The organism is Saccharospirillum alexandrii, from assembly GCF_043641555.1.
Taxonomy (GTDB): Bacteria; Pseudomonadota; Gammaproteobacteria; order Pseudomonadales; family Natronospirillaceae; genus Saccharospirillum; species Saccharospirillum alexandrii_A.
Genome location: NZ_JBHZRJ010000003.1, coordinates 529,057 through 578,815, shown reverse-complemented (window position 1 = coordinate 578,815; position 49,759 = coordinate 529,057). Strand labels below are relative to the sequence as shown.

Annotated in this window: 44 protein-coding genes and 1 pseudogene (1 of these 45 cut by a window edge); 25 read left to right on the top strand and 20 right to left on the bottom strand. The window is 55.7% G+C overall.

The window, feature by feature from the left end; translation table 11 throughout:
* Window positions 1–78: 78 nt before the first annotated feature.
* Window positions 79–246 (bottom strand): annotated as a pseudogene (locus tag ACHUE7_RS12875) (transposase); the annotation flags it as partial.
* A 314-nt stretch (window positions 247–560) separates the two neighbouring features.
* Here ACHUE7_RS12875 and ACHUE7_RS12870 point away from each other — a divergent pair.
* Window positions 561–1,097 (top strand): VF530 family protein, encoded by a 537-nt coding sequence (locus ACHUE7_RS12870; RefSeq protein WP_394170330.1) that lies wholly within the window; start codon window positions 561–563, stop codon window positions 1,095–1,097.
* A gap of 444 nt (window positions 1,098–1,541) precedes the next feature.
* Window positions 1,542–2,369 carry a hypothetical protein gene (locus ACHUE7_RS12865; RefSeq protein ID WP_394170329.1) on the top strand — a complete coding sequence of 276 codons (828 nt, stop codon included), beginning with the start codon at window positions 1,542–1,544 and terminating at the stop codon, window positions 2,367–2,369.
* A 246-nt stretch (window positions 2,370–2,615) separates the two neighbouring features.
* Here the strand turns inward: ACHUE7_RS12865 and ACHUE7_RS12860 are convergent, their stop codons facing one another.
* Window positions 2,616–3,146, bottom strand: coding sequence for a GNAT family N-acetyltransferase (locus ACHUE7_RS12860; RefSeq protein ID WP_394170328.1), 531 nt, complete (start codon window positions 3,144–3,146; stop codon window positions 2,616–2,618).
* A 785-nt stretch (window positions 3,147–3,931) separates the two neighbouring features.
* Between ACHUE7_RS12860 and ACHUE7_RS12855 the strand changes: the two genes are divergently transcribed.
* A complete protein-coding gene (locus ACHUE7_RS12855; RefSeq protein WP_394170327.1) occupies window positions 3,932–5,212 on the top strand; it encodes a GGDEF domain-containing protein in 1,281 nt (426 codons plus the stop codon).
* Complete coding sequence (locus tag ACHUE7_RS12850) at window positions 5,193–6,011, top strand: substrate-binding periplasmic protein (RefSeq protein ID WP_394170326.1); 819 nt, start codon at window positions 5,193–5,195, stop codon at window positions 6,009–6,011. The genes ACHUE7_RS12855 and ACHUE7_RS12850 overlap by 20 nt, the downstream gene beginning before the upstream one ends.
* A 147-nt stretch (window positions 6,012–6,158) precedes the next feature.
* On the opposite strand, the gene ACHUE7_RS12845 is transcribed toward ACHUE7_RS12850, so the two are convergent.
* Window positions 6,159–6,536, bottom strand: a complete 378-nt coding sequence (locus ACHUE7_RS12845; protein WP_394170325.1) for a hypothetical protein — start codon at window positions 6,534–6,536, stop codon at window positions 6,159–6,161.
* Window positions 6,537–6,887: 351 nt separating this feature from the next.
* Here ACHUE7_RS12845 and ACHUE7_RS12840 point away from each other — a divergent pair, with 351 nt between their 5' ends.
* The 3 genes from ACHUE7_RS12840 to ACHUE7_RS12830 all read left to right on the top strand — a co-directional run bounded on the left by ACHUE7_RS12840 (window position 6,888) and on the right by ACHUE7_RS12830 (window position 8,391).
* Window positions 6,888–7,193, top strand: coding sequence for a SemiSWEET transporter (locus tag ACHUE7_RS12840; RefSeq protein WP_394170324.1), 306 nt, complete (start codon window positions 6,888–6,890; stop codon window positions 7,191–7,193).
* 294 nt (window positions 7,194–7,487) lie between these two features.
* On the top strand, window positions 7,488–7,697 hold the full coding sequence (locus ACHUE7_RS12835) for a thioredoxin domain-containing protein (protein ID WP_394170323.1): 210 nt from the start codon (window positions 7,488–7,490) through the stop codon (window positions 7,695–7,697).
* Window positions 7,698–7,953: 256 nt separating this feature from the next.
* The gene (locus ACHUE7_RS12830) at window positions 7,954–8,391 is read left to right on the top strand and encodes a hypothetical protein (protein ID WP_394170322.1); all 438 of its coding nucleotides are present in this window, start codon (window positions 7,954–7,956) and stop codon (window positions 8,389–8,391) included.
* Window positions 8,392–8,481: 90 nt separating this feature from the next.
* Here the strand turns inward: ACHUE7_RS12830 and ACHUE7_RS12825 are convergent, their stop codons facing one another.
* A complete protein-coding gene (locus ACHUE7_RS12825; protein ID WP_394170321.1) occupies window positions 8,482–9,492 on the bottom strand; it encodes an AraC family transcriptional regulator in 1,011 nt (336 codons plus the stop codon).
* 208 nt (window positions 9,493–9,700) lie between these two features.
* Here ACHUE7_RS12825 and ACHUE7_RS12820 point away from each other — a divergent pair, with 208 nt between their 5' ends.
* The 5 genes from ACHUE7_RS12820 to ACHUE7_RS12800 all read left to right on the top strand — a co-directional run bounded on the left by ACHUE7_RS12820 (window position 9,701) and on the right by ACHUE7_RS12800 (window position 13,245).
* Entirely contained in the window at window positions 9,701–10,531 is an 831-nt protein-coding gene (locus ACHUE7_RS12820; RefSeq protein WP_394170320.1) for a Rossmann-fold NAD(P)-binding domain-containing protein, read from the top strand.
* 11 nt (window positions 10,532–10,542) lie between these two features.
* On the top strand, window positions 10,543–10,956 hold the full coding sequence (locus tag ACHUE7_RS12815) for a DUF4345 domain-containing protein (RefSeq protein WP_394170319.1): 414 nt from the start codon (window positions 10,543–10,545) through the stop codon (window positions 10,954–10,956).
* A 132-nt stretch (window positions 10,957–11,088) separates the two neighbouring features.
* Window positions 11,089–11,562 (top strand): DUF427 domain-containing protein, encoded by a 474-nt coding sequence (locus tag ACHUE7_RS12810; RefSeq protein ID WP_394170318.1) that lies wholly within the window; start codon window positions 11,089–11,091, stop codon window positions 11,560–11,562.
* Between the two features lie 9 nt (window positions 11,563–11,571).
* On the top strand, window positions 11,572–12,714 hold the full coding sequence (locus ACHUE7_RS12805; RefSeq protein ID WP_394170317.1) for an iron-containing alcohol dehydrogenase: 1,143 nt from the start codon (window positions 11,572–11,574) through the stop codon (window positions 12,712–12,714).
* Between the two features lie 72 nt (window positions 12,715–12,786).
* The gene (locus ACHUE7_RS12800; protein ID WP_394170316.1) at window positions 12,787–13,245 is read left to right on the top strand and encodes a GNAT family N-acetyltransferase; all 459 of its coding nucleotides are present in this window, start codon (window positions 12,787–12,789) and stop codon (window positions 13,243–13,245) included.
* Between the two features lie 94 nt (window positions 13,246–13,339).
* Here ACHUE7_RS12800 and ACHUE7_RS12795 read toward each other — a convergent pair whose 3' ends face one another.
* The 3 genes from ACHUE7_RS12795 to ACHUE7_RS12785 form a co-directional block, all read right to left on the bottom strand.
* A complete protein-coding gene (locus ACHUE7_RS12795; RefSeq protein WP_394170315.1) occupies window positions 13,340–14,647 on the bottom strand; it encodes a cytochrome-c peroxidase in 1,308 nt (435 codons plus the stop codon).
* Window positions 14,648–14,655: 8 nt separating this feature from the next.
* Window positions 14,656–15,489, bottom strand: a complete 834-nt coding sequence (locus tag ACHUE7_RS12790; RefSeq protein ID WP_394170314.1) for a FixH family protein — start codon at window positions 15,487–15,489, stop codon at window positions 14,656–14,658.
* A 282-nt stretch (window positions 15,490–15,771) separates the two neighbouring features.
* Window positions 15,772–17,892 carry a choice-of-anchor B family protein gene (locus ACHUE7_RS12785; protein WP_394170312.1) on the bottom strand — a complete coding sequence of 707 codons (2,121 nt, stop codon included), beginning with the start codon at window positions 17,890–17,892 and terminating at the stop codon, window positions 15,772–15,774.
* A 543-nt stretch (window positions 17,893–18,435) separates the two neighbouring features.
* On the opposite strand from ACHUE7_RS12785, the gene ACHUE7_RS12780 reads away from it, so the two are divergent.
* Both ACHUE7_RS12780 and ACHUE7_RS12775 read left to right on the top strand, forming a co-directional pair.
* On the top strand, window positions 18,436–18,879 hold the full coding sequence (locus ACHUE7_RS12780; RefSeq protein ID WP_394170311.1) for a YtoQ family protein: 444 nt from the start codon (window positions 18,436–18,438) through the stop codon (window positions 18,877–18,879).
* A gap of 79 nt (window positions 18,880–18,958) precedes the next feature.
* Window positions 18,959–20,089 (top strand): serine hydrolase domain-containing protein, encoded by a 1,131-nt coding sequence (locus tag ACHUE7_RS12775; RefSeq protein ID WP_394170310.1) that lies wholly within the window; start codon window positions 18,959–18,961, stop codon window positions 20,087–20,089.
* A gap of 15 nt (window positions 20,090–20,104) precedes the next feature.
* Here the strand turns inward: ACHUE7_RS12775 and aac(6') are convergent, their stop codons facing one another.
* On the bottom strand, window positions 20,105–20,662 hold the full coding sequence (gene aac(6'), locus ACHUE7_RS12770) for an AAC(6')-Ia family aminoglycoside 6'-N-acetyltransferase (RefSeq protein ID WP_394170309.1): 558 nt from the start codon (window positions 20,660–20,662) through the stop codon (window positions 20,105–20,107).
* A gap of 60 nt (window positions 20,663–20,722) precedes the next feature.
* Window positions 20,723–22,048, bottom strand: a complete 1,326-nt coding sequence (locus ACHUE7_RS12765; protein WP_394170308.1) for a hypothetical protein — start codon at window positions 22,046–22,048, stop codon at window positions 20,723–20,725.
* 236 nt (window positions 22,049–22,284) lie between these two features.
* Here ACHUE7_RS12765 and ACHUE7_RS12760 point away from each other — a divergent pair, with 236 nt between their 5' ends.
* From ACHUE7_RS12760 to ACHUE7_RS12750, 3 genes are all read left to right on the top strand, one after another.
* The gene (locus ACHUE7_RS12760) at window positions 22,285–22,884 is read left to right on the top strand and encodes a class I SAM-dependent methyltransferase (RefSeq protein ID WP_394170307.1); all 600 of its coding nucleotides are present in this window, start codon (window positions 22,285–22,287) and stop codon (window positions 22,882–22,884) included.
* Between the two features lie 82 nt (window positions 22,885–22,966).
* A complete protein-coding gene (locus ACHUE7_RS12755) occupies window positions 22,967–23,362 on the top strand; it encodes a DUF3465 domain-containing protein (protein ID WP_394170306.1) in 396 nt (131 codons plus the stop codon).
* Between the two features lie 50 nt (window positions 23,363–23,412).
* Window positions 23,413–23,703, top strand: coding sequence for a putative quinol monooxygenase (locus ACHUE7_RS12750; protein ID WP_394170305.1), 291 nt, complete (start codon window positions 23,413–23,415; stop codon window positions 23,701–23,703).
* A gap of 76 nt (window positions 23,704–23,779) precedes the next feature.
* Here ACHUE7_RS12750 and ACHUE7_RS12745 read toward each other — a convergent pair whose 3' ends face one another.
* Both ACHUE7_RS12745 and ACHUE7_RS12740 read right to left on the bottom strand, forming a co-directional pair.
* Entirely contained in the window at window positions 23,780–24,571 is a 792-nt protein-coding gene (locus ACHUE7_RS12745; RefSeq protein ID WP_348473930.1) for a helix-turn-helix transcriptional regulator, read from the bottom strand.
* Between the two features lie 226 nt (window positions 24,572–24,797).
* Window positions 24,798–27,953 carry a glycoside hydrolase family 3 protein gene (locus ACHUE7_RS12740; RefSeq protein WP_394170304.1) on the bottom strand — a complete coding sequence of 1,052 codons (3,156 nt, stop codon included), beginning with the start codon at window positions 27,951–27,953 and terminating at the stop codon, window positions 24,798–24,800.
* A gap of 203 nt (window positions 27,954–28,156) precedes the next feature.
* Here ACHUE7_RS12740 and ACHUE7_RS12735 point away from each other — a divergent pair, with 203 nt between their 5' ends.
* Window positions 28,157–29,296 carry a glycoside hydrolase family 16 protein gene (locus ACHUE7_RS12735; protein WP_394170303.1) on the top strand — a complete coding sequence of 380 codons (1,140 nt, stop codon included), beginning with the start codon at window positions 28,157–28,159 and terminating at the stop codon, window positions 29,294–29,296.
* Between the two features lie 59 nt (window positions 29,297–29,355).
* Complete coding sequence (locus ACHUE7_RS12730; RefSeq protein WP_394170302.1) at window positions 29,356–30,372, top strand: LacI family DNA-binding transcriptional regulator; 1,017 nt, start codon at window positions 29,356–29,358, stop codon at window positions 30,370–30,372.
* Here the strand turns inward: ACHUE7_RS12730 and ACHUE7_RS12725 are convergent.
* From ACHUE7_RS12725 to ACHUE7_RS12690, 8 genes are all read right to left on the bottom strand, one after another.
* A complete protein-coding gene (locus ACHUE7_RS12725) occupies window positions 30,369–31,202 on the bottom strand; it encodes an adenine nucleotide alpha hydrolase family protein (protein ID WP_394170301.1) in 834 nt (277 codons plus the stop codon). The two genes, ACHUE7_RS12730 and ACHUE7_RS12725, sit on opposite strands and share 4 nt — an antisense overlap.
* The gene (locus tag ACHUE7_RS12720; RefSeq protein WP_394170300.1) at window positions 31,174–32,451 is read right to left on the bottom strand and encodes an electron transfer flavoprotein subunit alpha/FixB family protein; all 1,278 of its coding nucleotides are present in this window, start codon (window positions 32,449–32,451) and stop codon (window positions 31,174–31,176) included. The genes ACHUE7_RS12725 and ACHUE7_RS12720 overlap by 29 nt, the downstream gene beginning before the upstream one ends.
* Complete coding sequence (locus ACHUE7_RS12715; RefSeq protein ID WP_394170299.1) at window positions 32,448–34,349, bottom strand: (Fe-S)-binding protein; 1,902 nt, start codon at window positions 34,347–34,349, stop codon at window positions 32,448–32,450. The genes ACHUE7_RS12720 and ACHUE7_RS12715 overlap by 4 nt, the downstream gene beginning before the upstream one ends.
* Window positions 34,350–34,376: 27 nt before the next feature.
* Window positions 34,377–36,440, bottom strand: a complete 2,064-nt coding sequence (locus ACHUE7_RS12710) for an oxidoreductase (protein ID WP_394170298.1) — start codon at window positions 36,438–36,440, stop codon at window positions 34,377–34,379.
* A 67-nt stretch (window positions 36,441–36,507) separates the two neighbouring features.
* Window positions 36,508–37,041, bottom strand: a complete 534-nt coding sequence (locus ACHUE7_RS12705) for a DUF5943 domain-containing protein (protein WP_394170596.1) — start codon at window positions 37,039–37,041, stop codon at window positions 36,508–36,510.
* Window positions 37,041–38,018 carry a dipeptidase gene (locus tag ACHUE7_RS12700; RefSeq protein WP_394170297.1) on the bottom strand — a complete coding sequence of 326 codons (978 nt, stop codon included), beginning with the start codon at window positions 38,016–38,018 and terminating at the stop codon, window positions 37,041–37,043. The genes ACHUE7_RS12705 and ACHUE7_RS12700 overlap by 1 nt, the downstream gene beginning before the upstream one ends.
* Before the next feature lie 206 nt (window positions 38,019–38,224).
* Entirely contained in the window at window positions 38,225–39,370 is a 1,146-nt protein-coding gene (gene gbdR, locus ACHUE7_RS12695; RefSeq protein ID WP_394170296.1) for a choline metabolism transcriptional regulator GbdR, read from the bottom strand.
* 272 nt (window positions 39,371–39,642) lie between these two features.
* Complete coding sequence (locus tag ACHUE7_RS12690; RefSeq protein ID WP_394170295.1) at window positions 39,643–40,770, bottom strand: FAD-binding oxidoreductase; 1,128 nt, start codon at window positions 40,768–40,770, stop codon at window positions 39,643–39,645.
* 265 nt (window positions 40,771–41,035) lie between these two features.
* Between ACHUE7_RS12690 and ACHUE7_RS12685 the strand changes: the two genes are divergently transcribed.
* From ACHUE7_RS12685 to purU, 6 genes are all read left to right on the top strand, one after another.
* On the top strand, window positions 41,036–42,337 hold the full coding sequence (locus tag ACHUE7_RS12685) for an aromatic ring-hydroxylating oxygenase subunit alpha (RefSeq protein ID WP_394170294.1): 1,302 nt from the start codon (window positions 41,036–41,038) through the stop codon (window positions 42,335–42,337).
* A 459-nt stretch (window positions 42,338–42,796) separates the two neighbouring features.
* The gene (locus ACHUE7_RS12680; protein ID WP_127555859.1) at window positions 42,797–44,050 is read left to right on the top strand and encodes a sarcosine oxidase subunit beta family protein; all 1,254 of its coding nucleotides are present in this window, start codon (window positions 42,797–42,799) and stop codon (window positions 44,048–44,050) included.
* 25 nt (window positions 44,051–44,075) lie between these two features.
* Complete coding sequence (locus tag ACHUE7_RS12675) at window positions 44,076–44,375, top strand: sarcosine oxidase subunit delta (RefSeq protein ID WP_127555860.1); 300 nt, start codon at window positions 44,076–44,078, stop codon at window positions 44,373–44,375.
* Window positions 44,372–47,392, top strand: a complete 3,021-nt coding sequence (locus ACHUE7_RS12670; RefSeq protein WP_394170293.1) for a sarcosine oxidase subunit alpha — start codon at window positions 44,372–44,374, stop codon at window positions 47,390–47,392. Before ACHUE7_RS12675 ends, ACHUE7_RS12670 begins: the two co-directional genes overlap by 4 nt.
* Window positions 47,385–48,050 carry a sarcosine oxidase subunit gamma gene (locus ACHUE7_RS12665; RefSeq protein WP_394170292.1) on the top strand — a complete coding sequence of 222 codons (666 nt, stop codon included), beginning with the start codon at window positions 47,385–47,387 and terminating at the stop codon, window positions 48,048–48,050. Before ACHUE7_RS12670 ends, ACHUE7_RS12665 begins: the two co-directional genes overlap by 8 nt.
* A 2-nt stretch (window positions 48,051–48,052) precedes the next feature.
* Complete coding sequence (purU, locus tag ACHUE7_RS12660; RefSeq protein WP_394170291.1) at window positions 48,053–48,919, top strand: formyltetrahydrofolate deformylase; 867 nt, start codon at window positions 48,053–48,055, stop codon at window positions 48,917–48,919.
* A gap of 77 nt (window positions 48,920–48,996) precedes the next feature.
* Here purU and ACHUE7_RS12655 read toward each other — a convergent pair whose 3' ends face one another.
* Window positions 48,997–49,759, bottom strand: partial view of an extracellular catalytic domain type 1 short-chain-length polyhydroxyalkanoate depolymerase gene (locus tag ACHUE7_RS12655; RefSeq protein ID WP_394170290.1) — the end only. 947 nt of this gene lie beyond the right edge of the window; 763 of the gene's 1,710 nt are visible here — the last part of the coding sequence; the start codon falls outside the window, past its right edge; the stop codon is at window positions 48,997–48,999.

The following is a 49,759-nucleotide window of genomic DNA, read 5'->3' as shown; positions in this document are numbered from 1 at the left end:
CTTCATTAATACTGTATAAAATACTGGATACCTGGATTAGGGTCAAGCATTAGATTGGGTGTCCAGCTAGAGAGGTCCTTCTGCCAACGCCATCATGCGCTGCTCTATCCAACCGCGCCGGTGTTCGTAGTCGTTACCGGAGCGATCATCGCGCCCGCACAGGAACGCGCGGCGCACACACCGGGAGGTGCAGTGGTAATAGGGTGTCGCCTCCAGGGCGATCTGGCTTTTCCTCGGACGTGGCATTGCGTCGTACCCTGACGGCCAGCTTCATTAATACTGTATAAAATACTGGATACCTGGATTAGGGTCAAGCATTAGATTGGGTGTCCAGCTAGAGAGGTCGGGTGTCCAGCTAGAGAGGTCTCGCCCCTAGTTCACTGAGTCTGAGCTCATTGATTGTGTTTTAGTAGCACTGTGTAAAGAACTGTATATACATCTGGTAATTAAGTGCTCGGGTAGGTTTCCACAATGGCCGGTGTCTATCATCGATATTATCGTTTGTAAGTGATAGTGACTAGAATACACAGAATTGAACTTATGACACCTAAGGACGCTTTATGAGCGAGCAATATGGCAATAACCCTCTACACGGCTTAAAACTGGAGGCCCTGATTGAAGAGCTTGTCGATTTCTACGGCTACGAAATACTAGGGGAAGCACTGAACTTTAAATGCTTTCAGCTGAATCCGTCCATAAAAGGCAGTTTGAAGTTCCTTAAGAAAACGGAGTGGGCAAGAGTAAGAATAGAAGCTTTTTACTTGTACAAGTTTAAGAACCTACCTCGCCCAGACGCTAGCCAATATGATTTGCCTCCCCGTGACAGGATTGTGCCAGATCATCAAAAACCGAGAGAGCCGAAAACGTTTACGCTTGAAGAGCTAAAAGAAACTAAGGCACGTAAAGCAAAACTTTCAGAAGGTCCAAACAAGAGGCCTTCAGCAAAAAAGAACAACTATCTGAAAGCAAACAACCGTAAGAAAGAGATCAACAAACCCTCACCGAAAGCAGCTGAAGACGCAAGTGAATCGGATGCTTCGTTTGATCCATGGGGGGAGGCTAAAAAGAAATTAAATTCAAGCAAACCACGTTTATAGTTTGATCTGCTTATCGGTCAGACCCTAAAGACGGACTAGCAGGACACCCTCCGCAGTGAGCAATAGCGATAATCAGGCCGAACGATTATAAGGTCTCGAGGGACTAGCCAGACACCCACCGTTAACGTTTGTAACTACGATGGACACCCTAAAGAAATTAAATATGACTCCCACCTCTGTGACAGTTAGCGGCCGCATATCGGTCGAAACCATGGATGACTTCGATAGATAGCGACCCGTGCAGGTGTCTTCTGCGCTGGACTGGTGTGCGATGCTGCCTGAGTAAAAGGCGGAATTGACGATGAACAAACAGTTGAATACTATGAAAAATATCTAGCTAACCTCGTTATCAAGCTTTTTGATAGCTGCATTGTAGCTGCTAACAATCATCACCATTTTGAACTAGGTCTCCATTCATTTTTCGTTGACAAAAGGAACATTATTTTGGCAGTACAACTTACTCAAGGACAGCAACGGCTCAGAACTGTCAATCTTATTTCGATCATCAGCTTTGTTGCGCTGTTTTTAGTAGGCCAACTTTATTTTTCAGTCGGCACGACGATCAACGGTGTCGGGTTCAGCTTCACCGCTTTCAAGACGACGTTCCCGTTCGTATTTTTCGCCGCATTAGCGCTGACGTTCTATCTGCACAAAGTGCTGAAAACCATTTATGTGCGGGAATCGTCTGAGTTGATGAATGGCTTTTATACGCAGAAATCCTGGCTCGATGTTGATGACCACAAACTGGTACATGCCGATGTCGCAAACAACCAGATCTGCACGTTTGAAATCCCCGAATCGAGGTTATCAGAGGTTCAGGCCGCCTACCAACAGAAAGCCTCGTTAAGCACGCTAAGCGAGGAAGCAAGGGTAAAGGCTAAAGACATCGAACGAATTACCATGTCCGATATTGTGCGCATGTCATCCTCACATAAGAAGGACAGCATTGATATTGAGTATAACGAAGAGCACTACACATTAGAATTTCTCAACATCGCGACCAAAGAACATGCGCTGAAACGTCTGCAACTGATGCTGAACGACTCGATGCATTACGAGAAGAAAACACCGACCCGCATACGCGCAGCGTTTCCGTGGTTAGCCACCTTGCTGATTTTTGCCACTATCATGACGTTGTTTCAGCAACCCTATGTCTGGGCTATTTTATTTGGCATCGGCTTTTTTCTGATTTTGCCTAAAATGCTACGTGAGCTAATCGACCCAAGTCAGGTGGAAATCTGGACTGTCGAGACCGTCGAAACCACTAACTGAAAACGCGCCTGGGCCATACACCCAAAACTGTTGCAAATAGAGCAAGTAGAATCACAAGGCGATTAGTATTAAAGATACACCCACCGTTAACATTTGTAACTGCAATGAGTGTCCTGGCAATAGTTTTCAGGGAGACAGGATTAACCCGATACCCGCGTTTAGAGACTCTAATGGCAACCTTGACAATAGTTTCATTAAACAGTGATTGAGCTGGGTGTCCAGTTTCACACTGGGCCCGCTTTCCAGCTAAACCAGCTCTTTAACGTAGTAGTGCATATAGTCCCTCAGCATGGGTTGGTCGAGATAGGTCGTTGTTTCTATGGGGCCTTCAACTTCGACAAAGCCCAGCTTCGGGTAGAGGTTGCGCATTTCAATATTCGGCGTCAGTGTATCGGCCACGAGCCTCGCAAGACCCATACTCCGGGCGACTTGCTCTCGTGCTTCAAGCAGGCGCTGGCCTATTCCCTGCCCCCTAGCGCCATCGGTTACAAAGTCCCTTTTCAGTTCGCCTGTGCTCGAATCAAGGCGTTTCATCATGGCACACCCTACGAGTTGGCCCGAATCGTCGCGCGCGACGGCGAGACAGCCATTGGGATGAAGGTAGTCGTCGGATTTTGACCAGAATTCGACAAGAGCGCTCTGCGGTGCAGCTAGGTCGATCTGGAAACCCATGTTCCGCATCCGCTGGACCGCGAGCTCGTAGTATGGAATGAGCAGAGCGTTGAGCTCCGCTTTTGGCGGCAGGCGGTCGCACAGAGAAACGGTAATAGTTGGCATTGGTTCCAATTTCCTTCAGTCGTCGATCGCACATGGCCCAGCCATGCTTATAAAAGGGTTGGTACGAAGTTATTTGAACTTGATAAACTATAGTGAAAAACAATGCAAACAGTTATGTTGGTTGGTGTGGCTCCAGTGATTCCGGAGACTTCTGCGCGGTAGTTATCCGTTCTTGAGCTGAAGTGAATTCGGATGATTCCGGCGTATCTGCCATCTGGGCTCGAATAGGGTTTAAATCAACGTAGGCCAGGCAAGTTGCCAGGGCTGTTTCATCGACAATGCCTAAGATTTGAGTCGCGCTTCCGACCAATTTATCAGGAATAAATTGGCGCAGCGGATAACTGCCGCGTAGCGGTGGCAACCATGAATGGTTTCCATAAAACCCGCCTGTGAATAAGGTGTAGCCTCCGGGGCGATCTGGCTTTTCCTTGAACGTGGCATAGTGTCTTACCCTGACGGCCCGCTTCACCTAATACTGTATATAACACTGGCCATCCAACCCAGAATCAAGCATTGCATTGGGTGTCCATTCAGATTTGATATCTTTACGCAAGGTAGGTTGTGAGGGGCATGCCGGTGCCTTCTTCACCTTATAGATCGTGTATTCCTACTCTGACACTAACCCTGTAGGCTCATTTGTACAAGGTTGGTGGTATGCCCTCAAGTCGAGGGATATTGTTGTGCTTTCAAACAAACATTAGAGCAGCCTTAAATAGATATTCCATTAAGGGGGGGATTCTTCTAGTATCTGAGGGAGTTGAATGGTTTTTTGAAAGGTTACACAAATGGTACTGAATTTTCTTCGCCCAAATAATCTTTCACAAAAGATGATGCGGGTTATTTTCACCATCTACCTGGGTGTGACTTTTGTAATAACGTGCATGCAGTTCGCTACCGAATATTTGAAAGCTCAGGATTCTATTTTAAATGAAGTGACCGAGTTGGAAGGTACCGTTAGGGGTCCAATCGCAACGAGCTTGTGGCAATATGACCGTAATCAGGTAAATGTGCTCGTCGATGGGCTCATTAAGATGCCCATTATTGCAGGCGTGGATATTGTCGACAAAGACGGCGCAACCCTTGTGTCGAGGCGTGCGTATTCCTCTGATTCTGAGCCATTAGCTGTATTCGATTTTCAATCTGACTTGTTTTGGAACTTGAATAATGAACGAATACCTCTCGGGTCCCTAATACTATATTCCTCATCAGAGGTCGTTCTAGATCGGGTTATATTCGGTTTTTCACTTATTGTCATAACTGCTGTTATAAAGCTCTCCATTCTGTTCTGGCTATTTATTTGGGCATTTGATCGTTATTTGGCCAATCCCTTAAAAGAGTTAATGGTTCAGGTTAATGACGTTCAGCTCGATCAAAGTATCAGTACTCGTATCAATCTGTCCAACATTGAGGACAATGAGCTGAGTCAACTTCAGAGTCATATGAATAGCATGCTCTCCTCCATGGAAACCGATCGACGACGTCTCCTTGAAGATGAACAAGCAAAGCGTAACTGGTTGGAGGAGGCGGTAGCGAAACGCACTGCAGAGTTACAAGTTGCCAATGAAAAACTTAAGGAACTCGCTACCAGAGATTCCCTGACAGGCGCACTGAATAGAGGGAGTTTTTTCGAGACAGCCCAGCATATTCTGGTCCTTTCCAGGCGCCAAAAGTCGACTGCATCGTTTGTGCTAATGGATCTGGACCATTTCAAATACATTAACGATACCTACGGCCATTTTGCGGGTGACCAGGTACTCATTCATTTTGTCAGAACGATCAATGATCTACTGAGAGAGTCAGATCTTATTGGTAGAGTCGGTGGGGAGGAGTTTGCCTTGTTTCTTCCCGATACTGACGCAGGAGCCGCCTTCCAGATCGCCGAGAAGGTGCGAACCGCCATCAGCACATCGCGTTTTGAGGTCGATGGAGTATCCATTAGCTATACTGTGAGTTTGGGCATCGAATCCTCCTCGATGGAAGATCAGTCTGTTGATACGTTGTTTAAACGCGCCGACGTTAAACTCTATGGCGCAAAAGATAAGGGCCGTGATCGTGTTGAACAATAAGTATATACATAGCCCACTGCTGACAGCCCTTGGATGGCTGGTATGCAGTCAGTTCAATGTCGGTTTCGCCGCAACATTAAAAGTGTGCTACGACCAGTGGGCGCCGATGACCATATTTCCGACCGAAAGCTCAACCGAGCGGGGTGTGGTTATTGATATGCTAGAGCATATATACACCGCGGAAGGCTACGATATTCAATATTATGAAGTACCCCTGGCAAGGGGGTTGGATATGGTGGCTGAAGGTTTGTGTGACATGCTGCCAGAGTATTTGTATTCAGAACGGTCAGCTCAGGCCTTCGAGTACGCTCAACAGGAGACGTTTTCGTACCCCTCGGCTTTTGTCGTCCGCAAGGAAGATCCCTGGCGCTATGAGGGCGTTGAATCGTTAAGGGGCCGACGCATTGCAACGGGGCCAGGTTGGGATTACAGCTCTATGAGTGCGGGCTATCAGGCGTATATTGATGATCCACGAAATAGTGATTCTGTAGAAGTGATCGCAGGCTATGATGATGTGGTTGACCGTATATTTGAGATGATCAGCGAAAACCGAGTCGATGTGTATGTCGACAATGAACTGGTGCTTCAACACGTTCTGAACCAGATGAACCTTGGTGAGGAGCTCAGCATCGTGCAGCCTGGGCTTGAGAACAATCTGGTCGAAATCCCCATTTTTTCAATGAGTATTCCCGAAGCTGAAAGACAAGAGTTGATACGAATATGGAATGAGGGGCGGCTATCCCTGAAGGGAGAAATGGAAGACAGAATACTTAGAAAGTACAACGTAAAAATTAAGTGACCGGAATAAACAGGTTCTTTTGGGTAGCCTGTCATCATATTGAACGTATCTACAGACCGAAGCATGCATTGGGTATACATCCAAAAAGGGGCCGGTGGGGCGCACGTAGAGGTCTCGCCAGTATGTTGATGCAGTGACTGAGTACACTTAATCAGGCCCAGCATCCAATATGGTTACCTGGGTAGCTTCCAGTATACGGCCTGTCTCACGGTCGGCCCGGAAGTCTCCGGTTACCCGGATCCGCTCGCCCACATAGTCTGACACTGCCTCATCCGGTTCTATCGCAACCCGATTCAGGTCATCGTCTTCAATCCAGTAATGGCGTGGCTCATCAAAGGTCCGGACAATACCCGTGGTCGACAGGGTCTGACCATCGTATTCAGCCTGCTGCTCAACCAGCGTCGCCAAAGGAACGTCCGTCGTGGTATCGCTGCAGGCACCCAGTAGCGACAGCACGACCACGACTGACAACACCACGCTGGAGGGGTGTCGGAGAACGATCTTCGGTTGGTTGGCGTAGCTCATGCTTCGGCCCCTCCCAAGGCAGTGGTTTTTCTGGAAATGCCCATTGAGCACTAGTATACCTTTATGAACACCATCGTCAGTTCTGTGCTATTGAAGACGACTGGTGGGTGATCGGCGAAACGGGGGCAGTCTGTTTTGCCACCTTCCAGCATTCCATAGGTTACTTTTAGTAACCCATTAGCTTAGAAAGTATCAGGTTAACCTTGGGTGTTATCCATTGCGCAGAAATATCGCCACAACTACCATTCTTGCAGACAGGGTCTGTCGATCACGTAACGGCCCTGTTATTACTTGCCTGCAGGCTCATTGCCTATCTGCACCTACAACCTGAACATTTATTGAGCTCCCCCCATGGAATTAATGACGTTAATCGGCCTGGCCGCCGCGTGCCTTACGACGGCTGCTTTTGTACCTCAAGTGGTACAAATTCTGAAAACCAAGAATGTTGAAGGCATCTCACTGGGTATGTACGCCATTTTCACCCTGGGCGTTGCACTTTGGCTTGTCTACGCAATCATCATTGGTGACTTGCCAATGCTGCTGGCAAACCTGGTTACGCTGATTCTTTCAGGGGGTGTCTTAACACTGACAGTGCGAAGCCGGTTGCGCACTGACCGCGCAAAGAGCGTAAATAATGGCCTGGCCATGCCACGATAACGTGGATTACCGGGGCACCAGCCTTAAGCATCTTTCAGCATTTTGACTACAATATCTTTGATTGAAGAGCATCGTGCTGGTTTCTCGATGACTCTCGAAGCGCTCGATTAACGATTCAGAATCAAGCATTAGAATGAGACCTGGCAGTGCGCTGGGAACGAAATCAGGGGTGGTCCAATGCAGATAATTAATGACCAGGCAGAGCTGAACAAAAGCAAGGCTGGTGCTGCCTTCCTGCTTTTCGGTGGGCGGGATTGTGGGGTATGCCAAACGCTAAAACCCAGGATTGAAGCAATGCTGACCGAAGAGTTTCCTGATTTAGAAGGCTACTACATAGACTGTCATGATTCCGGTTCAGTAATCTGTGCACAGGAACGTGTGTTCAGTCTGCCCCTGGTTCAGGTTTGGTTCGATGGCCAGAAATTTGCAGAATTCGTACGCGTATTTTCGATCGGCCAACTGCGAGAGGCCATCGCCCGCCCCTATCAGGTCGCGTTCGGGTAGTCAGTCAACTCCATTCGAATAACACGTTTAATTGAGGTAGAGAATTGGGTCTCAGTTATTGATAGTAAAGAGTCACTCACTAACAATTCTGAAAAAATTCTGATGACACCCACACTAGGCGACTATCCAAACCTTGCTTTTGATAGTATTGATATATCGAAATAGAGCTGGGTGTTCAGTTTGGCTGTGCAAAGGCCTTTAGAGCTAGAATGACACCCGCCGCAGCACTGTCATTGGCACCCCAAAGGAATAAACCATGCCTAAACTGATCACCAAATGGACCATTCTTGTCTGCCTGAATGCCGCAATCAGCTTCACCTTCGCACTGTCGGAATCAAGATCGCCATCTGAAATTACCGCCATGGTTGCCGGAGTGGTCACTTTCATCGGTTTCTATGTGGCTTTGGAGCGCTGGGCCCTTCAAAAAGGCTGGAACGCCTTTGTGCTGCGATTAAACATCGCCACTGTGATAAAAGCCTTTACCCAGTTCGCCCCTGTGTTGGAGATATGGGCGGGAATAGGTGCGTTGATCGCCGTTGGTGCCGTTTTTCCGGAAAAGGGTTTCTTTCAAGCTTACTTTGCCACGCTCGTGGATGGCTTTTTGTTGTCTTTGGCCGTGGGCGTATTGGTTGGGCTAATGTTCCTTGCAGAAAGGCTGTATCGAGCTTACCAGGCTAACAAAAAAGCCGTTTGACTCGGCTAGCCACTCCGCCGATAGGTGGCTCTATGGCTGTTTGGCCATCCTTTGTGATGGCTTTGGTATCCATCTGTCGGGAGATACTCTTTAGGCCCTATCAAACACACGAGACTCCCCGGTTAACACACCCACACCATTAGCCCTAACTCCGCCCTCCTTCCTCACACTCCCCGGTGCCACACCAAACACGCGCTTGAACGCCCGGCTGAATGCAGCCTCGCTCTGATACCCAAGCTTTTCTGCGATCGCTATCATCGAATCGGAACTGTTTTTCAGGTGCAACCGGGCCATCTGCATACGCCAACGCGTGAGGTACCGCATGGCCGGTTCGCCCATCAGGTCGGTAAAGCGTGCGCTGTAGCCGGAGCGCGACATGCTGGCCACATCGGCCAGGCGTTCAATGGTCCAGTCTGCTTCCGGGTTGCGGTGCATGGCCGCCAGGGTGCGGCCAATGTGTGGGTCGCGCAGCGCTGCCAACCAGCCGATGTCGGCCTGGGTGCCTTTCTCCAGCCAGGTGCGTATGGCTTGAATGATCAGGATATCGGCCAGGTGAGACATCACGGTCTCGCCGCCCGGGTTGAGCTTTTGCGCTTCGTGCGCCATGTAGCGCAGCGTGCTTTGCAGCCAACTGCCCTCGGCCTCTTCCCAAGTATTCACCACCATCACCGCCGGTAAATGCCGGATCAGTTGCTGGCCCGCCACATGGTCGAAACGGGCCACGCAGCAGGTAGCACGGCAGACTTCTCCGCTTCCGCCGAATGACATGAGGTCGTACCGGTCACTGATGTGGTTCACGGGTATGTCGAACAATGGCGTGGTGGCTTGTTCCGGTGAGCTGGCAATCACGTGGCCCTTGCCATGCGGCAGCATCACCAGGCTGCCCTGCTGCACGTGAATGGGTGGCTCGCCCTCAACCAACAGCCAGCAATGCCCGGCGGTGACGATGTGCATCATCAGGCAGTCATCAAACGGCGGCATGTCAACGCCCCAGGGAGCCCGCAGTTCAGACTGGCAATAGAACGTGCCGCTGAGCTTTAGCAGGTGCAGTGCCTCGCCCAGGTAGTCGGAGTGCTCGGGAACGCTTCGGTGCTCTGTCACGGTTAACCTGCCTGCTCACCATTGGAATGCTCGGCCTTTTTGGATGGCCGATTTCAAAAATATACAGATACTTGATTGTTAATCCAATAAATTTAGACGAATGATCAAATATCGCGGCGTATGGATTATGGTTCGTCTAGCGATCAACACTCAAAATAGCCCTCAGTTTCAAACACCTTGCTTCACACACAACTGAGGAAATACCCCCATGACGACACAAACACCCATTCTCATCATCGGCAAAAACGGTAAAACCGGCGCCCGCGTCGATGCGCTGCTGCGCCAGAACGGCCTCGCTACCCGGCCGGTATCGCGCTCCACCGACCCGGCGTTCGACTGGAACCGCCCCGAGACCTGGTCTGCCGCTCTGCAGAACGTGAAGCAGGCATACGTTACTTTTCAGCCGGACCTGGCCATACCCTCGGCAGAGCCAACGTTGCGCGCCTTTACTGAGGCCGCCCGCGAGCACGGCGTTGAGCATCTGGTGCTGCTCTCCGGCCGGGGTGAAAGCGGTGCCATTCGCGCTGAAAACGTGCTGATCGAAAGTGGCCTGCGCTGGAACGTGGTGCGCGCTGCCTGGTTCTTTCAGAACTTCAGTGAGAGCTTTCTGACCGGGTCGGTCATAGAAGGCGAGGTCTCCCTGCCCGTCGATGGTGTGATCGAACCTTTCGTCGACTGTGATGACATTGCCGAGGTCGTGGTCGCCGCGCTGACGCGGCCGGAACTGGCCAATCAGTTGTTTGAAGTCACCGGGACGGAGCTGATGACCTTTGCCGACTGCGTGGCCCAAATAGCCGAGGTGACAGGTCGTTCCATTATTTACAACCCGGTACCGCTGGAGCCTTATTTGGCCTACCTGAGCGAACTGGGCATGAGTGAGGGCGAACTCTGGCTGATGCGGGAGCTGTTCACCCAGGTGTTGGATGGCCGAAACAGCTACCCGACGCACGGCATCGAAGAGGCACTGGGTCGGCCACCCCGGCGGTTCGCAGACTATGTCATCGCTGCGCATGAAAGCGGTGTCTGGATCAACGCTTAGGGAGCAGTAACATGAAAAACCTACGGCTGGTTCAATTAACCCTCATTACTGCGGGTGCGCTCACGGGCCTCATTGGCCTGGGCATTCTGCTGATGCCCGATGCGTTTTACGCGTCTTACGGCATTAGGGTGCCCGAGTCCGCGAGCCTGCGCAGTGAGCTCAAAACCCTGGGTACGTTACTCATGCTAGCGGGCTGTCTGATGCTGGCCGGGGTTGTAAAACCGTCGCTGCAAGGCACGGCGTTAATTGTTGCCAGCATGACCTACACGGCCCTTGTTGCTGGCCGACTGCTGGGGCTGATGACCGATGGCATGCCGTCAACGGGCATTCTCGCCGCCTGGGCGGTGGAAGCCGCACTGTTGGTATTGATCAGCTTCGCTGGCGTTGCCGCCAGGGCACGAAAGCCAATTCCGACATTGGGTTAGCCGAGCCCCACCCGGGCGTATCGAACGCGATAAGCCCGGGGTATTGTCGTCTGATTAATGCGGTTTACTCGTACAGTCCCATACCCGGGTTGTTGGACCAGCCCCCTTACATGGCTAACGAGGTACCGCATCATGACAGACACACCCCGTGAAAACGTTCAGTCCTACCCTCGCCCGCCGGCACTGGAAGCGGTACCGCAGCGCATCAGAATAATGCTTGGCGGCCAATGGGTCGCAGAGTCGGCCCGGGCCTTGCGGGTACTGGAAACCCATCATGCGCCCACCTATTACCTGCCGCCAGACGATGTCAGCGCCGTGCTTCAGCCTGCTGTTGGCTCCAGCTTTTGCGAGTGGAAAGGCAAGGCGCGCTATTTTGATGTTATCGTTGGGGAAACCACCGCCAAGCGGGCGGCCTGGGCCTATGACAACCCGACCGAGCGCTTTGCCCCTCTGGCAGGTTACCTCGCCTTCTACGCCGGGCTGATCGACGAAGCCTGGGTTGGCGATATGAAGGTCATCCCTCAGCCGGGCGACTTCTATGGCGGTTGGGTTACTCCAAATCTGGAGGGGCAGATCAAAGGAGCCCCGGGTACTAGACACTGGTAGGAACAACAGATGGCAAACGCATTCACCTTACTCACTCCACAGGAGATCGTGTTCGGCCGGGGGCAGGTTGCTCAGCTTAACGAACGCGCCAAACAACTGGGCACTCGCGCCCTCATTGTGCATGGCCGCAGCCCGGGCCGGCTTGAGCAAGTCTTCGCATCACTGACCGATCTTGAGATCGTGCAAACGCTCTCCATCGGGAAGGAGCCGGATTTAGAGACACTGATCAACGCGGTCGCCGAAGGCAAATCACTCGGCGTCGAGGTGGTACTGGGCATCGGCGGTGGCTCGGTGATGGATTCAGCCAAAGTTTTGGCAGCCATGCTGCCAAGCACGACCGAGCTGCTGAGCCACTTGGAGGTGGTCGGGCAAGGGCTGCCACTGTCCGCACGCCGGTTACCGCTGATACTGGTACCCACCACCTCGGGTACGGGGGCCGAGGTAACGCGCAATGCGGTAATCGATGTGCCGGAGGCGCACCGCAAAGTCAGCCTGAGGGATGCCCAGCTCCTGCCCGACCTGGCACTGATCGACCCGGCCCTCACCGACCACTGCCCTCGCCTCGTGACCCTGCATTCAGGTCTGGATGCCATTACCCAGGTCATCGAGCCCTATGTGTCATCGCGCGCCACCGTATTCACCGATCTGCTCTGTGTGGAGGCCATTCCCAAAGGTCTGCGAGCGCTCCGGCAACTGATGACAGCCGAGTCTGAACAGGCACGTGACGACCTGGCCCAGGTGAGCCTCTTTGGCGGGCTTGCCTTGGCGAATTCCGGGTTGGGCGTCATTCACGGCATTGCCGGCCCACTGGGAGGGCTGTGCGGAGCCCCCCACGGTGCCATATGCGGTGCGCTGTTACCGGCAGGCATTGCCGCTAACCGGAGCCATGCAGAAAACCCTGAAACACGGGCGCGCATAGACCGTGTCATCAGCTGGATCGCTGAAGTGTTCGACACCACCCCGGACCAGGCACTGCCGGTGTTTCGCCAGTGGATTACAGACAGCGGCTTACCCGGCTTGACTGCCCTGGGTGTAACAGAGGAACACATCACGTCAACGGCTCGCAGCGCGGCCAGCTCATCCTCGATGAAAGCCAACCCGGTGGTTTTGTCGACCGAAGTCATTGATGACATCATGCGCGAGTCTCTCTAGGAGGCTGTTATGGGCCTTGATTCGTTATTGGGTTAACGTGGTCATGGTATTGAATAAGCACTGGGAAATGTCATGGAACTGAGAGAAATAGACCGAACATCGCAGAGCGACATCAACCTGCTGTCAGCGCTGTTTAAAGAGTACGCGGCAGAAGTGAAGCCGGACATGAGCCCCACCGTTGCCGGGGAACTCGCGGAAATCCCCTGCTTCAGAGGATTTATGGCGTTCGATGACGGCAAGCCAATCGCCTTTTGTGTGTGTTTTGAAACCTACTCAACCTACCGCTCAAAATACGTTTGGAACCTGCACGACGTGATGGTCTCACGCTCGGCCCGTGGCATGGGCGCAGGCCGGAAGTTGCTGGAGTGGGTGCTGTCGAAAGCCAGGGAGTGCAATGTCGCCAAAGTGACCCTGGAAGTCGAAGAAGACAATGCCGTTGCAAAAGCGCTGTACGCTTCCCTTGGCTTTCAAGACTTCACGGCTAAGGCGCCTAAAGAGCATCACTGGCATCTTTATACAGAAGACCTGTAGGGAATATTTAGTCATTGCGGGGCGGACTGCCGATAGGGACAGTCGAGACTCCCGCATTAGGCCGCTATCAAATATGGCTTTACCGTAGCTTCAATTACTGAGTATTGAAGCTGCTCCTTTCGGGCGCCCACCACCAGGGATCGTCTTCGGGCAATGGGGAAGTAAGTGACCCCAAAAAGGCCACCAACTGTTGCAGTTCAGTTTCCGTCAGGTTCAACGGAACAATGTCGAAATGCGGGCGGCTTGGGTGCTGTTCCCGGTCGTAGAAGGGCGGCGTCGGTTCGTTATAGTGCCGCACCACTTCCTCGAGCGTTTTCACTTGTCCGGCCTGCATGTAGGGGGCGGTCTCGGCTACGTTTCGCAGGCTTGGGGTCTTGAAGGCACCCACCAGTTCCGGGCCCTGGGTTTTGAGAAAGGCCATTTCCAGGCACTGCTCCGGTTCGAGATCGCTCCACTGCGAAACGCAGCTGAATTCGTTCTGCTGCAATTTTTCGATACCGGTATAGCGACCCATATCCACCTGGGTTTCATCCGGCTCGGGCGCTCCAATGTTATGAAACTCGAAGTTGGTGAACAGTGGGCCGTTGTGGCAACTGGCGCAATCGGCCGGGCCCATGAATAGCCGCATCCCGCGCACTTCATCTTCACTCATCAGGTCGGTCAACGTGGCTCTGTCGGCGCCCGATTGCAACTGGGCGATGAAGTCGTCAAAGCGAGCCGGCTGCAATGCCAGTTTGCGTTCGTAAGCCATCATCAACTTACCCATCTGGCTGAATACCCGGTTGACCGCCTGTTGTTCGGCTTCGCTCAGCGCCTGCCAGTTCTCTTGCTCCGTCTGGGTGGTCAGCGGGCTGGCTTTGACCGTCATCGCCGCCACCTGCCCGGCTTCCTGCGTATCGCCAAATATCTGTTCGTACGCCTCGGAGTATTCGGTTACCAATAGGCGGGCGGCGGAGGTGCGGTCGATACCATGCTCGGCCTGATCTTCGAGCGGGCTCAATGCCTGTGCCCAAAGGCTGTCGGCCCGGCCGTCCCAGAATTGCCAGGGTCCGTGCAGTGAATTGGGGATGGAAGGCGCATTGCGCCTTGCGGTGCCCAAGGCCTGTGATTGAGGCAAGCCATCGGTAAAGTATTGCGCGGGTTGGTGACAAGTGGCGCAGGATACCTGGCCGTTACCACTCAATCGCGGATCAAAAAACAGCGCCTGGCCAAGCTCTGCCGCCTCGGTCTCGTCGGCCAGCCTATTGCTCTTCGCTTCGGGTAGGGGCGACAGTGCTTCCAGGGAAAAACCCGCCAGAAAAGCTATATCGGCTTCCGTAAAATCGTACGGGTCTGCCAGAACCGGCCAGGCGAACGACAACAGAGTTCCCAGCAAGAATGGTTTGAGGTGAGTGTTGAACATAGATTCCTCTACAGCACCAGATTGAATATCAGGGTGTCGGCCTGTGATTGTCCGGCGACATCGAACTGCATAACCCACCAGCCAGGCATTTGAAACTTCATGCCCTCGACCCGGTAGACCCCGGGTTCGATTTCGTCCGTTACGCGAGGCTGGGTCGGCAACCCGTGTACATGGCCGGGCATATGCCCTGTCACTTCGATGGACGCGCCGCTGACGGGCTCACCTTCCGCGTCCGCAATCAGCAAATGCCACTGGTGGATCTCGTTGAGCGGTACACCGGGCAACGGCTCGGCCGGTGTCGCCGGTTCGATATGGGCAAAATAATGCAGCTGACGGCTCGCCTGAAAGGTGCCGGTATCCAGGTCTGGCGGAGCTTGCTGGCCGCTCATGCTCGGCACCGACAACGACATGCCCTGATGTTGTTCGGTTTCTGCTCCGGCCGTCATACGCCCATCCATGCTCGGGTGTACGCTGCGCACACCGGTATTATGAGCCATGGAAACCTGATCGCCTTTCTCAAGCGGAATCGGACCGGTCAGTTTGATGAGATCGCTCCAGGTATTCAGAAAACCAGCTTCCATGACTGTCATGCCCAGCTGTTGCAATTCATCGCTGTGCCTACGCAGGGTTCCGCCTTCGGTCTGCCAGCGGCTGAGTTGATCGCTCAATAACGTAAGCGACTGGTCGAAATCGGGCTGCTGCTCGCTATTGCTCATCTGGCGCTGGTTGGCGCGCAGTTGATTCAGGGCCTGGCGCAATTGGTTGGCATCGCGCAGGACCTGGGTGGCGTTACTTTCCAGCGCTTTCGCTTGTCGCAAAATACCGCTGGCTGTTTTTATCAAATTATCCTTACTTGCATGATGGGAATGGCTTTCACTGTTTGCCGAAGCCGATGCAAGTAGAAGTACGAGGGCGATGGTCACCGCTGATCGGATGCATTTCATAGATATTCTCTTCAAGGGGCATTCCCCTTATCCATTGGTAATAGAGCCGCGCACCCTGAGGTCGTGGGTACGCGGTTCTGCCAAATCCATTTTTCAGGAAGGTTCACGCCGGAGCAGCGATAGATGTACCGGCCAGCTCTCTCCCCTTTCCAGCGGCCGGTTACTGCTCAGCTGGTGCGGTTAAAAATCCAGCTGCCAGCGGTTCAGGGTGCCAGTATCCCTTCCAGCCAGGTCTTTGACCTTTAACTGCCACTGACCGGCTGCGTCTTTGCTTCCGACCGAGACGCTATAGGTTTCCATCAGGTCGTTGGCCGAGCCGCCGGAGCGGTTGTGGAGGTTGAACACAGAGCCATCCGGATGCACCAGGTCGACAACCAGGTCACCAACATAGGTGTGGGTAATCTCGACCGTCACGCTAACCGTGCCGGAGTCACCGGTGTGGGTGACCGAAATCGGGCTGCTGATGCCGGTGCTGTTGTTATCCGGAACCGAGTAGCTGGTGCTGTTCTGGTAGCTTTTCGGATCGGGATCCCCGCCCCGGTCACCACCAATATCGACTGTGTAGTCTTCGACTTCGCCGTAGTTAAAGGTGTCGCACGGTGCCGGTGCCGCGTTGTAACGCATGGCGATGCGCAATCGCGTTGGCTCGGTGTTGGCGCTGGACGGAATCGTCAGCGTTCCAGTAACCGTGGTGGACGAGGTTCCGCCGGAGCTGAACACCTCTTCACCGCTGTCGGTAAAATCGCCGTCACCGTTCAAGTCGACCCAGATCTTCCAATACTCGCTGTAGCTGGAACCGCCGAAGTCGGGCGTCAGGCTAACCGCGCTGGCTCCGGTCGGCAAAGCGATGGTTTGGCCGGTAAAGTCGCTGTAGGTGTTGCTGCCGGAGCTGTTACTAAAGTCGCCGATCTGCACCTGGCTGATCCACTCTTCGCTGGCATTCTCGCCGGCGGCTTCGCAATAAGCGACGGGGTCGGGATCCGGGTTGTTAATCGCATCCCAATCCGGTTTCACGGTGAACAGGCCATTGCCGATGTCACTCATGATGATGTTGCCGCTGGCGAAGTAAATGTAGTTACTCCAGGTACCGGAGAACTGAGCCGAGTTGGAATTGGGGATCGTATCGAAGTACGCCACTTCGGTCAGGTTACCGTTGGCGACATCTGAACCATCGAGAATGCGCAGGCCGGCACGGTAGTTGGACTCGAATATATAGCCATTTTGCGTATAGAGGTTGTGGTCGATGGCTTGGGTCGGACCAACGTAACGGCCGATTTCCTGTGGGTAATCCAGGTCGCTGACGTCCCAGATGTAGGAAGTGGTTTTATGAACGTTGTTTTGCTCATCCAGCTCATCGTTCATGATCAGCGTGGATTGAGTATCGTCCATAAACCAACCCTGGTGAGTGTATTGAGAACCCTGGTAGGGCGACCGTGAGATCTGCATCGGGTTGGTCTTGGTCGTCACGTCGACAATGGTAATGGTGTCTTCGTTATAGGCGACGCAAATTTCGCTGCCACTGTAGTCGGTGTCCGGTCCGTTATATACCACGCACTGGGCGTCGTGAGTATAACCATCGGACGAGAAGCAACCGGCGTAAGTCGGCGAGGTGGGATTGGATAAATCCACCATGTATAGCCCGCCGCTGCACTGGTTGCTGCCCACGACATAGGCATAGCCCGTGTCTTCGTTAATGGCGATGTTGTGGGCATTGCCGAAGCCACCCATGTGCGCCGTTTCAGTCAGCGTTGTGCCCGGGGTCACGCTGCTCAGGGTCGTCAGATCGAACACCTGCAGACCGTGAGTGCTGTTACCGCTGCCATCGCCCACGATATAGGCGTGATTGTTGTAGGTTTTAACATCGCGCCAGGAGTCGCTGCCATTATTGTGCGATGGCAGGAAGCCGAGTAGTACCGGGTTGGCGGCATCGGTCACATCGACGAAGGACGTGCCGTTGGTACGAGCAACAATAGCGATTTCGGCGCCGGTTTGAGGGTCTGTCCAACCCCATATGTCGGTCAGGTTGGCGGTACCGCCACCCAGGTCACCCTTGGCCATGAACGACATCAGGTCGACCCCCTTACAGGGGTAGCCTGCGGCACTGCCATCGACACAGGTAGCGCTCGATACCAGGCTTTGGGAATCGTTCGACATCAGTGTCTGGAATGATTCGGCTGGCGCGCCTTCGTTGGAGTCATCGTATTCGAAGCCATCCGGGAACATCCCGCTGTGGCCGTAAGAGTGAGCTGAAAACCAGAGCGCACACAGGGCCGCCATGGCTTTTAGTGAACGTATGTTCATTATTATTCATCCCTATAATTTTGTTGGTTATTGTTTGTGTGCCGCAGATTCACGACCAACCGACCACAGGACATAGGGGAGATAGTGGTACCTTCCTTGTTGGTTGAGTACTTCGACCGGGTTCCTCGAACGGCGCCTTCGGAAACCCTATCACTCGCGTGAATTCACGCGGTTTCGCACGAGAGTGGGTGGCTTGGAGAACCGCGAACTGGCTCACGCTTTGACTCGCCGCCCTGCCTTCGCGCGAGTCGGGTTAACAGCAATAATTGAACCAATCAGTAAGACGCTGTTTATGAGAGGTAAAGCACGTTTTAGGCTTGGAACCGGTGATTGGCGGGAACTACTGTGCTTTTGGTAACATCACTTTGTAACCGTTAGTAACTACATGATTCCTTAAATAAAAGTAACTGGTCAATTAGACTGATTGAATGTAATTGGACATATTATGTCGCCCGACACCGGCCAAGCGGCATGCTATGGTACGGTCTGACGGATTCAAACCTTCCCTATCAACGATATCAGCTGACAACTTAGGAGAACCCCATGATCTGGACTGTCTATCTCTCTGGCGAAATTCATACGGACTGGCGTGAGCAGATTCTAAACGGGGCAGAGGCCGCCGGCCTGCCGATAGAGTTCACAGCACCGGTCACCAGTCACGACGCCAGCGACGCCGCGGGCGATATGTTGGGCAAACCAGACGTGGCGTTCTGGCGCGACCACCAGTCATCCAAAATCAACGGCATTCGCACCAAAACGATGCTGGAGCAGTGTGACCTGGCGGTCATTCGCTTCGGTGACAAATACAAACAGTGGAATGCCGCCTTCGATGCCGGGTTTTGTGCCGCCATGGGCACCCCCTATATCACCCTGCATGACGACGACATTATTCACCCGTTGAAAGAAGTTGACGCATCGGCGATGGGGTGGGCGCAAACGCCCGAGCAAGTGGTTGAGATTCTCAAATACGTGACGACAGCTCAGTAGGCACGGCTTAGAGGCCATTGCAGTCGTTCTTCGGGCATGGATCCGATTCTCAGATAGAGGCTCTTTACAAGGAAGCACTATGTTCAAGAAAAGCCTGTTGGCAGCGACTGTGTCGGTTATTGGTTGCCTGAATGCTCAAGCAGATTCTTTCAGCGAGCGTGTAGACACCGCTTTCCAGTATATTATCGAAGATGACGAGCCGGGCTGCTCGGTGGGCGTGATCGAATCCGGAGAATGGATTTTCCAGGCCGCCTACGGATTAGCCAGTCTGGAACTTCAGGTACCGATGACCACGCAAAACGTTCACAACCTGGCGTCGGTTTCCAAACAATTCACGGCCATGGCGGTGCACTTACTCGCAGACGAAGGAAAAATTGATCTCAACGAAGACATCAGAACCTATTTGCCAGCGCTGAAGGATTACGGCGAGCCGGTGACCATCAATGCCATGCTGGGTCATGTCAGTGGTATGGCAAACTACAGTGACTACGAGTACTGGATCTCCCAGCCCGGTGGTGACGCATTAGAGCTCACGTCTGTAGTCGGTGGCTCGTTTCGATTTTACGACGGAGATTACCTTTCAATCAGTGATTTGTATGGCTACCTACAAGACGTGCCGCTCAGGTATTCACCAAACGAGCAGTTCCACTACAGCAATATTACCTATTTTCTATTCTCCATGCTGGTGGAGGAAGTGACCGGCCAGACCCTGGCGGACTATGCTCACCAGAATATTTTTCAGCCACTTGGAATGTCCGACACCGTGTTTTTGGATAGCCCCTCCCCAGTTGTTGACAATCGCGCCACGGGTTATGACAAGGTTAGAGAGCGTTACGTCAGACTAGACACCAACCAGCACTGGGTCGGCGATAGCAATTTATATACGTCAATCGACGACATGCTAACCTGGGATCGTCATTTTTATGATCCGCAGCTAGGGACTGATCCGGAGTCGCTGATTGAAGGGTTTAACCAGCCAAACAGTTCCATTCGGGACAACGACAGCCTGTACGCCAATGGCCAGTTTGTAACAGAACGCTTTGAACAACCCGTCTATTCCCATGATGGTTGGCACGCCGGGTCAAAAACATACTATGAACGATATCCGGAGTCTGAATTTTCCATCGTTATCCTGTGCAACGATGCCAGTCGGGACCCTGCTGCCTTCGCGAGGTTTATATCGCAGTACTACTTCGACCCGGAATTATGATCGACAGCCGATGGCTCACTTTACCGTCAGGTCTTTCCACATCCATATATCGGGTTTGTTCTTGCCATTGGCGTTGGGAATCATCCCAACAACGCTGTAACCGCACTTCTGGTAAAACTCGAATGGGTGACGTTTCAGGTTCGTTAGCCGTTGCATTTCGACAAGGGCATTACTGCCTGTGATGTGCACTTGTGAAAGGCTGGTTTCAAACAATTCGTCATCCGACCCCAATACGATGCCGTTCAACTCAAGCGTTCTGGCGCGTTGCTCCAAAGCTCGCATCAGTGCCCTGCCGACACCCTGCCCCTGGTGTGCCGGCGCAACAACCAGAGGGTGTAGCTCCCAGGTCTTGTCGTACATGGGCCGCAGCCCTCCCCACCCGGTTAACGTGCCATTGCACAGTATGGCCAGACAATGGTTCGGGGCTGCGATGCACTCAGCCACCGTTTCCCGTGCTCGCTCAAGGGTTGGCCATGCTGTGTTGCCTTTGGCCAGGAAGGCGTCCATTAGCACGCTTGCCGCTTCTTCGTGTAAGGCGGGTTCCTGGCTTAAATCGATTTCTGTACAGTCCATGCGGCGCCCCATTGTATTTTCCGTTCAATCCAAGTTGTCATTCATACCCGGCTTTCCGTTCTACTGCGAAACCCACCCATACAGCAATAGGGCCAGATAGTCCGCCAACAGCAGCATCAGAGCATAGCGCCAGTTACGGCGCAGCAACGCCATTGCATTAACGTGGTAGCGAGACAGCAAACTCAGCTGCAGGCCCGAAAACGGTGAAATACCGGCCCCGAACGCCCAGGTCATCAGAAAAACCAGCGCCAGCAGATTTGGGTCTGCTACCACTGGTGCCAGCAAACTGCCCACCAGAGTAACCGATGTTACCGGGTGCATACCGACCATCGCCAGGGTCACCATAATCAGCAGTACCACAAAGGCCTGGTGCGCCCCAAAGGTCGCAAAACTGAGCTGAATATCAAACGAATCGAGTAACGCCGCCACACCGGCACCGAGCACCGCAGCGCCCAGAAACAACATGACTTCGTTGCCCTGGCGCGGCAGCGCCGTCTGCACATGCTGGACGCTCTTGTACACGCCGGAGACGCCCTCGCGCAACACAGACCAGCCGAGTGCGACCAGCACAGCAATCAGTGTCACCAGCGTCAGCACCGGCACCTCTGGCCAGATCTGGTGGCCTACCAGCACCAACACCGCCAGCAGCAAGGGTAGCCAGAGCGAACCGGAATTGAGTGGGTACCCGGTCAGCTGATCGGCTTCCGGTGTCCGGCTTAGCTCCCAATAGGTGTACCCCAACATGACCAGCGACAAGGGAATACCCACACTGGCCAGGGTGGCTAATTGCGCACCTGGAGCATTGACCAACGCGACGCCCATCGCCGCAAAGAAGGGCGACCAGTGGGCGCACAGGCTGAATGCCCGGCTCATGATCAACGCCTGGAGAATCGACAGGGGCTGCCGCTGGCTGAGCCGATCACCCACAATGAACAAGGCCGACATGTTAATGACCGAACCAAACAGGTGAGGCCCGGCCAGCGTGCTTAGTAAAGCCTTCCGCCCGGTAGGCAGGGTATCGGTACCGTTGAGCTCACCGGACGTGACCAGGCGGAGAAAGCTCACACCGATCAGCATGGCGATCACCATCTGGTTAGCCTCAAGGGCACGGAGCAAATGACGGCCATCGGCCCCGTTCAGCAACCCGGCCAGCAAGCCCAGGCTGCCGACACTGAGCATCACGACCACCTGAATACGCTGGGGCCCTTTGATACCGCCGCCCTTGAGTAATACAGCCACTAGCCAGATCAAGCCACCGGCAATGGCCGCCGGGAAACCCGGTAGAATCACCGCCAACACAGCCGCGATCACCACCCACAGCAGTAACCAGCCAGCCAACGTGCTGTTCCAGGGGGCTTTGCTGGCGGTATTGGCTTCAGTCGACATTCTTTCCTCTGGGCAGTCATTCGGCAGTGCGCATCAGTGTACTATGGACGGCAGAACACTTTATTATTGAAACCCAACTAAAGACAGGTCTTAACGTTGAGCTGTCAGACCCCGCTATCACCAGCTTTGAGTGGCAGTAGCCTCAATAATTTGCAAGTAAGCCCTGCCGCCAAAGAGGCTAAATAGCCTATGATGAGCTACACAAAATCCATACTAAACTGTAAAGGACCGTGGTAGTGGATGAGAACACTGAGATTTGGCGGAAATATTATAACAAGGCCATGAGTCGGAAGAACTCGCCCAGAACGGAGCGGGCTGTCCAATTGAACACGTCAGGATTAAACGTCGCGGTCGACTGCGGCTGCGGTACCGGCAGTGACATCGCTTACCTTGCAGAGCAAGGCTATCGGGTTCACGGCTTTGATATTAACCCCGACGCCATTTCCATCTGCCGCAAACGGTTCCGGCATGACGCATTGATAGAGGTTTCAGAGGCTTCGTTTGAAGACTTCACCTATCCAACTGCGGGTGTCATTATGGCCAATTCAAGCTTGTTTTTCGCTGAGCCATCCGTTTTCAATAGTGCCTGGCGTGCAATTACCGACAGCCTCGCGGTGGGCGGTGTTTTTGGCGGCGACTTTATGGGAGTAGATGATAGCTGGGCTGATGGTTTTCGGCTCGCCACTACACCGCTGACGCAGACACAGGTAATGGACTTATTTGAAAACTTCGAAATCGTCCGTTTTCATGAGCGAAACGAAGAAGGCTCAACCTCGATGGGTAGCATAAAACATTGGCACACCTATTCAGTGCTGGCGGTCAAACGTGGAATATGAATGCTCTGTCTGAAAATGGCCTGTTCACTCTAGCTAGAATATAGGTTTTCGTATGTGTAACCCCAATTTTAAGGACTCTTGATTGAAACTTCTGTTTTCCATACTCATCTGCTGTCTATCGCTAAGCATCAACGTTGCCTATGCAAACGATGCCGTATTACAACAAGCCTATGAGTCACGCCAAAGCGATATTCAAGTTCAGGGTGACGGCCAGGTGATTCGCATTCTTCCCGATGACAACGATGGCTCACGACATCAGCGGTTCATCCTCAGGCTCGACAGTAACCAAACCTTGCTGATTGCGCATAACATTGACCTGGCACCTAGAATTACGGCACTAGCCGTAGGTGACACCGTTGCGTTTTTCGGAGAGTATGAGTGGAACAGTCAGGGCGGCGTTCTGCACTGGACGCATCATGACCCCAACGGACGCCATGCCGATGGCTGGCTGAAGCACCAGGGCCGGACCTATCAGTAAGTTGAAAAACATAGCTGTCGCTGAGGTGGCACCGCAACGAGGAATATAACATGAGCGAAAAACTGGTCATTGTCGCAAGAATTGAAGCCAATACCGGCAAGGAGAGCCAGGTCCGCACTGCGCTGTCCAAACTGATAGAGCCAACGCTGAAAGAGGCAGGCTGCATTCAGTATGATTTGCACCAGGATAACGACAACCCTGCCATTTTTCTTTTCTATGAAGTATGGGAAAACCGCGAGCTTTGGCAAGACCACCTGAAGAGCCCACACATTGGGGCTAACCAGGCAGCAACTGAAGGTGCTGTGGCGTCTGTCGTTATCAGTGAAATGACGAAGCTCTGATTACCAGCGTTGCATTAAGACTGAGGTTGATCAACACTAGACTTGCCCCTGTTTGATCCGGATGCCTGCATCCGGATCAAACAACCGCACCGTCCCGCACATACTCACCCGGCGGTATCCCATAACGCTTCTTAAACGCCCGAATAAACCCACTCTCCGATTCAAACCCGCACGCATTCACTACCTGCTTGAGTGGTCGCTGATGAATCAGCAACTGCACGGCTTTCTCCATGCGGTATTGCAGCAGTGACTGGTGCGGCGTTTTGCCCAATTGCGCTCGAAACAGGCTATACAGTTGCGAAGCACTGACATGAGAGGCAGCCGCTATGGCATCCACGGTAATGGGTTTGCTGTAGTGATCCGCAATGTAGGAGAGCGCCCTGTGCAACGAACGATCTGGCAGACTCGCGCCGGTATCAACCGGTTGGGAATGCACCTTACAGCAGCCATAAAGATACTGACAGAACTCGGCATCTATGGGGATGGGCTGGCCGGGTGTTGAATGGGCTGAGCGTGCCTGGTCGTAGTAACCCAGGGCATCGTCACAGAACTGGCGCGGACTGATGCGGCTGTGCCAGTAAGACACGCGCGACAGCGGCGGCTTGTTGACCGGGTCTGTTGCAAAGGCGAGTACCAGGCATTCGTAGTCGTCTGAGCGGGCGTTACTGAAGATGGTACGGTCACCACTGCGGTGCCAGACCAGATGGCCCGGGCCCACGGTATAACAGCCTCCCTCTACCTGGCATACGGCCTGGCCATCCAGCACCAGTTCGATCTCTTCACGCCCGGGCTGAATAATGCGGGACTGGTAGTGCTTACCGTCTGTTTTGAATTGCATTAGCGCCAGCAAGGCATTGACATGCGTCATCCCTAAATTCCTCACACGTGTTGTTGTTTTTGTACATCGTGTTTCAGGCTCTGCGGCTTTACGTACGAACCAGCCTTGAAAGGAGACTACACCCTGCCCGGTAAAATGTAAGCGCTTACATTATAACAAAGTGTAACCTGTGTAACCGGGGTGATACGCATAAAAAAGCCGGGCACAGGGCCCGGCAAACACGCAATGAAAGCGTGATGAGACAGTGTTCAGGTGATCAGTCGGTCAGAATCTGAACATTGTCTATCTGGAAGTGCACGTTGGCATGGTCGTCTGCCCAGATCGGCAGGATTTCCAGTATTGAGGTGATGTTGACGAAGTCCAGATCCGGGTAGTCCGCAAACACCAGTTCGTTGGTTTCCCAGACCCCTTCTGTCACCGTCAGCGCTACGTCGCCGGTGCTGCAGGTTTCAGTATTAGCGTTGCAGACAATCTTGCCCACCATGCCGGTGGCGCCGGCCAGGTCGACCGCTTTCAGGTCGAACTGAACCCGGCCTGTGGCCGCCAGGGAAGACAGATCCGTTGCGCCCTTCATCATCAGCTGTACGACACCTTTGCGATCCGCTGTAGCGCCGTACTGGGCGTCGATGACCAGGCTCTCGCCATCATCAAAGGCAGGGTCCAGTGTCACAAAGCTCGGGTCACCTGACCAGTCGTTGATGTTCGCGGCCCAGACAGAAGGTGCATTGAACACGTCGGTATCAGAGATAGCATCGATGTACACATCGGTCGCTTCGGTGATGGTCGGGTTTGGTTCGGTCGGCGCTATGGCTTCGCAATCCGGGTTTTCACCGGCGGTGAACGGTTCCCAGCGAATGTTTTCTATCGACAGGTCAAACGCATCGTCGGTATAGAGCAGGAAAGGCGTGTTGACGTTAGTGATGTCCAGGCCATCGTCGATCAGGCATTGCAGCGGCACCGAGACTTCAGACCACTCGCCCGGTGTCAGGTCGTTGATCAGGCTGGCAATGTCGATCTCGCCCAGGCACGGGTGGATGCAGTGAGCGCTCAGAGCCAAGGCATTCGAGGTCAGCGCCTCGTTTACGCGTACTCTGAATACGATGCTGGTTTCTGAATTGGCATAAGGCGAGAGATCCGTGCCAACAGCCGCTTCCTGATTCTGACTGTAGAACTGGCCAATACCCGCCCATTCAATCCGCTTGGCACTGTGCTGAACCGTACCATCCTGGGTAGTCACCGTCAGTTCGTTACCCGGCAGGGTGGTTGTAGCCGCCGGGTCGACACTGACCGGTACGCCACCCCAGTTAGAGGGGCCGCCAATGCGAAGTGTGTAGTCACCCTGGCTGGCGCCGTTGGTGAAAATATCGAGCGGTTCTTCGGTGGTTCCTGCATCAGACACATCGGGTGCATCACAGCCGGTTTCTGAACGGTCTTCTGCCAATACCGGCACGCTGCCGCCTTCGCCCGTCGTCAGGCCATAGCCATAGGCAAACAGAGGCGTTTCCCCATCGTTCCGGTTTACCGGTACCTGGCAATCGCTGGCGGGCCAGCTGTAGGAGAGCTTGCCGGTGAAGGGGTGATCACCAAACAGAACGTCGGCGACGCCCGCGCCTTCAGTACCTGGTAACCAGGAGGCGACAAACGCATCCGACAGGTTCAGTTGTGGGTTCATCCACAATGGGCGACCGCCAACATACAGAGTCACAATCGGTGTGCCCGGTGCACTGGCACGCAGGTCTGCCAGCAGTTGGGCGTCGTCTTCGTAGTGCTCATCGAACGCCATCGTATCGAACTTGGAGATGTCGCCGTTGCCTTCGGCGTACGGTGTTTCTCCGATAACGGCGATGATGACATCGAAAGTATCATCGGCTTGAGAACCGTCTTCGTTCAACGTCAGGTTACCGGTGCCCTCGCCCATCACGTCAACCAAACCATCAAAAATGGTGTCGGCATTCGGGAAATCGGCATTGGCATTACCGGTGCCTTGCCAGGTCAGCGTCCAGCCGCCGGTCTGGTTTTCCAGGCTGTTGGCGGAGTTACCGGCAACCAGGATGTTCAGGTCTTTGCCCAAAGGCAGTACACCACCCTCGTTCTTCAACAACACCTGGGATTCACGCACCGCTTCACGCGCCAGTGCCTGCACAGATTCACCGTGCATTAGATCGGAGTCGCCCGCGCCATCACGCTCGGAGGGCTTGGGTTTGTCGAACAAGCCCGCACGCATTTTTACGCGCAAGATGCGACGCACAGCATCGTCAATGCGCGCCATGCTGATGTCGCCGTCGTTGACCGACTGAATGGTGTTGGCGATGAAGGATTTCCAGTCATCCGGCACCATGAACATATCGATGCCAGCGTTCACCGCCTGCACGCAATCGTCATTGGAGCAACCGGTCACCTGGCCGTGGCCGTTCCAGTCGGATACGACAAAGCCATCGAAATTCATTTTTTCTTTCAGCACATCGTTCATCAGGTATTCGTGGCCGTGAATCTTCTCACCCTGCCAGCTGTTGAACGTGGCCATCACGGTTTGTACACCGGCTTCCAGGGATGAATAGTAACCTTGGCCGTGAACGTTGATCAGGGTGCTTTCATCGGCCAGGTTATCGCCCTGGTCATCACCCAGATCGGTGCCACCGTCACCAATAAAGTGCTTGGCGGTAGCAACTACATGGGATTCGGAGAAGTCACCCTGCAGGCCCTCAACCATGGCGCCACCGTATTGGAAAACCAGCTCACCGTCTTCCGAATACCCTTCATAGGTGCGGCCCCAGCGGTCATCCCGAACCACCGCCAGTGTTGGCGCGAACGTCCAATCGATGCCGGTGGCAACAACCTGTTTGGCCGTGGCTGCGCCGATGCGCCTGATCAGATCCGCATCGTTGGCGGCACCCAGGCCAATGTTGTGTGGGAACAGCGTGGTGTCATAGACGTTGCTGTGGCCGTGAACGGCATCGGTGCCCCAGATTAACGGGATGGCTGCTTTGCCATCGGTGGTGTCCATCGAGGCTGTCCAGTACTGATCGGCCAGGTCCACCCATTCTGCAATGCTGGCTGTCTTATCGTTGTTGGGCCAGGAGCCACCACCGTTCAGCACGGAGCCCAGGTGATAGTCGATCACGTCCTGAGGCGATGCACTTTTTATTTCCGGCTGTACCATCTGGCCGACTTTTTCTTCCAATGTCATGGTTGCCAACAAAGCATCAACTTCGGCTTCAATGGCCGGGTCGAGCGCTACTTTGCTGGTGATATCAGGCCAGTCGTTATGGTCGGTGCGGTAGCTGATGGATTCGCTGCCACCTCCACCATTGCCGCCGCCATTGCCATTGTCGTTATCATCTTTATCGGAGGGGCCGCAGCCCACCAACAGCGCCAGTGCGCTCACCGTCAGTACTGTGGTTATCTGTTTCATCGTAGTCCCGCTTCTTGTTGTTGGGATTCAGGTGTTCGTAGCTGGTATTCAAGCTAAGAGTCGAGCCAGCGCAGATCATGGAGGGTGTGATGCAAGCGGAACAGCGGATTGGAGTTTTGGTCAGTATTTCTGCAGAACGGGTAAGCCCTAACCCTTTACCATGCCAACGACTACTCAGAATCCAGGCGTAAAGGACCGGACGTATGAACCAGATTGAATGCAACAATAACCACAAGCGTTCGCCGGAAAAGTTAGCGATTGCAGCCGCTGTGCTGGCGGCTTTTTTGCTGTCGGGTTGCCTGGACACCACCACAGAAACCGACGTCGACACGGAAACAGACACCGGGGATCCAACGCCTGATCCAACACCGGATTCTGACCTTTCAAGGCATCATCCGGTGGACAAAAACTGGCGACTGGTGTGGTCGGATGAGTTTGATGGCTCAGCGATTGACCCGGCCAAGTGGAGCTACGAGCAAAATTGCTGGGGCGGTGGCAATAACGAACAGCAGTGCTACACCGACCAGGCGAGTAATGCGTTTATAGACGACGGTGCTTTGGTTATTAAGGCGATAAAAGAAAACTTCACCGGCCCCATTGCCAACCTGGAAGACCCCGCTTTTGACCCGAACGACACCCGCACCCTGCCCTACACCTCTGCTCGCCTGCGCACCTTGAACAAAGGCGACTGGCGCTATGGCCGTTTTGAGATCCGCGCGCAATTGCCCGCGGGTCAGGGCACCTGGCCTGCCATCTGGATGCTGCCTACCGACTGGGTTTATGGTGGCTGGGCGGCCTCGGGTGAAATTGACATTATGGAAGCGGTCAATCTGGAAACCCAGAGCGACGCAGAAGGTGCGGCGCCTGGCGCGCCCGAGCATCGCGTTCACGGTACCCTCCATTTCGGCCAGGAATGGCCCGATAACGTTCACTCAGGCACCTACTATGATTTCGGGGCCGATGAAAGCCCGGCCAATGGGTTTCATCATTACGCCATCGAGTGGCAATCCGGTGAGATTCGCTGGTATGTCGACGGGCAGCACTATGCCACCCAAACCGATGCCGGCTGGTATTCGCAATACCCGGATCCGGACACCGACGAACTGGTAATCGGCAGTGGTAGCGCCCCGTTCAATAAACCCTTCCATCTGATTTTGAACCTGGCCGTCGGTGGCAACTGGGCAGCCAATGTGAATGAGAAAGGCATCGACCCCGGGGTATTCCCGCAAACCATGAAGGTCGACTACGTTCGGGTGTACCAGTGCGATGTGGATGCCGTGACCGGTGCCGGTTGTGCGACTCGAAACCCCGATGCCGAGACAGTATCGGGTCATCAGCCCTGAAAACTTGACGCCCGGCCCCGGCTGAATAATGCTCGCGGTATATTTTGCGAGGGTAGCCGATGATCACCATGAAAGAGGTCTCCGACCTGGCGGGTGTTTCCCAGGCGACTGTGTCCCGGGTGATCAATGGCAGCGACCGGGTGACGGAGAAAACAAAAATCCGGGTAACCCAGGCGATGCAAGCGCTCGGGTATCGGCCCAATTCGGCGGCCCAGTCGCTGGCTTCCAGCCGGTCCAACGCCATCGGCATGGTGGTTTCCAAGTTAGAAGGTCCGTTTTACGGGCCGATGATGGCCGGGGTCGAAAATGCCCTGCGCCAGGCGCACAAGCACCTGATCATCGCCGCCGGGCACGGCGATGCCGACCTTGAACGAGAAGCCATTGAGTTTCTGGTCAACCGGCAGGTCGATGGGTTGTTGTTGATGGTGGAACGCCTCGAGGATGCAGAGCTGGTCGAGTTAAACCAGCGCGTGCCGGTCTTTCTGATCAACCACCCGGTGACTGCGCTCAGTCACCGTTGTGTGTCGCTCGATAACGAACTCGGTGGCTATCGCGCCACCCGCTATTTGCTGGACCAGGGGCACCGGCACATTGCCTGCATTATGGGCCAGATCTGGAAGCCGGATGCCCATGACCGGCTACAGGGCTATCGTCGAGCCATGGCAGAAGCAGGCATTGCAGTTTCGGATGACTGGGTCGTCAACACTTACTTCGAACTCGCCGGTGGGTACCATGCGATGGAGACCCTGTTCGAGCGCCAATTTGATGGAACGGCCGTATTTGCCGGCAATGATGAGATGGCCTTTGGCGTGTTGGAAGCCGCCGAACACCATGGCATTCGGGTACCGGACCAGTTATCCGTCATCGGGTTCGATAACAGCCTGACCGCCCAGTATGTAAACCCCAAACTGACCACCCTGCATTTCCCGATGTTTGACATGGCACAGGCGTCGGCGCGGATGGCGTTGGATGGCATTTACAACAAGGCGGAAAGCCAAGCCTCTCAGTTTGAACCCACCCTGGTTGAACGCAATACGGTTAGCCGCCCGTTTTCGCTGGAAACTGGCGCCCGCTAACGCACCACGCCCTCTGCCAGCAGCCGGGCCAGAATCGCTTCAGCTTTCTCCCGATCTGTCCCTTCGGTGATCACCTGCCCGCCCTGCCCCTGGGGTTTGGCGGTGGCGGCTTTCATACGCTCCGCGGCGGTGCCGCCTTTGGCCACGGCCAAGCGCTTGGGCCGGGGTTTTGCGGGGTGTTGTTGCCAGTTGGCACGGGCCTGGTCCGGCACTGCCGCACAAGGTTGAGAATCGATGTTACCTCTCTGGGCCGGGCCGAAGGCCGACTGGCGGGCCGGTTCAGCGGCCGGGTCGACACTGGCGACGAACGGCAGCGGTATGCGCAAGGCGCGTCGTTGCCCGCGGGGCAGTGCTTGCCAGACGTCGGCATGACCGTCTGCAATGGAGACCACTGACACAATGCGAGGCACCATGGGCCAGCCTAACTGAGCCGCCACAGCATAGGGCAGCAAGCCAGACCCTTCACCACACTCGGCACGCACGCCGGTTAATACGATGTCCAACTGATGGTCCAACGCCTGGTCACGCAGGTAACCGGCCAGCGCGGGTACTGCATCGGCCTCCGGGTCTGCATTCAGCACCGTCACATCATTCAACCCCATGCCCAAATACGCACGCAGTGACTCATTCCGGGCTGAGCCTACATGGATCAGGCGGGGTAATTCTGGTGAGAGTGAGAGCGCCAGCTCCACGGCACGGGCATCCTGATCGGCCCGGCGCTCACGGCGCGACAGCGGATGCTGACCGATAGAGACCAGAGCGGCAACCTTAAGGGGCTGAGCCAGGGCTTTGGTAAGCGATTCAGGCAACATGTCGAGCCTCTCTTTCATGAGCGGTGTCGCCCTGAGGGGCGATGCCTGTCTGACGTTCCGTCATCAGGTTCAGCAATTCAGCAAAGACGGCTTCGCTGTCGGCGATCACCGTCAAGTCGGCCCGGCGGACCATGTCGCAGCCGGCATCCAGGTTAATGGCGATAACGGTTTCGCACTGGCCAATGCCCTGCAAGTGTTGAATGGCCCCAGAAATACCGGCAGCCAGATAGACCCGCGCCGATACCCAGGTGCCACTGGCACCCACTTGCCGGTGGCGTGGCATATAACCATCGTCGACCGCGACCCGGCTGGCGCCTTCGGTGGCACCCAAAACAGTCGCCACCTGATGAAACTGATCCCAGTTACGCACACCGTTACCGGCAGCCAGAATAAATTCGGCTTCACTCAAGGCAATCTGGCTGGGGTCGACACTGACCGGGCCAAGGTCTTCGATAGTAACTGACACTGGCGCGGGTAAGGTGACCTCCAGGGGCAAGGCTTCGTGGCGAAGCTCTTCAACCGGGGCGGCGCATTCGGGAGCCAGTAGCAAAACGCGCGGCGTCGGCCGATGCCAATCGGTGAGTTGACTGCCACCCCGGCACACGGTGTTTTCAGTACTGACGTGCCAGGCCTGAACGGCCGCGCGATCACCCAACTGCACGGCCCAGCGCGAGCCCAGGTCCGCACCACCGTCGATGCTGTCTGGAAACAGCCAGAAAGCGGGCTGGTAGTGTTGCTCGGTGGCGTTAAGGATCGCCAGTTTGAGTTCGGGGCAATAGCCGGTTAAAGCCTCATTGTGGAGCTGGCTCAACTGAATGACCCGGTCGGCACCGGCTCCACCAAAATCGGTTTCCCGCACGTCGCCAAGCGCGATGGCCAATACCGCATGGGGTTCACCCCTAGCCTGCGCCAGTTGCTGGGCCAGGCCCAGCATATCCCGGTCATGACTGCTGAGCCGACCACCTGGCAGATCCAGAACGGCGGCTACATAGCCGAGCGGATCGGCAACCCGGTGCAGTGGTTTCTCTTTGGCTTGCACTCGGCCGGGCTGGCCAGCGGTAGCAAACCCAACCCCGCCCGGGTTCAGTCGATTCAGGCGTTTGCGCCCCTGAACCATCACAAAACCGGTTTGGTGCGGGTTGATCCGGCGCAGCCCGGTCGGGCCAATCGCTGACACTGTTGCCGCCGCTAATGCCTCGTGCTTCGGGTGCAGGCGGTTGCGCCGAATGCGCTCCAGGCGCGGGTTGCGTCTGATTCGAAGGCTCATGCTCGCTCCTCCGTTACCAGGGCGTCACTGACCAGTTCGGCCAGGTCTTTAATCTGCGGTCTTGGTTCCACCACCCCTTCGAGCATGGCCGTACACTGCTGGCAAGCGACGGCGATGGTGTCGGCCTCAACCGCCCGCGCATCGTCCACACGCATGTCGGCAATGCGGTGTTCACCGGGGATGTCGGTAATGGGTGCCCCACCGCCGCCACCGCAACAACGCGACCGGTAACCGGAGCGCGTCATTTCCTGCACTTCAATGCCCAGCGTGCTCAGCACCGAGCGCGGGGATTCGTACTCGCCATTATACCGGCCCAGATAACAGGGGTCGTGATAGGTCACGCGCCCCAGTGCTTTGGGTTGTACATTCAGGTGGCCCTGCTCCATCAGTTCGTTGATGAACATGCTGTGGTGCTGAACCCGATAGTGACCGCCGAAATCGCCATACTCATTGGCCAACACATGGAAGGCGTGCGGGTCGGTGGTCACGATGCGGTTAAACTCGTACCGGCTAAGCAGTTCGATATTGTGCCGGGCCAGCCGCTGGAAGGTGGCGTCATCGCCCAGCCGGCGGGCAACGTCACCGGAATCGCATTCGTCGTTGCCTAGCACGGCGAAGTCGACATTGGCAGCGCGCATCACGGCAACAAAGGCGCGCAGAATACGCTGGCTACGCTGATCAAAAGCGCCATCGCTGATCCAGAACAAGACGTCAGCTTTGCCCACATCGGCGATCAATGGCAACTCCAGGTCAGTCGCCCAATCGAACCGGCGTGCCGGGTCCAGCCCGCCTGGATTGTCGGTCGCGATCAGGTTATCCAGCACCTGAACACCGGCGCCCGGCGTTGCGCCACGCTCCTGGGTTAAAAAGCGCCGCATGTCGACGATGGCATCAACGTGCTCAATCATCATCGGGCATTCTTCGACACAGGCACGGCACGTGGTGCAGGACCAAAGCGTCTCAGCACTAACCAGCCCATCCACGATAACCTGGCCGGGGTTACCCTTGGCCTCGCCCACCGGTTTTCCCGGGTAGGCGCTGCCGTGGTAACCGGCATCGGTGCCACCGCTCAGGCCGACCACCATATCCTGAATCAGCTTCTTCGGGTTCAGCGGCTGACCCGCCGCAAAGGCTGGGCAAACGGCTTCGCAGCGACCGCATTGCACACAGGCATCGAAGCCGAGTAACTGGTTCCAGGCAAAATCAGAAGGCTTGGCGACGCCCAACGTGCTGTCGGTCAGATTCAGTGGCTTCAGCCCGGTGGATCGACCACCGCCAAACCGCTGTGGGCGCCGGTGAAACGCCAGATGCAAGGCACCGGCAAAGGCGTGTTTCATTGGCCCGCCCCAGCCCATGCCGACCAGCATTTCAGTCAGCCCCAGGGCCAGGCCGATCAGTAGCAGGCCACTGAAAACCCAGCCGACCAACCCGGCCGGAAACCAGTCGGCGGTCATCAGGGTGATCAGAAACAGCGACGTGGAAAACACCAGCAGGCTTTTCGGCAACCGCATCCAGGGCCCGCGCGACAGACGGCTGGGCGGATTCCGCCGACGCCAGGCGACGCAGCAGGCACCAACAAACATGCCCGCCGCACTGAGCAGCATCAGGCCGTTTAAAATAGAGGAGTCGACGCCAAACCCATGCACCACCAACGCCAGCGCTAAAGCGGCAACAAAGCCACCGGCCGTTGCCACATGGGTGTTGGCGATAAAACGGTCGCGCTGCACCACATGGTGCAGGTCGACCAGGTAGCGGCGCGGCATGGCCATTAAGCCCGCCACAACCGCCACCGGTTCGTTGCGGCCTGCACGCCAGGCCAGCACTCTACGGGTAGCCCCAATCAGCATCAGCGCCAGAGCGCCAAACAGCAATATGGGCAGTAACCAGTCAGTCAGCATCCAACACCTCTCGCGTCCGTTTGCCGGTTACAGATCCTTGCACAAGCGCAAGGCGTCGTAGATGGCGGCGTGGATATTGCGTTGCGATACTGCATCGCCCAGCCGCCACAGAATCATGCCGTTTTGAGGTTCGCTCAACACCGGTTGAGCGGCATTGGCATACAGGGTTTCAACATCAATCTGGCCCTTGTTGACGGACTCCGGTTTAAGTTCGTAATACAGGGATTCATTCGGTCGGGTGCCATTCTCGATGACCACCTGGTCCACCACCCGTTCTTCCTGCTGACCGGTGTATTCGTTTTCCAGAACCGCGATCTTCTGGTCGCCTTCGGTATACACCTGAACCAGATTGAGGTCCGAGGTCATTACGACCTCCTTCTCATACAGGCTGCGATAGTAGGTCGGGAAAGTGGTGCCGCCGATGCCCACACCGGGCTTGGTGTCGTCTGTCACCAACTCCACCAGAGCGCCCTTGGCCGACAGGTAATCGGCAACAGACATGCCACTGAATTCACAGATACTGTCAAACACCAGGACATTCTTACCCGGCTCGACGGCACCGCTGAGGATATCCCACGAAGACACCACCAACCCTTCGGCTGCGCCCCATTTCGTTTCCTGATCAATGAACGGCTCGCCGCCTGTGGCAAGAATGCAGACCTCGGGCTGTTCGTCCCGGATCAGCGCCGCATCGGCGCTGGTGCCCAGGCGAACATCCACACCCAGGCGGGCCAGTTCCAGTGCGTACCAGCGGGTAATACCGGCAATCTGATCCCGTTGCGGCGCCTGGGCAGCCAGGGTAATTTGCCCACCCAGTGCATCCGCCCGCTCGACCAACGTTACTTTGTGGCCACGTTCAGCGGCTACCCGGGCTGCTTCCATTCCGCCGGGGCCACCGCCGATAACCAGCACGGTACGAACCGGCCCTTCGGTTTTTTCAATGATGTGCGGCAAGCCCTGATATTCACGTGAAGTGGCGGCGTTCTGCACGCACAACACGTCCAGCCCCTGATACTGCCGGTCGATGCAGTAGTTGGCACCGACGCACTGACGAATCTGGTCGATCTGATTCATCTTGATCTTGGCGATGATGTGCGGGTCGGCAATGTGCGCGCGGGTCATGCCCACGAAATCGACATAGCCCGCATCCAGAATCCGTTCGGCCTGATTCGGATCTTTGATGTTCTGAGCGTGAATCACCGGTACATCGACAACGGTTTTGATGCCTGCGGCCAAATGCAAGAACGGCTCTGGCGGGTACGCCATATTGGGGATAACGTTGGCCAGAGTGTTGTGTGTGTCGCAACCGGACCCAACGACGCCGAAAAAGTCGACCATGCCCGTTTTGTTGTAATAGGCGGCAATCTCTTTCAGGTCTTCATGGTTCAGACCATCGGGGTGAAATTCATCACCACACATGCGTATTCCCACAGCAAAGTCAGGCCCAACCGCTTCGCGTACGGCTTTTAATACTTCCATGCCGAAGCGCATGCGGTTTTCAAAGGTGCCGCCCCACTGATCGGTACGTTTGTTGACCCGGGGCGACCAGAACTGGTCGATCATGTGCTGATGCACGGCCGACAGTTCAACGCCGTCGAGACCGCCATCCTGAGCACGCTTGGCAGCGCGGGCGAAGTCGCCGATGATGCGCCAGATCTCTTCTTCTTCGATGGTTTTACAGGTGGCGCGGTGAACCGGCTCGCGAATGCCGGAAGGCGACATCAGGTTGGGCCAGTTCTCACCATCCCAGCGCGAACGACGACCCATGTGGGTGATCTGAATCATGATTTTCCCGCCATGGCGATGCACAGCGTCGGCCAGATTCTGGAAGTGCGGAATGATCTTGTCGGTCGCGAGATTCACCGACTTCCACCAGCTTTGCGGGCTGTCGATGGAGACCACACTGGAGCCACCGCAGATGCACAACCCGCACCCGCCCTTTGCTTTTTCTTCGTAATAACGAACGTAGCGGTCCGTTGTCATGCCACCATCGGTCGCGTAGACCTCGGCGTGGGCGGTACTGACTATCCGGTTACGGATGGTCAGTTTGTTAATGGCCAGAGGCCGGAACAAGGATTCAAAATTGGCCATGGTCAAACTCCCGGTAACGCAACCGCTCTGCTGAACCGTTGCGCGACGATGACGGCACTGACGTTGATTACGTCAGCGGTGACACTTCAAACAGACCGTGCTCAATGCCCTCTTCGGCGGCGCATTGAATCTGACGGGCTACGGTTTTCATCTCATTTCCCAGCGCACCATTAATTTGGTCGATGGCACCGGCAAACCAGCCCGTGAACATATAGTCAATTTTTCTACCCACCTTGCCGTAGTGATACACAAAGGCTGAGTGGTCGAGCCGAACCCGGGCTTCGCCCGCTTCAAGATCGAGAGATTCGATGCTGAACAACCCCCATCCACGTTGCGACAGGCGCAGCATGTAGTGTTCGAAAACAGCCGCACCACTCAGGCCATGCAATTCAGCCTCTTTTTCACACCAGTGCCAGGCGGATTTGTAGCCGGCCTTATACAATATGTCGGCATACCGCTCGGCACCGATCTCCTCTTCAACCGCCTGATGGTTGTTAATAAAAAAGTGCCGTGGCACATACAGCATGGGCAACGCATCGGTCGTCCAGATGCCGGTATCATCATCGACCGTAATAGGCATTTCAGGTGCGTGTGTCGACATCATTCCCCCCATACATCCGCTAAAACTCGTACCCAGTTCTCACCCATGATCTTCTTAACCAGTTCCGGCGAATAACCGTGGCGTAACAACGCTTCGGTTAAATTGGGGAACTCGCCGACGGTACGAATGCCTTCTGGATTAATGATCTTGCCAAAGCGGGTGAGCTCGCGGGCGTAACCCTTGTCGTGCGTCAGCATGTCGAAGAAATCGGGGCCGTGGCCCTGGGTGAAATCGGTGCCTATGCCCACCTGGTCTTCACCGACGATGTCGACGATGTAGCTGATCGCTTCGACGTAGTCGTCGATGGTGGAGTCGATGCCGTTTTTCAGGAAAGGGGCAAACATGGTGACGCCGACAAAGCCGCCGCGTTCGGCAATAAATCGCAGTTCATCGTCAGATTTGTTGCGCGGGTGTTCTTTCAGACCTGAAGGCAGGCAGTGGGAGTAACAAACCGGCTTGTCGGAGGCGAGAATGACCTCTTCGGAAGTCTTGGCACCCACATGGGATAGGTCACACATGATGCCGACCCGGTTCATCTCGGCCACGACTTCGCGGCCAAAGCCCGACAAGCCGCCATCGCGCTCATAGCAGCCGGTACCGATCAGGTTCTGGGTGTTGTAGCACATTTGTACGACGCCAACGCCGAGGTCTTTGAAGACCTGGATGTAGCCGAGCTTATCTTCAAAGGCATGGGCGTTCTGAAAGCCCATCAGAATGCCGGTGCGGCCTTCGGCTTTGGCGCGGTAGATATCAGCCGTAGTGTAAACCTTGGTAACCAGGTCTGAATTGTCTTCAATCAGCTGGTTCATGGCGACAATGTTGTCGACGGTGTCCTGAAAATTCTCCCAGACAGAGACGGTGCAGTTTGCGGTGGTGATGCCGCCCTTGCGCATGTCTTCGAAGAGTTCACGGTTCCATTTGGCGATGATCAGACCATCGATAATGATCGATTCCTGATGCAAGTCGGCTGCGTTCATGTCGCTCTCCCGGGAGTCAGTAAAATAGCCACAAACTCAGTGTATCCGGGCCCTTCTTACCCAGTGTCACTGGAAGCGACACGGGCAAGCTCAAAATCGGCATGCGCTAATTTATCGACAAAAAAGGAGTGTGAATGGATTTAGGGAACGCAGGTTTCCGCATCGGCACCGTGTAAGCAGCGGATGCCGGTCCGGTCCAATGCCTCTCAGCCGCTGGTAGCCACAGGCTCAGCCAACTCAGGCGCAGGCGCAAACTTTACGGCTCCATAGGTAGGTTCAGACTGGGCTTTGCGCAATGCCGTTAACGAGGTCGTGGGTAACACAGGTGCCGGATTGGTACCTGTGGGGCCCTCGTACTGAGTCAGTGACCAGACAGCAGCGCGCTCTTCCTTGGGGGAGACGCCAATGTACTTGCGATAACACCGGCTGAAGTGCGGCGCAGAAACAAAGCCGCACATGGAGGCGACTTCGATGATGGAGCAGGTGGTTTGCTTGAGCAACTGGCGCGCCCGGTCGAGCCGCAGCTTCAAATAATAGCGCGAGGGGGTGCAATCCAGGTGTTTCAGGAAAAGCCGCTCCAACTGACGACGGGATATGCCGACAAAGCTGGCCAGTTCTTCCAGTTCAATGGGCTCTTCCAGGTTGGCTTCCATCAGTTCGGTGACTTCCGCCAGCTTGGGCTGGGAGGTCGTTAGCTGGCGACGCATAGGGGTGCGTTGCTGTTCGCTGTCGAGCCGTACCCGGTCGCAGAGAAACATGTCGCAAATGGCATTGGTCAGCGCCTTGCCATGCTGGCGCCCGACCAGGCTGATCATCATGTCCATCGGAACCCCGCCACCGGTGCAGGTGAAGCGGTCTCGATCGAGGGTATAGAGGTTGTTGGTGGCGTTAACGCGCGGAAAACGCTCTTGCAGGGCGGCCAGGCATTCCCAGTGGGCACTGCATTTGTAACCGTCGAGCAAGCCGGCACTGGCGAGCACATAAGCCCCGGTACAAACGGCGCCAATCAGTACCTTCTTGTGAGATTGACTGACCAGCCAGCTGACTTCTTTCTGGGTAAAACTGCGGGTAATGTCGACACCGCCGACGACGATAACGATGTCGAAGGTCAGGCCGGCTGAGAACGAGGCGTCCGGTGCAATGCAGATGCCATCGCTGGCCGTTACGGTGTTTCCGTCCTGCGACACCAGCTGCCAGGTGTAGAGTTCGTGGCCCGATAGCTGATTGGCCATGCGCAGGGGTTCAATTGCGGTAGCCAGCGAAACGAGGGTGAAGTTATTGATGAGTAAAAAACCGACCCGGTAAGGTTTGGGCGCCTCACCACTGGTAAATTTCTCGGTGGTTTCAAACATGGACTGGCCCTCCGCCTTTGCCCGCTTTGCTGTAAGACACCCTTACCCGACAGTACTATCCGCCGCCAGCTTCTGCGAGCCAGTCGTCGAACATTGATAGCACTGAGCCAGGCGGCCGTCTGTAGATCACTACGGCACGTATCGGACAATCATCATACGACCGAACCGGGGGCATAAACAGTCTAATAACGTCTTTTTAGGTCTTGTAACGTATCCAAAAACGACGTTTTTGTAAAAGCCCCAACCGGGCAGTCGGGGCTTTGAGACGTACGTCACCCTTCTATGGTCAAATCTGACAGGGGCGTACTGCAACAGGAGAGAATGTAGCCATCGGCCAGGTCTTCATCGGTGATGCCACCGTTGTGCTGTATTTCAACATCGCCGCTCAGTTTTAGTACTTTGCAGGTGCCGCAAATGCCCACACCACAGGCTTTGGGAATGCTCAGCCCCAGCCGGCTGGCGGCGGCGTGCACGGTTTCTTCCGGCGACATCTGAACGCTCATGCCGGAGCCGGTGAATTCGACGGTAAAGGTCTCTTCGTCTTTCTTTTCTTCGGCTTCACGGACGGCCACTTCGGCCTGTTCCAAGGCTTCCTGGGTAACATCCGCAGGCGTCGCCCCGAACGACTCCTCGTGATAAAAGTCCATATCGAAGCCGGCCTCTGCCAGCAGTTGGCGAATGGCTTTCATGTAGGGGGTCGGGCCACAGCAGAAGATGCGCCGCTGCATGAAGTCTGGCACCACCATGTCCATCTTGGCTCTGTCCAGATAGCCTCGATAGCCATTCCAGGCCTGGCCCAGCTCGATGCGCTCGCAAATCACGCTGAGGTTAAAGTTGGTCACCCGGGAGCACATGTGCTCGAGTTCGCGGTGAAAGATGATGTCGCTGGGGGTTCGGGCGCTGTGGACAAAAGCCATGTCGACATCGGCATTGGTGTCGAAATACCAGCGCGCCATCGACATCAGCGGGGTAATGCCGACTCCACCGGACAGAAACAGCATTTTTTCGGCGGTGTGGTCGATGCAGTTGAAATTGCCAACCGGGCCATGCACGGCCAGTTCATCGTGCTGCTTCAGGTTATCGTGCAGCCAGTTCGAGACCCGGCCACCAGGCACCCGCTTGATGGTGATCGAAAAGCTGTAAGGCACCGAGGGAGAGCTGGAAATGGTGTAGGAGCGCAACACCTGCTCGCCTTCAATCTCCAGTTCCAGCGTTACAAACTGCCCTGGCTTGAAGAAAAACATGATCGACTGTTCAGCATTAAAGCAGAAGGTCTTTACATCCCAGGTTTCCTGGATGACCCGAACACAGCGCACCTGATGCCGGCCATTGGCCCAAACCCGGGTGTTGAGCGGGTTGAACGCGGGGGCCGGTTCGCTGGCGTCAACAATTTGCGTCATGATGAGGCATCCTTAATCGGGGTCGGTTTCTATTAGTCCCATTGTTACCAAAACACCCCCTACCCGGTTAACCAAATGCGACATACCGTTGATCAACTCCTCCACCGGCCGGAAAACGAACAAGCAACTCCTGAGCGTCGAATTGACAGCATAAAATGTCGTAATCGGGCAAATGAGGCGGGGCTGCCGTACCGAGAATGATTACACCAATGATCGTTCGACGGTTCGCCTGCCGAATCCACCCTGCTGCCTCAGGAGCTGCACAATGAATGAAACCGACCTGCTCAACCTGACATACTCCTCTATACCCGAGGCTCGACAGGCGATGCGCTCTCTGCTGCAACAGCGTTCTGGTATTGAATCGCTGCCACAGCCGTTCTATAACGACCCGATGATGTTCCGGCTCGATATGGAAAACATCTTCATGAAACAGTGGCTGTTTGTCGGCATGACCTGTGAAGTGCCCGGTAAAGGGGACTACATGACCGTAGACATCGGCCAGAACCCGGTGCTCGTGGTTCGTGACCGGGACGGCGAAGTCCGCGCTTTCCACAACGTGTGCCGGCACCGCGGCTCGCGCCTCTGTACGTCAGCCAAGGGCAAAGTCGCCAACCTCACCTGCCCTTACCACCAGTGGACCTACGACCTGAAAGGCAATCTGATCTACACCGGCGATGCCATGGGCGACACCTTCGATAAAAGCGAGTTTGGTTTGAAACCCGCGCACTGCAAGACTGCCGGCGGGTTCATCTACATCTGCCTGGCTGAGGGCGAGGCACCGCAAATCGACCCCTACCTGGAAACCCTGGCGAACTACATGGAACCGTACGACATGGAAAATGCCAAGGTGGCGGCTGAATCCCAACTTGAAGAAGACGCCAACTGGAAACTGGTGATGGAAAACAACCGGGAGTGCTACCACTGCGCCGGATCTCACCCCGAGTTATTGCGCTCCCTACTCGAATGGGATGACACCAATGACCCACGCGCCACGCCAGAATTCGTTGCACTCTGTGAGCGCCAGGCCAACGCCTGGGATGCTGAAGGCATACCTCACAAACACGTTGAGCACGGCCTGCAAAACCGGCTAGTGCGGATGCCACTGAAAGAGGGCACCCAGGTGATGACCATGGACGGCAAAGCCGGTAGCCAGAAAACCATGGGACGCATTCAAAACCGGGAACTGGGGTCGCTGCGCATTCTGCACCTGCCCAATTCCTGGAATCATATGCAGAGCGACCATGCCGTTGTGTTTCAGGTGCTGCCCGTCAGTGCTCAGAAAACACGGGTGATCACCAAGTGGCTGGTCCACAAAGACGCCGTCGAGGGACAAGACTACGACAAAGAACGCTTGTGCCAGGTCTGGGATGCCACCAACCGCCAGGACAGAACCCTGGCCGAAAATAATCAGCGCGGCGTCAACTCTCTTGCCTACCAACCCGGCCCCTACTCCGAAACCTATGAGTTTGGGGTGATCAATTTTGTGAATTGGTACAGTGCGGAAGTGCTGGCGAATTCGGCCGAGGGTTTGGATGAGGCTGGGGTTTCTGAACTTCGGGTGGGGTAAGTAGCTTCCTAAGAGAGATAAAGCCCTGCCTTGGTTTGCGCTTAGCCAAGTGGTGGCTCCCGGGTAGGCTTGTCCGGGGTAGTCCGCAGCATGGACTAAAACGCCGGGAGCGTTTTAGCATGAGCGCAGCGAGCCCGAAGGGGACTCCCATGGATGGAGTCATATCCTGCGGTCTAGGCTCCATGGATGGATTGAGTGGGCGGCATCCCGCCCGACCCCGGACAAGCCTACCCGGTGGCCAACACGAACTCCTTCCAAAGTACCCAGCCCAAAGAATGTCGCGATTTATCACTGGCGTGTCGTCGTCAAGCACATGACCGCCCCCGCCTCCCCATACCATGCTGTAAAGCCAACCTACCCTGAACAGGCCGGTTCTTGCATCCGGCCCGTAGTGGCGGCAAGGTAACTCACAGTTCGCCTGGTATTCAGGCCATTGGTCGCACCCAAGAGGCACCCAGCATGCAACGATATTCCGGATTCGGTTTGCTCAGGCACGCCATGAGCCACCACGAAAACTGGCAGCGCGTTTGGCGTAATCCCAAACCCAAAAAACAGTACGACGTCATCATCGTCGGTGGTGGCGGCCATGGTTTGGCTACGGCCTACTACCTGGCCAAAGTTCACAACATCACCAACGTCGCCGTCATCGAAAAAGGCTATCTGGGCGGTGGCAACACCGCGCGGAACACCACCATCGTGCGCTCGAACTACCTCTGGGACGAATCGGCCCTGCTGTACGAGCATGCCATGAAACTCTGGGAAGGCCTGTCGCAAGACCTGAACTACAACGTCATGTTCTCTCAGCGCGGCGTACTGAACCTGGGCCACACCCTGCAGGACATGCGCGACATTGAGCGTCGGGTGAATGCCAACCGTCTAAACGGCATCGACAGCGTTGCGCTCGATACCCAGGGCGTGCAGGAAATCGTACCGATCATGGATTGCACGACCAGCCGTCGCTACCCGATTCTCGGTGCCTCCTGGCAACCTCGCGCCGGGGTTGCCCGGCACGATGCCGTTGCCTGGGGTTATGCCCGCGCCGCCGATGCACTGGGTGTCGACCTGATTCAACAGTGCGAAGTCACCGATATTCTGACCGAAGATGGCGCAGCCACCGGCGTAATGACCAAAGAATACGGCGCCATCAAAGGCGACCGCATCGGCTGTGTGGTGGCTGGTAACTCCGGTGTGCTGGCAAAAATGGCCGGCTTTCGGTTGCCGATTGAATCGCACCCGCTGCAGGCGTTGGTCTCCGAACCGATTCGGCCCATTCTGGACACCGTGGTCATGTCGAACCAGGTGCATGGCTACATTTCCCAGTCGGACAAAGGCGACCTGGTTATCGGCGCCGGTATCGACGGCTACAACGGCTATGGCCAGCGCGGCTCCTACAGCACCATTGAGCATACCCTGCAAGCCATTGTCGAACTCTTCCCCATTTTCAGCCGGGTGCGCATGAACCGGCAATGGGGTGGCATTGTCGATACCACACCGGATGCCTGTCCGATCATTTCCGACACTCCGGTTGAGAACCTGTTTTTCAACTGCGGTTGGGGTACTGGCGGATTCAAGGCAACACCCGGCTCCGGTCATGTATTTGCACAAACGCTCGCCAAAGGCAAAGCCAGCGAACTGGCCAAACCTTTTTCAATGTTCCGGTTCCACACCGGTGCCCTTGTTGATGAACACGGCGCGGCCGGTGTTGCACACTAACCGGCCACAGTAAGGAGCCTGCTGTATGTTTCGGATTTATTGCCCCTATTGTGGCGAACTGCGCGAAGAAGAAGAGTTTCACCCGAAAGGCCCGGCGCACCTTGCCCGCCCAGCCGACCCGGATAACTGCACCGACGAGCAATGGGGCGACTTCCTGTATTTTCGGGATAACCCCCGCGGCCTGCACAACGAACTCTGGGTACATGCACTGGGTTGTCGCAAGTTTTTCAACGTGACCCGCGATACCCAAACCTATTTGATTAAAGGCTCTTACCGGTTGGGTGAATCACCCGACCAGGCGCGAACTTCGGGGGATCAGGCATGAGGCAAACCAATCGACTGGCCGACGGCGGACGCATTGATCGCAGTAAGCCATTGACGTTCAGTTTTAACGGACGCCAATACACAGGATACGAGGGCGACTCCCTCTCTTCCGCCCTGATCGCCAACGGCGTCAATGTCATTGGCCGCAGCTTCAAGTACGGCCGCCCTCGTGGCATTGTTGCCGCCGGTGCCGACGAACCCAATGCCATTGTCCAACTGGGAGCCACCGAAGCCACCCAGGTGCCCAATGTTCGGGCGACGCAGCAACCTCTGTTCGACGGACTGGTCAGTCAGCCTACCAGTGGCTGGCCGAACCTGAAATTTGATCTTCTGGGCTTCAGTGGCCAGTTGTTCGGCCGTGCCCTGCCGCCCGGGTTTTACTACAAGACCTTTATGTTTCCGCAAACGGCCTGGAAGTTTTACGAAAAACACATCCGTAAGGCAGCGGGCCTGGGGCGTTCACCGACAGAACCCGATGTCGACGAATACGATCACCTGAATCAGCACACCGATGTGTTGGTTGTGGGTGCAGGCCCTGCTGGCCTTTCTGCGGCTCTCACGGCAGCCCGAAGCGGTGCCCAGGTTATACTGGCCGACGAACAGGCTGAAATGGGCGGCTCCCTGCTCAGCAGCCGCAGCCGGATCAACGGCGCAGAGGCCAGCCAGTGGGTCGCGGATACCCTGCAGGTACTGGCCGGTATGGACAACGTATTACTGCTGCCCAATGCAACGGTAAACGGCTACCACGATCACAACTTTCTGACCATTCATGAACGCCGGACCGACCACCTGGGTGACCGGGCGCCCGAGCACCAGACGCGCCAGCGCATGCATCGCGTGCGAGCAGACTGGGTCGTACTGGCCACCGGCGCCCACGAGCGTCCCCTGGTGTACGCCAACAACGATCTGCCCGGCTGCATGCTGGCCTCTGCTGTATCCACCTACATCCGTCGCTATGCGGTCATTCCCGGCCACAGTCTGGTGGCGATGACCACCAACGACGCCGGTTACCAGGCCGCCTTCGACTGGCAGGATGCAGGCCGCAAGGTCGTGGCACTGGTCGACACCCGCCAGGCGCCTACTGGCGATTGCGTAGAAGAAGCCCGTCGCCGTGGCATTCGCTTGCTGACCGGTCACGCTGTGATAGAAGCCAAAGGCAGCACCCGCGTGAGCGCAGCCCGGGTCGCGCCGCTGTCGGAAGACGGCCAACACCTGACCGGCCCGGCCGAGAAACTGGCGTGCGATACCATTGCCAGCTCCGGCGGCTGGAGTCCGGCGGTGCATTTGTCTTGCCACACGGGCGGACGCCCGGTCTGGAATGACGACGTGATCGGCTTTGTACCCGGTGAGACCTTGCATCGCCAATCCATCGCGGGCGCCATTGCCGGTACCTTTGATCTGGCGGGCTGCCTCGAACAGGGGGCTCAGCAGGGTGCCGAGGCGGCCAGGCAAGCTGGCTATGAAGCAAAACCCGCGTCGCTGCCCACGGTAGAAGAACCCGCTACCGGAAAGGCCATGGCTCTGTTTTGCATTCCGCATGAACAGCGCATCAGCCGCGCGCCAAAGCAGTTTGTCGATTTCCAGAACGACGTGACCGCCGCTGCCATTGAGCTGGCCACCCGCGAGGGTTTCGAATCGATCGAGCACGTTAAACGTTACACAGCGCTCGGCTTCGGGACAGACCAGGGCAAACTGGGCAACATTAACGGCATGGCCATCGCCGCCAAGTCGATGAATAAAACCATTGCCGAAACCGGCACCACTATTTTTCGCCCGAACTACACACCGGTCACCTTTGGGGCTATTGCCGGTCGCCATTGCGATGCCCTGTTCGACCCCGAACGCCACACTGCCATGCACGACTGGCATGTGCGCCATGGCGCCCTGTTTGAAAACGTCGGCCAGTGGAAACGCCCCTGGTATTACGCGAAACCCGGCGAAACCATGCAGCAGTCGCTCGACCGTGAATGCCTGGCCACGCGCAACGGTGTTGGCATTCTCGACGCCTCAACCCTGGGCAAGATCGACATTCAGGGCAAGGATGCGCGAGAGTTCATCGGCCGGGTATACACCAACGCCTGGGCCAAACTCGCAGTCGGTAAATGCCGCTATGGGTTGATGTGCGGTGAAGATGGCATGGTGTTCGACGATGGGGTTACTTCTTGCCTCGGCGAAAACCATTTCCTGATGACCACCACCACGGGGGGTGCCGCTCATGTTCTGGAATGGCTGGAATTGTATCACCAGACCGAATGGCCGGAGCTTGAGGTGTACATGAACACCGTCACCGACCATTGGGCCACCATGACCATCGCCGGGCCCGACAGTCGCAAACTGCTGGCTGAACTGACCGACGACATCGATCTCGATAAAGACAGCTTCAAGTTTATGGACTGGCGCCAGGGCACGGTAGCCGGCGTACCGGCCCGGGTGTTTCGCATCTCCTTTACCGGTGAACTGTCGTACGAGATCAACGTGCCGGCCAACTATGGCCTGCACGTCTGGGAGGCGCTGTTTGAAAAAGGTGAGCGCTACAACCTCACGCCCTACGGTACCGAAACCATGCACATCTTGCGTGCCGAAAAAGGCTTCATCATTGCCGGCCAGGATACCGATGGTTCCATGCACCCCTACGACCTCGGTCTGGACTGGGCTGTGAAAGAAGACAAGCCGTACAGCTTTATCGGCAAACGCGGCATGAAGCGGGAAGATTGCCTGCGCCAGGACCGCAAACAACTGGTCGGCCTTAAAACCAAAGACCCGTCCATTGTGTTGCCCGAAGGCGCTCAGGCAGTGGACGACCCGAAGCAGCCGGTTCCGATGACCATGCTTGGCCATGTAACCTCAAGTTACTACAGTGCCAACCTCGGCCGCAGCATTGCCATGGGCGTGATTCGCGGCGGCCATCAGCGCAACGGCGAAACCGTTTATTATCCATTGTCCGACGGCCGGGTGGTCGAAGCGGAAATCACCAGCACCCTCTTCCTCGACCCCAAAGGAGAGCGCCAGAATGTCTGAACTGCAAACCGACACCCGGGTTTCAATCATGAACCAGATGCCTGAAGCCAACGTCACTGCCTGCAGTGCCCTGTATTTTAGCCAGGCGGCCACGCAACCTGTTTTCGGGCCTGGTCAGGCCCAGGTGTTTCTCTGGGAAGACGCCCTGCGCGGCCAGTTAGTTATTCGTGGCGATGCGAGCAATGCCGACTTTACCAAGGGCGTCAGCAGCGCACTGGACCTGGCCCTACCGGGCCGACTGAGCAGCAGCGTTTCCGCTACCATGGCCCTGCTCTGGATAGCACCGGATGAGTGGCTGTTGCTGTGCGATCTGGAGCAAGCCTTCGCCATTGAAACCCGATTGCGCGATGCACTGACGGGACACTATGCCGTCATCAACGTCAGCGGTGGTCAAACACAAATTCGCCTGGCGGGGTCTGCTGCCGCGCGTGTGCTGCAAAAAAGCATACCGTATGCCGTCAGCGACGCTCATTTTCCAGTCGGCAAAGTGGTTACCACGGCGTTGTCCAAAACTCAGGCAACGGTGCGTCGCATCGACAGTACAGACTGGGAGCTAACGGTACGTCGCAGCTTTGCCGACTACGCCTGGCGCTGGTTAACCGATGCCAGCCGTGAATACGGTCTGCATTTGGGCCAACCCGAACACGACGAGAACTGACCATGGCCGTTACCGAGAAACGCTGGATACTCACTGCCCAGTGCCCCAGCACACTGGGCACGGTTGATGTGGTGACACGCAGCCTGGCAGAAACCGAAAACTACATCGTCACGATGAATTCGTTCGATGATCGTGAAACCAGTCTGTTCAGTATTCGAGTGGAATTCCGCCCATTAAAAAGCGAAGATTCCCTGCAACGGTTTCGCGACCTCTTTACCCAGCGCGCCAACCACTTTCAGATGGACTGGGAGCTGACCGCGCCGGATCACAAAACCCGGGTCGCCATTCTGGTATCCCGTTACGATCATTGCCTGAACGACTTGCTTTACCGTTACCGAACCGGCGAACTGGCCATCGAAATCCCGGTGATTATTTCCAATCACCCGGATCTCGAATCACTCGCGCAGTGGCACAAGATTCCCTATTACCACCTGCCCATCACACCGGAAACCAAACCGGAACAGGAAGCGCAGATCTGGGAACTGATTCAGCAATACCAGTGCGAACTGGTTGTGCTCGCCCGCTACATGCAAGTGCTGTCGTCCGACATGTCGAAGAAACTCGACGGCTGGGCGATCAACATCCACCACTCTCTCCTGCCAGGGTTCAAGGGCGCCAAACCCTACCACCAGGCCTGGGAAAAAGGCGTCAAGCTGGTGGGCGCCACCGCCCATTACGTGAACGACGACCTCGACGAAGGCCCCATTATCAGCCAGGGCGTTCAGGCGGTAGACCATAACCACTACCCGGAAGACCTGATTGCCCGCGGTCAGGATATTGAAAGCCAGACGCTGGCCAATGCGGTGCGGTATCACACCGAGAAACGGGTGTTTTTGAATGGAAATAGAACGGTGGTATTTAAAGACTAGGAAGCCTTTACAAGAATAATCAGACAACCGGACATTTTTCCGGTTGTCTGATGTCAGAAAGGATCAATAAGCAGGATTTATGGACAAACCCCTGACACAAAATAGCCTTCACTCACTTCACTGACCCAGGCATAAGAGCCAGACACGCCACCTAGCGAATCGTTTCCGCCCTGAGTGTAGTATCCCATCTGATAATAGGCGCGATCTGCTGAATCATGTGAGAGGTTAGTCGCATACCACTGCTGGCACTCAAACTCGCTCGGGGGTGGGTCTTGCGGGCTGGTTGTGTTGCACACCGCGGGCGGCTGGCTATACCACTGGCCTGGCTCGCCTTCGGTTAGGGCAACACTGCCCCAGCTGTCCCAGGCAAAACCGATGTCGGCCTGATCACCATTGCTCATTGCACGCAAATTGTAATCGCCTCCGGCGAGGGCACGGTTCGCGGTGATATGGGCTCGGGGTGAGTCGGTTGCTACCGCACAGGTTTCGTCAGGCTGATTCGGATCGTACACCTCGACGGTTCGCGTCGTAACGGTGGTTTCACTGGCACTGTTGGTGGCCGAATAGGTACAGTAGTACTGGCCCGCTTCGCTGGTATCAACATCACATTCGCTGTTGACCGCCAGGGTACCGTCGACAGCATCGGTCGCCGATGCTCCGGGGTCCGTGAAGCTGGTATTCAGCGCTACTTCCAGCGGGTTGTCACCGTTCAGGGTAATAACTGGTTTGTTGATCGGGTCACTGCCATCGCGCGGGTGGCGGTTAAAGAAGTCCCAGATGATGTCCGGGTATTCCGGTCCGGCGCGCACCGCCCAGCGACCTTCATTGCCGTCTTCACCG

Bases quoted from the DNA above. Each gene is read 5' to 3' on its own strand.
- ACHUE7_RS12700 (WP_394170297.1), bottom strand. From the start codon at position 38,018: ATGAACGCAGCCGACTTGCATCAGGAATCGATCATTATCGATGGTCTG.
- ACHUE7_RS12855 (WP_394170327.1), top strand. From the start codon at position 3,932: ATGGTACTGAATTTTCTTCGCCCAAATAATCTTTCACAAAAGATGATG.
- ACHUE7_RS12845 (WP_394170325.1), bottom strand. From the start codon at position 6,536: ATGAGCTACGCCAACCAACCGAAGATCGTTCTCCGACACCCCTCCAGC.
- ACHUE7_RS12690 (WP_394170295.1), bottom strand. From the start codon at position 40,770: ATGACGCAAATTGTTGACGCCAGCGAACCGGCCCCCGCGTTCAACCCG.
- ACHUE7_RS12740 (WP_394170304.1), bottom strand. From the start codon at position 27,953: ATGAAACAGATAACCACAGTACTGACGGTGAGCGCACTGGCGCTGTTG.
- ACHUE7_RS12835 (WP_394170323.1), top strand. From the start codon at position 7,488: ATGCTGACCGAAGAGTTTCCTGATTTAGAAGGCTACTACATAGACTGT.
- ACHUE7_RS12750 (WP_394170305.1), top strand. From the start codon at position 23,413: ATGAGCGAAAAACTGGTCATTGTCGCAAGAATTGAAGCCAATACCGGC.
- ACHUE7_RS12870 (WP_394170330.1), top strand. From the start codon at position 561: ATGAGCGAGCAATATGGCAATAACCCTCTACACGGCTTAAAACTGGAG.
- ACHUE7_RS12735 (WP_394170303.1), top strand. From the start codon at position 28,157: ATGAACCAGATTGAATGCAACAATAACCACAAGCGTTCGCCGGAAAAG.
- gbdR (WP_394170296.1), bottom strand. From the start codon at position 39,370: ATGTTTGAAACCACCGAGAAATTTACCAGTGGTGAGGCGCCCAAACCT.
- ACHUE7_RS12800 (WP_394170316.1), top strand. From the start codon at position 12,787: ATGGAACTGAGAGAAATAGACCGAACATCGCAGAGCGACATCAACCTG.
- ACHUE7_RS12730 (WP_394170302.1), top strand. From the start codon at position 29,356: ATGATCACCATGAAAGAGGTCTCCGACCTGGCGGGTGTTTCCCAGGCG.
- ACHUE7_RS12860 (WP_394170328.1), bottom strand. From the start codon at position 3,146: ATGCCAACTATTACCGTTTCTCTGTGCGACCGCCTGCCGCCAAAAGCG.
- ACHUE7_RS12785 (WP_394170312.1), bottom strand. From the start codon at position 17,892: ATGAACATACGTTCACTAAAAGCCATGGCGGCCCTGTGTGCGCTCTGG.
- ACHUE7_RS12685 (WP_394170294.1), top strand. From the start codon at position 41,036: ATGAATGAAACCGACCTGCTCAACCTGACATACTCCTCTATACCCGAG.
- ACHUE7_RS12775 (WP_394170310.1), top strand. From the start codon at position 18,959: ATGTTCAAGAAAAGCCTGTTGGCAGCGACTGTGTCGGTTATTGGTTGC.
- ACHUE7_RS12680 (WP_127555859.1), top strand. From the start codon at position 42,797: ATGCAACGATATTCCGGATTCGGTTTGCTCAGGCACGCCATGAGCCAC.
- ACHUE7_RS12675 (WP_127555860.1), top strand. From the start codon at position 44,076: ATGTTTCGGATTTATTGCCCCTATTGTGGCGAACTGCGCGAAGAAGAA.
- ACHUE7_RS12765 (WP_394170308.1), bottom strand. From the start codon at position 22,048: ATGTCGACTGAAGCCAATACCGCCAGCAAAGCCCCCTGGAACAGCACG.
- ACHUE7_RS12780 (WP_394170311.1), top strand. From the start codon at position 18,436: ATGATCTGGACTGTCTATCTCTCTGGCGAAATTCATACGGACTGGCGT.
- ACHUE7_RS12720 (WP_394170300.1), bottom strand. From the start codon at position 32,451: ATGAGCCTTCGAATCAGACGCAACCCGCGCCTGGAGCGCATTCGGCGC.
- ACHUE7_RS12805 (WP_394170317.1), top strand. From the start codon at position 11,572: ATGGCAAACGCATTCACCTTACTCACTCCACAGGAGATCGTGTTCGGC.
- ACHUE7_RS12670 (WP_394170293.1), top strand. From the start codon at position 44,372: ATGAGGCAAACCAATCGACTGGCCGACGGCGGACGCATTGATCGCAGT.
- ACHUE7_RS12665 (WP_394170292.1), top strand. From the start codon at position 47,385: ATGTCTGAACTGCAAACCGACACCCGGGTTTCAATCATGAACCAGATG.
- ACHUE7_RS12725 (WP_394170301.1), bottom strand. From the start codon at position 31,202: ATGAAAGAGAGGCTCGACATGTTGCCTGAATCGCTTACCAAAGCCCTG.
- ACHUE7_RS12820 (WP_394170320.1), top strand. From the start codon at position 9,701: ATGACGACACAAACACCCATTCTCATCATCGGCAAAAACGGTAAAACC.
- ACHUE7_RS12810 (WP_394170318.1), top strand. From the start codon at position 11,089: ATGACAGACACACCCCGTGAAAACGTTCAGTCCTACCCTCGCCCGCCG.
- ACHUE7_RS12815 (WP_394170319.1), top strand. From the start codon at position 10,543: ATGAAAAACCTACGGCTGGTTCAATTAACCCTCATTACTGCGGGTGCG.
- ACHUE7_RS12795 (WP_394170315.1), bottom strand. From the start codon at position 14,647: ATGTTCAACACTCACCTCAAACCATTCTTGCTGGGAACTCTGTTGTCG.
- ACHUE7_RS12705 (WP_394170596.1), bottom strand. From the start codon at position 37,041: ATGTCGACACACGCACCTGAAATGCCTATTACGGTCGATGATGATACC.
- ACHUE7_RS12710 (WP_394170298.1), bottom strand. From the start codon at position 36,440: ATGGCCAATTTTGAATCCTTGTTCCGGCCTCTGGCCATTAACAAACTG.
- purU (WP_394170291.1), top strand. From the start codon at position 48,053: ATGGCCGTTACCGAGAAACGCTGGATACTCACTGCCCAGTGCCCCAGC.
- ACHUE7_RS12840 (WP_394170324.1), top strand. From the start codon at position 6,888: ATGGAATTAATGACGTTAATCGGCCTGGCCGCCGCGTGCCTTACGACG.
- ACHUE7_RS12715 (WP_394170299.1), bottom strand. From the start codon at position 34,349: ATGCTGACTGACTGGTTACTGCCCATATTGCTGTTTGGCGCTCTGGCG.
- ACHUE7_RS12830 (WP_394170322.1), top strand. From the start codon at position 7,954: ATGCCTAAACTGATCACCAAATGGACCATTCTTGTCTGCCTGAATGCC.
- ACHUE7_RS12745 (WP_348473930.1), bottom strand. From the start codon at position 24,571: ATGACGCATGTCAATGCCTTGCTGGCGCTAATGCAATTCAAAACAGAC.